Source organism: Pseudomonas sp. UBA5568, assembly GCF_002425525.1.
Classification (GTDB): Bacteria; Pseudomonadota; Gammaproteobacteria; order Pseudomonadales; family Pseudomonadaceae; genus Aquipseudomonas; species Aquipseudomonas fulva.
In genome coordinates this window covers 1-56575 of sequence record NZ_DIMK01000014.1, presented here as the reverse complement: position 1 = coordinate 56575, position 56575 = coordinate 1, and the positions used below count along the sequence as shown (strand labels likewise).

55 protein-coding genes, 2 tRNA genes and 3 pseudogenes (1 of these 60 cut by a window edge) are annotated in these 56575 nt (G+C 60.6%); 33 read left to right on the top strand and 27 right to left on the bottom strand.

Annotation, left to right across the window (positions count from 1 at the left end):
- A protein-coding gene (locus B2S33_RS04105) for a hypothetical protein (RefSeq protein ID WP_027916109.1) crosses the window boundary here: on the bottom strand, positions 1 to 237 show its 5' portion. 126 nt of this gene lie to the left of the window's left edge; the window shows 237 of its 363 coding nt (coding positions 1-237); the start codon lies at positions 235 to 237; the stop codon falls past the left edge of the window.
- 159 nt (positions 238 to 396) lie between these two features.
- Between B2S33_RS04105 and B2S33_RS04100 the strand changes: the two genes are divergently transcribed.
- From B2S33_RS04100 to csrA, 8 genes are all read left to right on the top strand, one after another.
- Entirely contained in the window at positions 397 to 699 is a 303-nt protein-coding gene (locus B2S33_RS04100) for a DUF1883 domain-containing protein (protein WP_027916110.1), read from the top strand.
- A gap of 8 nt (positions 700 to 707) precedes the next feature.
- Positions 708 to 878, top strand: coding sequence for a hypothetical protein (locus B2S33_RS04095; RefSeq protein WP_088523181.1), 171 nt, complete (start codon positions 708 to 710; stop codon positions 876 to 878).
- A gap of 39 nt (positions 879 to 917) precedes the next feature.
- On the top strand, positions 918 to 1994 hold the full coding sequence (locus B2S33_RS04090; RefSeq protein WP_049695790.1) for an NAD(P)H-dependent flavin oxidoreductase: 1077 nt from the start codon (positions 918 to 920) through the stop codon (positions 1992 to 1994).
- Positions 1995 to 2110: 116 nt separating this feature from the next.
- Positions 2111 to 2863: a molybdate ABC transporter substrate-binding protein gene (gene modA, locus B2S33_RS04085; protein ID WP_028686439.1), complete on the top strand. Its 753-nt coding sequence runs from the start codon at positions 2111 to 2113 to the stop codon at positions 2861 to 2863.
- Complete coding sequence (gene modB, locus B2S33_RS04080) at positions 2863 to 3543, top strand: molybdate ABC transporter permease subunit (RefSeq protein WP_027916113.1); 681 nt, start codon at positions 2863 to 2865, stop codon at positions 3541 to 3543. The genes modA and modB overlap by 1 nt, the downstream gene beginning before the upstream one ends.
- Before the next feature lies 1 nt (position 3544).
- Positions 3545 to 4636: a molybdenum ABC transporter ATP-binding protein gene (modC, locus tag B2S33_RS04075; RefSeq protein ID WP_028686440.1), complete on the top strand. Its 1092-nt coding sequence runs from the start codon at positions 3545 to 3547 to the stop codon at positions 4634 to 4636.
- Between the two features lie 71 nt (positions 4637 to 4707).
- Complete coding sequence (locus B2S33_RS04070; protein WP_288649901.1) at positions 4708 to 5730, top strand: DNA topoisomerase IB; 1023 nt, start codon at positions 4708 to 4710, stop codon at positions 5728 to 5730.
- Between the two features lie 253 nt (positions 5731 to 5983).
- A complete protein-coding gene (gene csrA, locus B2S33_RS04065) occupies positions 5984 to 6175 on the top strand; it encodes a carbon storage regulator CsrA (RefSeq protein WP_027916116.1) in 192 nt (63 codons plus the stop codon).
- Positions 6176 to 6216: 41 nt separating this feature from the next.
- Here csrA and B2S33_RS04060 read toward each other — a convergent pair whose 3' ends face one another.
- The 3 genes from B2S33_RS04060 to B2S33_RS04050 are packed head-to-tail and all read right to left on the bottom strand — an operon-like array spanning position 6217 to position 9192.
- A complete protein-coding gene (locus tag B2S33_RS04060) occupies positions 6217 to 6570 on the bottom strand; it encodes a response regulator (RefSeq protein WP_027916117.1) in 354 nt (117 codons plus the stop codon).
- 11 nt (positions 6571 to 6581) lie between these two features.
- Positions 6582 to 8027 (bottom strand): ATPase domain-containing protein, encoded by a 1446-nt coding sequence (locus tag B2S33_RS04055; protein WP_028686443.1) that lies wholly within the window; start codon positions 8025 to 8027, stop codon positions 6582 to 6584.
- 10 nt (positions 8028 to 8037) lie between these two features.
- Positions 8038 to 9192: a two-component system sensor histidine kinase NtrB gene (locus tag B2S33_RS04050; protein WP_027916119.1), complete on the bottom strand. Its 1155-nt coding sequence runs from the start codon at positions 9190 to 9192 to the stop codon at positions 8038 to 8040.
- Between the two features lie 290 nt (positions 9193 to 9482).
- Here B2S33_RS04050 and B2S33_RS04045 point away from each other — a divergent pair.
- A tRNA-Leu gene (locus B2S33_RS04045) sits at positions 9483 to 9567 on the top strand.
- A 59-nt stretch (positions 9568 to 9626) separates the two neighbouring features.
- Here the strand turns inward: B2S33_RS04045 and B2S33_RS04040 are convergent.
- Positions 9627 to 9815: a hypothetical protein gene (locus B2S33_RS04040; RefSeq protein WP_027916120.1), complete on the bottom strand. Its 189-nt coding sequence runs from the start codon at positions 9813 to 9815 to the stop codon at positions 9627 to 9629.
- A gap of 431 nt (positions 9816 to 10246) precedes the next feature.
- Between B2S33_RS04040 and adhP the strand changes: the two genes are divergently transcribed.
- Entirely contained in the window at positions 10247 to 11257 is a 1011-nt protein-coding gene (gene adhP / locus B2S33_RS04035; protein ID WP_028686444.1) for an alcohol dehydrogenase AdhP, read from the top strand.
- Between the two features lie 99 nt (positions 11258 to 11356).
- On the opposite strand, the gene B2S33_RS04030 is transcribed toward adhP, so the two are convergent.
- Positions 11357 to 11590 (bottom strand): hypothetical protein, encoded by a 234-nt coding sequence (locus B2S33_RS04030; RefSeq protein ID WP_027916122.1) that lies wholly within the window; start codon positions 11588 to 11590, stop codon positions 11357 to 11359.
- 367 nt (positions 11591 to 11957) lie between these two features.
- Here B2S33_RS04030 and B2S33_RS04025 point away from each other — a divergent pair, with 367 nt between their 5' ends.
- The 4 genes and pseudogenes from B2S33_RS04025 (at position 11958) to B2S33_RS04010 (ending at position 14633) form a co-directional block, all read left to right on the top strand.
- A complete protein-coding gene (locus B2S33_RS04025; RefSeq protein ID WP_027916123.1) occupies positions 11958 to 12179 on the top strand; it encodes a hypothetical protein in 222 nt (73 codons plus the stop codon).
- A 35-nt stretch (positions 12180 to 12214) separates the two neighbouring features.
- A pseudogene (locus B2S33_RS04020) lies at positions 12215 to 12449 on the top strand (hypothetical protein).
- A gap of 129 nt (positions 12450 to 12578) precedes the next feature.
- Positions 12579 to 13565, top strand: a complete 987-nt coding sequence (locus tag B2S33_RS04015) for a DUF1852 domain-containing protein (protein WP_288649899.1) — start codon at positions 12579 to 12581, stop codon at positions 13563 to 13565.
- A 27-nt stretch (positions 13566 to 13592) separates the two neighbouring features.
- Positions 13593 to 14633 (top strand): methionine synthase, encoded by a 1041-nt coding sequence (locus tag B2S33_RS04010; RefSeq protein WP_027916125.1) that lies wholly within the window; start codon positions 13593 to 13595, stop codon positions 14631 to 14633.
- Positions 14634 to 14855: 222 nt separating this feature from the next.
- Here the strand turns inward: B2S33_RS04010 and hcnC are convergent, their stop codons facing one another.
- The 6 genes from hcnC to B2S33_RS03980 form a co-directional block, all read right to left on the bottom strand.
- A complete protein-coding gene (gene hcnC, locus B2S33_RS04005) occupies positions 14856 to 16094 on the bottom strand; it encodes a cyanide-forming glycine dehydrogenase subunit HcnC (protein ID WP_288649896.1) in 1239 nt (412 codons plus the stop codon).
- Position 16095: 1 nt separating this feature from the next.
- On the bottom strand, positions 16096 to 17490 hold the full coding sequence (hcnB, locus tag B2S33_RS04000) for a cyanide-forming glycine dehydrogenase subunit HcnB (RefSeq protein WP_028686448.1): 1395 nt from the start codon (positions 17488 to 17490) through the stop codon (positions 16096 to 16098).
- Positions 17487 to 17792, bottom strand: coding sequence for a cyanide-forming glycine dehydrogenase subunit HcnA (hcnA, locus tag B2S33_RS03995; protein ID WP_033695161.1), 306 nt, complete (start codon positions 17790 to 17792; stop codon positions 17487 to 17489). Before hcnA ends, hcnB begins: the two co-directional genes overlap by 4 nt.
- A 210-nt stretch (positions 17793 to 18002) precedes the next feature.
- Entirely contained in the window at positions 18003 to 18698 is a 696-nt protein-coding gene (locus B2S33_RS03990) for a lipopolysaccharide kinase InaA family protein (protein WP_088523175.1), read from the bottom strand.
- 207 nt (positions 18699 to 18905) lie between these two features.
- Positions 18906 to 20180, bottom strand: coding sequence for a translesion error-prone DNA polymerase V subunit UmuC (umuC, locus tag B2S33_RS03985; RefSeq protein ID WP_088523174.1), 1275 nt, complete (start codon positions 20178 to 20180; stop codon positions 18906 to 18908).
- Positions 20170 to 20598 (bottom strand): LexA family protein, encoded by a 429-nt coding sequence (locus tag B2S33_RS03980; RefSeq protein WP_027916131.1) that lies wholly within the window; start codon positions 20596 to 20598, stop codon positions 20170 to 20172. The genes umuC and B2S33_RS03980 overlap by 11 nt, the downstream gene beginning before the upstream one ends.
- A 103-nt stretch (positions 20599 to 20701) precedes the next feature.
- Between B2S33_RS03980 and B2S33_RS03975 the strand changes: the two genes are divergently transcribed.
- On the top strand, positions 20702 to 21421 hold the full coding sequence (locus B2S33_RS03975) for an SOS response-associated peptidase family protein (protein WP_027916132.1): 720 nt from the start codon (positions 20702 to 20704) through the stop codon (positions 21419 to 21421).
- A 123-nt stretch (positions 21422 to 21544) separates the two neighbouring features.
- Positions 21545 to 21790, top strand: a complete 246-nt coding sequence (gene trbK, locus B2S33_RS03970) for an entry exclusion lipoprotein TrbK (RefSeq protein WP_288649894.1) — start codon at positions 21545 to 21547, stop codon at positions 21788 to 21790.
- A 227-nt stretch (positions 21791 to 22017) separates the two neighbouring features.
- On the opposite strand, the gene B2S33_RS03965 is transcribed toward trbK, so the two are convergent.
- The gene (locus tag B2S33_RS03965; protein ID WP_414707693.1) at positions 22018 to 23193 is read right to left on the bottom strand and encodes an MFS transporter; all 1176 of its coding nucleotides are present in this window, start codon (positions 23191 to 23193) and stop codon (positions 22018 to 22020) included.
- 437 nt (positions 23194 to 23630) lie between these two features.
- Here B2S33_RS03965 and hglS point away from each other — a divergent pair, with 437 nt between their 5' ends.
- Complete coding sequence (gene hglS, locus B2S33_RS03960; RefSeq protein ID WP_288649889.1) at positions 23631 to 25013, top strand: 2-oxoadipate dioxygenase/decarboxylase HglS; 1383 nt, start codon at positions 23631 to 23633, stop codon at positions 25011 to 25013.
- An 81-nt stretch (positions 25014 to 25094) separates the two neighbouring features.
- Positions 25095 to 25982 (top strand): LysR family transcriptional regulator, encoded by an 888-nt coding sequence (locus B2S33_RS03955; RefSeq protein WP_049695785.1) that lies wholly within the window; start codon positions 25095 to 25097, stop codon positions 25980 to 25982.
- Between the two features lie 42 nt (positions 25983 to 26024).
- On the opposite strand, the gene B2S33_RS03950 is transcribed toward B2S33_RS03955, so the two are convergent.
- The 3 genes from B2S33_RS03950 to sohB all read right to left on the bottom strand — a co-directional run bounded on the left by B2S33_RS03950 (position 26025) and on the right by sohB (position 27944).
- A complete protein-coding gene (locus B2S33_RS03950) occupies positions 26025 to 26225 on the bottom strand; it encodes a hypothetical protein (RefSeq protein ID WP_288649886.1) in 201 nt (66 codons plus the stop codon).
- A 474-nt stretch (positions 26226 to 26699) separates the two neighbouring features.
- Positions 26700 to 26773 (bottom strand) — tRNA-Cys (locus B2S33_RS03945).
- 151 nt (positions 26774 to 26924) lie between these two features.
- Positions 26925 to 27944, bottom strand: a complete 1020-nt coding sequence (sohB, locus tag B2S33_RS03940) for a protease SohB (RefSeq protein ID WP_027916138.1) — start codon at positions 27942 to 27944, stop codon at positions 26925 to 26927.
- A gap of 196 nt (positions 27945 to 28140) precedes the next feature.
- Between sohB and B2S33_RS03935 the strand changes: the two genes are divergently transcribed.
- The 4 genes from B2S33_RS03935 (at position 28141) to B2S33_RS03920 (ending at position 31297) form a co-directional block, all read left to right on the top strand.
- Positions 28141 to 28851 carry a histidine phosphatase family protein gene (locus B2S33_RS03935; RefSeq protein WP_027916139.1) on the top strand — a complete coding sequence of 237 codons (711 nt, stop codon included), beginning with the start codon at positions 28141 to 28143 and terminating at the stop codon, positions 28849 to 28851.
- A 56-nt stretch (positions 28852 to 28907) separates the two neighbouring features.
- Complete coding sequence (locus tag B2S33_RS03930; protein ID WP_027916140.1) at positions 28908 to 29225, top strand: SCP2 sterol-binding domain-containing protein; 318 nt, start codon at positions 28908 to 28910, stop codon at positions 29223 to 29225.
- A gap of 199 nt (positions 29226 to 29424) precedes the next feature.
- Positions 29425 to 30492: a phosphotransferase family protein gene (locus B2S33_RS03925; protein WP_027916141.1), complete on the top strand. Its 1068-nt coding sequence runs from the start codon at positions 29425 to 29427 to the stop codon at positions 30490 to 30492.
- Between the two features lie 37 nt (positions 30493 to 30529).
- Positions 30530 to 31297, top strand: a complete 768-nt coding sequence (locus tag B2S33_RS03920; protein WP_059183849.1) for an SDR family oxidoreductase — start codon at positions 30530 to 30532, stop codon at positions 31295 to 31297.
- Here the strand turns inward: B2S33_RS03920 and B2S33_RS03915 are convergent, their stop codons facing one another.
- Both B2S33_RS03915 and B2S33_RS03910 read right to left on the bottom strand, forming a co-directional pair.
- On the bottom strand, positions 31298 to 32119 hold the full coding sequence (locus tag B2S33_RS03915; RefSeq protein WP_027916143.1) for a class I SAM-dependent methyltransferase: 822 nt from the start codon (positions 32117 to 32119) through the stop codon (positions 31298 to 31300).
- A 104-nt stretch (positions 32120 to 32223) separates the two neighbouring features.
- Complete coding sequence (locus tag B2S33_RS03910) at positions 32224 to 32574, bottom strand: hypothetical protein (RefSeq protein WP_023535507.1); 351 nt, start codon at positions 32572 to 32574, stop codon at positions 32224 to 32226.
- 117 nt (positions 32575 to 32691) lie between these two features.
- Here B2S33_RS03910 and B2S33_RS03905 point away from each other — a divergent pair, with 117 nt between their 5' ends.
- The 3 genes from B2S33_RS03905 (at position 32692) to B2S33_RS03895 (ending at position 36508) form a co-directional block, all read left to right on the top strand.
- Positions 32692 to 32979 carry an RcnB family protein gene (locus B2S33_RS03905; RefSeq protein ID WP_027916144.1) on the top strand — a complete coding sequence of 96 codons (288 nt, stop codon included), beginning with the start codon at positions 32692 to 32694 and terminating at the stop codon, positions 32977 to 32979.
- Positions 32980 to 33137: 158 nt separating this feature from the next.
- The gene (locus B2S33_RS03900) at positions 33138 to 34967 is read left to right on the top strand and encodes an SLC13 family permease (protein ID WP_049695783.1); all 1830 of its coding nucleotides are present in this window, start codon (positions 33138 to 33140) and stop codon (positions 34965 to 34967) included.
- 119 nt (positions 34968 to 35086) lie between these two features.
- Positions 35087 to 36508 carry a GGDEF domain-containing protein gene (locus B2S33_RS03895; RefSeq protein WP_027916146.1) on the top strand — a complete coding sequence of 474 codons (1422 nt, stop codon included), beginning with the start codon at positions 35087 to 35089 and terminating at the stop codon, positions 36506 to 36508.
- Between the two features lie 657 nt (positions 36509 to 37165).
- Here B2S33_RS03895 and B2S33_RS03890 read toward each other — a convergent pair.
- Positions 37166 to 37519, bottom strand: coding sequence for an SH3 domain-containing protein (locus B2S33_RS03890; RefSeq protein WP_027916147.1), 354 nt, complete (start codon positions 37517 to 37519; stop codon positions 37166 to 37168).
- Positions 37520 to 37730: 211 nt separating this feature from the next.
- Between B2S33_RS03890 and B2S33_RS03885 the strand changes: the two genes are divergently transcribed.
- The 4 genes and pseudogenes from B2S33_RS03885 (at position 37731) to B2S33_RS03875 (ending at position 40697) form a co-directional block, all read left to right on the top strand.
- Entirely contained in the window at positions 37731 to 37916 is a 186-nt protein-coding gene (locus tag B2S33_RS03885) for a hypothetical protein (RefSeq protein WP_027916148.1), read from the top strand.
- A 407-nt stretch (positions 37917 to 38323) separates the two neighbouring features.
- Positions 38324 to 38854: pseudogene (locus B2S33_RS21540) on the top strand (MCP four helix bundle domain-containing protein); the annotation flags it as partial.
- 93 nt (positions 38855 to 38947) lie between these two features.
- Positions 38948 to 39949: pseudogene (locus B2S33_RS21535) on the top strand (methyl-accepting chemotaxis protein); the annotation flags it as partial.
- Positions 39950 to 40169: 220 nt separating this feature from the next.
- Positions 40170 to 40697: a ProQ/FinO family protein gene (locus tag B2S33_RS03875; RefSeq protein ID WP_027916150.1), complete on the top strand. Its 528-nt coding sequence runs from the start codon at positions 40170 to 40172 to the stop codon at positions 40695 to 40697.
- A gap of 116 nt (positions 40698 to 40813) precedes the next feature.
- On the opposite strand, the gene B2S33_RS03870 is transcribed toward B2S33_RS03875, so the two are convergent.
- From B2S33_RS03870 to nicC, 7 genes are all read right to left on the bottom strand, one after another.
- Entirely contained in the window at positions 40814 to 43030 is a 2217-nt protein-coding gene (locus B2S33_RS03870) for a TonB-dependent siderophore receptor (protein WP_104926323.1), read from the bottom strand.
- Positions 43031 to 43218: 188 nt separating this feature from the next.
- Complete coding sequence (locus B2S33_RS03865; RefSeq protein WP_027916152.1) at positions 43219 to 44511, bottom strand: OprD family porin; 1293 nt, start codon at positions 44509 to 44511, stop codon at positions 43219 to 43221.
- Between the two features lie 135 nt (positions 44512 to 44646).
- A complete protein-coding gene (locus tag B2S33_RS03860) occupies positions 44647 to 45960 on the bottom strand; it encodes an MFS transporter (RefSeq protein ID WP_197873742.1) in 1314 nt (437 codons plus the stop codon).
- Positions 45961 to 46169: 209 nt separating this feature from the next.
- Positions 46170 to 46811, bottom strand: a complete 642-nt coding sequence (locus B2S33_RS03855; RefSeq protein WP_027916154.1) for an N-carbamoylsarcosine amidohydrolase — start codon at positions 46809 to 46811, stop codon at positions 46170 to 46172.
- 15 nt (positions 46812 to 46826) lie between these two features.
- A complete protein-coding gene (locus B2S33_RS03850; protein WP_027916155.1) occupies positions 46827 to 47579 on the bottom strand; it encodes a maleate cis-trans isomerase family protein in 753 nt (250 codons plus the stop codon).
- 13 nt (positions 47580 to 47592) lie between these two features.
- Entirely contained in the window at positions 47593 to 48399 is an 807-nt protein-coding gene (gene nicD / locus B2S33_RS03845; protein ID WP_288649880.1) for an N-formylmaleamate deformylase, read from the bottom strand.
- Positions 48396 to 49544 (bottom strand): 6-hydroxynicotinate 3-monooxygenase, encoded by a 1149-nt coding sequence (gene nicC, locus B2S33_RS03840; protein ID WP_027916157.1) that lies wholly within the window; start codon positions 49542 to 49544, stop codon positions 48396 to 48398. The genes nicD and nicC overlap by 4 nt, the downstream gene beginning before the upstream one ends.
- Positions 49545 to 49870: 326 nt before the next feature.
- On the opposite strand from nicC, the gene B2S33_RS03835 reads away from it, so the two are divergent.
- The 4 genes from B2S33_RS03835 to B2S33_RS03820 all read left to right on the top strand — a co-directional run bounded on the left by B2S33_RS03835 (position 49871) and on the right by B2S33_RS03820 (position 55698).
- Positions 49871 to 50923: a 2,5-dihydroxypyridine 5,6-dioxygenase gene (locus tag B2S33_RS03835; RefSeq protein ID WP_028686518.1), complete on the top strand. Its 1053-nt coding sequence runs from the start codon at positions 49871 to 49873 to the stop codon at positions 50921 to 50923.
- Between the two features lie 69 nt (positions 50924 to 50992).
- The gene (locus B2S33_RS03830) at positions 50993 to 51469 is read left to right on the top strand and encodes a MarR family winged helix-turn-helix transcriptional regulator (protein ID WP_028686519.1); all 477 of its coding nucleotides are present in this window, start codon (positions 50993 to 50995) and stop codon (positions 51467 to 51469) included.
- Positions 51470 to 51664: 195 nt separating this feature from the next.
- Complete coding sequence (locus B2S33_RS03825) at positions 51665 to 52138, top strand: (2Fe-2S)-binding protein (protein WP_288649878.1); 474 nt, start codon at positions 51665 to 51667, stop codon at positions 52136 to 52138.
- A complete protein-coding gene (locus B2S33_RS03820; RefSeq protein ID WP_288649876.1) occupies positions 52135 to 55698 on the top strand; it encodes a molybdopterin cofactor-binding domain-containing protein in 3564 nt (1187 codons plus the stop codon). The genes B2S33_RS03825 and B2S33_RS03820 overlap by 4 nt, the downstream gene beginning before the upstream one ends.
- A gap of 2 nt (positions 55699 to 55700) precedes the next feature.
- Here the strand turns inward: B2S33_RS03820 and B2S33_RS03815 are convergent, their stop codons facing one another.
- A complete protein-coding gene (locus tag B2S33_RS03815; protein ID WP_027916162.1) occupies positions 55701 to 56339 on the bottom strand; it encodes a TetR family transcriptional regulator in 639 nt (212 codons plus the stop codon).
- Positions 56340 to 56575: the final 236 nt, after the last annotated feature.

Genomic DNA, 56575 nt, shown 5'->3' with positions numbered 1-56575 from the left:
CGCGCCTGGGCCCTCGCCTGGCGAAAACTTCTGCGGCACGATCAAACGCAATCCATCACCGCGTTTTTCTTCCGTCAACGGGCCACGCGAGTCGGCCAGCCGGGCCTTCACGCAGTCGGCATATTCACGTGGCGTCTTGCCTGACATCACATCCATCGTCTCATGGGATTGTTCTAGGTCAGACACACTGGCGCACCCGGCCAGGGTCAGCATCCACGCCGCCAACATCCACTTCATCTGCTGCACCTCTGTCATCAGGAACACCGTTCGACCGTGATCTGGCTCTTTTGCTCCCTGTACTGGCAGATTTATCTGCGCCCGGTCAGCAGCCCGGCGCGCTCACCGCGCATCGTGTTATCGTGCGCGTTTGCAAAACCAGACTTTGCGGAGCCACACATGAAATTCGTACACCAGCGCGAGCACCTCAACGAGGACGACATCGTCGTCATCGAGTGCTCCCAGCGCTGCAACATCCGTCTGATGAACGACGCCAACTTCCGCAGCTTCAAGAATGGCGGTCGTCACACCTATCACGGCGGCCACTTCGACAAGTTCCCCGCCAAGATCACCGTGCCCAGCACCGGTTTCTGGAACATCACCATCGATACCGTGACGACCCGCCCGATCTCGGTCACGCGCAAGCCCAGCCTTACGCACAAGATCAAGATCATCCGTCGTTCCTCGTCGCAGCTCAGGTAAGGCCAGCCATGACCCAAACCATCAAGTACGTCATCAAGTACAAGCTCGAAGGCCAGCGCCGCTGGGATTTCGCCCTCATGTCAGACGACTCTCGGGAACAAGCGCTACAAGCCCTGCGCAAGATCCATGGTGAAGACGTGGACAAGGTCAGCGACATCCAGGTCAGCAAGGCACTCTAATCGCCCAGTCTCCATCCATTGCGCCTGAAGGAGCGTCGCATGAGCCAGTGGCCCGATCGCCGTATTCTCGATTTGCTGGGTATCGAACTGCCCATCCTTCAAGCGCCGATGGCCGGGGCATCAGGTACGGCGATGGCTATTGCGGTAAGCCAGGCCGGTGGTCTGGGCGCATTGCCTTGCGCCATGCTCACGCACCAGCAGGTACGCGAGCAAATCGCTGTCTTTCGAGCCGCCAGCCCTGGCCGCGCCCTGAACCTGAACTTCTTCTGCCATCAGGTACCTGCATCCGATGCTGACGCCCTCACCGCTTGGAAGCAGGTGCTCGAGCCCTACTATCGAACGCTGGGGGCTGATTTCGAAGCACCTGCACCGGTGTCCAACCGCGCGCCTTTCGACGAACACAGCTGCCAGCTGGTCGAGCACCTGCGCCCTGAAGTGGTGAGTTTTCACTTCGGCCTGCCTCAGGCTGACCTGCTGCGCAGGGTCAAAGCCAGCGGGGCCCGAGTACTGTCCAGTGCCACAACCGTCGAAGAGGCACGCTGGCTGCAGGATCGCGGCTGTGATGCGATCATCGCCATGGGTTATGAGGCTGGCGGGCATCGCGGCATGTTCCTCAGTGAAGACATCACCACCCAAATCGGTACGCTTGCGCTGGTGCCGCAGGTGGTCGATGCCGTCGATGTCCCGGTGATTGCGGCCGGTGGCATTGGCGATCACCGTGGTGTGCTGGCCGCACTGGCATTGGGTGCCTCTGCGGTGCAGATCGGCACCGCCTACCTGTTCTGCCCCGAAGCCACCGTGTCGCCGTTTCATCGGCAGGCGCTGGACAGCGCGTCCGCCAGCGACACGGCCCTGACCAACCTGTTCACCGGTCGCCCGGCCCGCGGTATCCATAATCGCCTGATGCGCGAGCTGGGCCCCATGAGCGCGCAGGCACCCCGGTTTCCGCTCGCAGGTGGCGCATTGATGCCACTGCGGGCAATCACTGAAGCCCAAGGCAGCAGTGATTTCAGCAACCTTTGGGCAGGCCAGGCACTACGCCTCGGCCGGCACTTGTCCGCTGCAGACCTGACCCGTGACATTGCAGACAAGGCATTGGCTCGTCTGAACCGCTAACCGGACCGATCGAGCGCGCCGTGCCTTGCTTGAGCCTCGATCCAATAAAAACAGCTGCAAGCAATTGGCGAAGCGCTATATAGTCAGGCATATAACGAAAACCAGGAGCTTTCCCAATGCGTTCTCGCCTGCCTTACCTAGCCGCCCTCGCCAGCCTGATCACCCTGAACACTGCCTGGGCCGACGAGGTCCAGGTGGCTGTCGCTGCCAACTTCACCGCACCCATCCAGGCCATCGCCAAGGACTTCGAGAAGGACACCGGCCATAAGCTGATTGCAGCCTACGGCGCTACCGGGCAGTTCTATGCCCAGATCAACAACGGTGCCCCCTTCGAAGTGTTCCTGGCCGCAGACGACAGCACCCCGGCCAAGCTCGAGAAAGAGCACGCCATCGTGCCAGGCTCACGCTTTACCTACGCCATCGGCACGCTGGCCCTGTGGTCGGCCCAGCCTGGGTATGTGGATGACAAGGGCGCAGTCTTGCAGCGCAATGCATACCAGCACCTCGCGCTCGCCAACCCGAAGACCGCCCCTTACGGCCTGGCGGCCACGCAAGTGCTAGAAAAGCTCAAGCTGACCGAGGCGACGCGCGACAAATGGGTAGAAGGTCAAAATATCACCCAAGCCTTCCAGTTCGTCTCTACCGGTAACGCAGAACTGGGCTTCGTGGCGCTGTCGCAGATCTTCAAAGATGGCAAGGTGCAGAGCGGTTCGGCCTGGATCGTCCCGGCTTCCTTGCACGACCCCATTCGCCAAGACGCGGTGATTCTGGAAAAAGGCAAGGGCAACCCGGCTGCCAAGGCCTTGGTGGACTACCTCAAGGGCCCCAAGGCAGCTGCGGTGATCAAAGCCTATGGCTATGAAATCTGATGCCGCTCGATGCCAGTGACCTTGGCGCCATCTGGCTCACCCTGAAGCTGGCCAGCCTGACCACCCTGATTCTTTTAATCGTAGGCACACCGGTTGCCTGGTGGCTGGCACGCACGCGGTCATGGTTTCGCGGCCCGATAGGCGCCATCGTTGCCCTGCCCTTGGTACTGCCGCCGACGGTGATCGGGTTTTACCTGCTGATTGCACTAGGCCCGCATGGCTGGCTTGGCCAAGGGATTGCGGCACTGGGCCTGGGCAATGTGGTGTTCAGCTTCTCGGGCCTTGTAATCGGCTCGGTCATCTACTCGATGCCCTTTGTGGTCCAGCCGTTGCAAAACGCTTTTGCCGCCATTGGCAAGCGACCCATGGAAGTGGCGGCCACGCTGCGCGCCGGGCCCTGGGACAGTTTCGTGCATGTGGCGCTACCACTGGCCCGTCCGGGTTTCATCACCGCCAGCATCCTGGGTTTTGCCCACACCGTAGGCGAGTTTGGTGTCGTGTTGATGATCGGGGGCAACATTCCAGACAAGACCCGCGTGGTATCCGTGCAGATCTTCGACCATGTCGAGGCGATGGCTTACACCCAGGCGCACTGGCTCGCAGGCGCCATGCTGGCGTTCTCTTTCTTGGTGCTGCTGTTGCTGTACGCAGGCCGACGCGGCAATGCGGGCTGGAACTGACATGACGCACTCGATCGTGGCACGCCTGAAACTGGCACGCGACGCTTTCACCCTGGACGTCGACCTGCAACTGCCAGGGCGCGGTATCAGCGCCTTGTTTGGACACTCTGGCTCGGGCAAAACCAGTTGCCTGCGCTGTCTGGCCGGGCTGGAGCGCCCTGGCCAAGCGTATGTGGAAATCAATGGCGAGGTCTGGGAGGACACCGCTCGTGGCGTCTTTCTACCGCCCCATCAGCGCCCGGTGGGCTACGTCTTCCAGGAGCCCAGCCTGTTCGCGCACCTGACCGTGCGTGGCAACCTGGAGTTCGGCTGGCGCCGTGTGCCGTGGACCCAGCGCAAGGTGGACCTGGAACACGCCAGCGAGCTGCTGGGCATCGGCCACCTGCTGGCGCGCCGGCCCTCGACGCTATCGGGGGGCGAGGCGCAACGCGTCGGGATTGCCCGTGCGCTGCTCAGCAGCCCCCGGCTGCTGCTGATGGATGAGCCCCTGGCTGCCTTGGACGGGCCCCGCAAGCGTGAAATCCTGCCTTACCTCGAGCGCCTGCACGAGGAACTGGACGTGCCTGTGGTTTATGTCAGCCACGCACAGGACGAAGTGGCGCGGCTGGCTGACCACGTCGTGCTGCTGGAGCATGGACGTGTGGTAGCGAGCGGCCCGGTTGCCCCTACCTTGGCGCGTCTGGACTTATCGTTGGCTCAGGGCGAGGATGCCGGCGTGGTGCTCGAAGGCCAGGTGACAGGCCATGACCCGCACTACGACCTGCTTGAACTGCGCTTGCCTGGCAACAACGGGCTCGTACTACGTTTCGCACACCCCATCCGGGCCCTGGGCAGCGCCTTGAGGGTCAAGGTCCACGCTCGCGATGTCAGCCTGGCGCTCACCGCCGACGGCACCTCAAGCATCCTCAACCGAGTGCAGGTTCAGGTACGCGCCACCCACGCTGCCGACAACCCAGCCCATTTATTGGTCAGCCTGGATGCCGACGGCAGCACCCTGCTCGCCCGTATTACGCGTTTCTCGGCGGACCAGCTTGGGGTACACCCAGGCCAGCGCCTGTATGCACAGATCAAATCGGTTGCATTGCTGAGCTGACGCGCAGAAATGGAGCAACGGCCAAGCGGCCGTTGTCCATTGATCAGTGACTTGATCGAGGCCTGCCGCCCATGCTCGACTGCCCGCTTCCCGAAACGCTGCATTACGTCGACGACAGCCAGCCCGGCTTGACTCGTCGCCGCTGGCGCGACCGCTTCATCTACCTGGACGCCAATGGTGAACGGGTCCGCGACCCTGAAACACTGGCACGTATCGCCGCACTGGTGATCCCACCGGCCTATACCGATGTCTGGCTATGCGCCGACCCGCAAGGGCACTTGCAGGCCACTGGCCGCGATTCCCGTGGCCGCAAGCAGTACCGCTATCATGCCCAATGGCGTGAAACCCGTGACCAGCACAAATACGGCCGAATGCTCGCCTTCGCCCAGGCATTGCCAAAGCTGCGCTCACAATTGGAAACCCACTTGTCACGACCGGGCCTTGACCGTGAAAAGGTCATGGCCCTGGTAGTCAGCCTGCTGGACCATACCCTCATCCGCATTGGCAACCAGCGCTACATGCGCGACAACAAGTCCTATGGGCTGACGACCCTGCGCAATCGACATGTAGAGGTCAAGGGCAGTACCATCCGCTTTCAGTTCCGTGGCAAGCGTGGCGTCGAGCACGATGTGACGCTGCGTGACCGACGCTTGGCGGCCTTGCTGAAGCGTTGCATGGAACTGCCCGGCCAAGCGCTGTTCCAGTATCTGGATGCCGATGGCCAGCGTCACAGCATTGGTTCGAGCGACATCAATCAGTTTTTGCAACAGTTGACTGGCGCCGACTTCACGGCCAAGGACTACCGTACCTGGGCCGGCAGCAGTCTTGCGTTGGACCTGCTCAGACCCTTGGCCTGGGAGCCTGAAACCGAGGCCAAGCGCCAGGTCGCTGCCATTGTCAAACAAGTCGCCTCGCGCCTGGGCAACACCCCCGCCGTGTGCCGACGCTGCTATATCCACCCAGCGGTGCTGGAGCATTACACCCTCGGGCGGCTGGCCGCCTTGCCCAAGAGCCGAGTGCGCAAGGGGCTGGACCCGGAAGAGGTCGCTTTGCTGGTCTTTCTCAAGGCATTGGAACAGCAGGCCGCACATTGAGCTTGTCTATCCACCCCATGATGCAAAGGTATTTCCTATTGAACGAGGCCCCCACTATCCTTCCCAACAGAGCACCTTGTCCTACAAATCCTTTATACGGTAGCTGGCTGTTCGCATCCCTTCTTCGTGCCATAGATTTTGACATTTTGGGAATTACTAGGCTTCTAAAGCGTCTTTAATGGAAGGAAAAGGGATAGGCTCCCACCGCTAGCGCACATGGCCTGCGGACTTTTTTATCACCAAGGAGAAGTACATGCTGATACTCACCCGTAAGGTTGGCGAGAGCATCGTCATCAACGATGACATCAAAGTCACCATTCTGGGCGTCAAAGGGATGCAGGTGAGAATAGGCATCGACGCACCCAAGGACGTTCAAGTGCACCGCGAGGAGATCTTCAAACGCATCCAGGCCGGCAATCCGGCCCCTGAGAAGCAGGACGATTGACACCGATCATTCAAGCGGGCTGCAGGGATGCGCCCACAGCCTTAGCCCTTCAGTAGGCCACGCACGGTCGCAATCATCTCGCCCATGTCGAATGGCTTGTCGAACACTGCCGCGAATAATGTCGGGCATCCCTCGCTGGCCTGGGCGCCGCTCATGAGGATGACCGGCAGCGTTCGCAAGGCAGGATCTGCCCGCATGGCACGTACCAGCTCCTGACCATTGAGCACGGGCATCATGTAGTCGGTGATGACCAACTGCACCTGTACGCGTTTGAGTACCTCCAGCGCTTTCTGGCCGTTACTCGCCTTTTCGATCGCATACCCTTCGTCTTCCAGGGCAAAACCCAAGATCTCGGCTATCAGGTATTCGTCGTCGACGATCAGCACAGTCTTCATGTAAGAGAAACCTAAAGGCTCCCTTGCGGCACGGCTGTGCCAGAAAGGGCCCCGCTGGTGCCTTCGAACGCTCTACGCAGTGAGATCCCAGACGATGCGATTACAAGCTCATGCAAAGACGCGTCGTGAGCACTGTCGCGTACTTTCAGGATGGAGAGCATTCGGCGCAAGGTGCCGTCGTGCTCAACGAATCGCATCAACACCAGGTTGTCGACGATGCTTGATAAATCGGGCGCCGGCGCAGTGATCTCCGCACCAAAGATATCGCGCATTTCCCAGGTCAGCATCACACTCACCTCTCGATTGCGCAGCTCTCCGGTCAACGCGCGAAAAAAGGCATTCAGACGGTCAGGTTCCGTGGACAGGCGGCTCCACGCGCCCAGGCTGTCGATAAGGACTCGCTTGGCCCCGGTTGCCTGCACCTGTTCGATCAAGCGCGCACCCAGCTGATCCAGCAGCACCTGCGTACAAGGCTCCCAGCACAGTGTCAAGCTCTGGGTCTGTTCCATGGCTGCAAAGTCGTACCCCAGCGAAGCCGCCTTGATGCGCAGGCGATCGGGTGATTCGTAGAAACCGAAATGCAAGCCGGGCGCCTGGGGTGTGCTGGCCGCCAGAAACGCCATGCCAAGCGAGGTCTTGCCAATGCCCGACGGGCCGATCAGAAGCGTTACAGAGGCGCAGGACAGTCCGCCATCGAGCATGTCGTCGAGCGTCGACACACCACTGCTGATCCGTGATGCAACTGCACTAGCGGGCGCACTGGGCTTGGCGAACAACGACTCCAGACGCGGAAACACCCTCACACCGGTATCGTCGATCAGGCACTCGTGACGCCCGGACAAGGCTCCACTGCCACGTGTCTTGCGCAACTGAATCGTGCGAACGGCGCGGCTACCCATCATCTGCTCACCCAGTTCGATCACGCCGTCGACCATCGTGTGTTCAGGGCTGCCTTCTTCGAGCCGCGCACTGGTCAACAACAGTACGGTGCAGCCAGCAAAGGCCGCATGACCTTGCAGCGCCGAGACGAATTTTTTGGTATCGAGCGATGTTTCGGCACGTAGGCGGGCATTGAGTACGCCATCGACGATGAGCAGGCTGGCCTTGTGTCGACTGATCTCCTGCCTCAGCAACCTGACCACGGCATCAAGGCCATCCTGCTCCAGGGTGTCGAAGGCGCTGACGAACTGGATCTGATCGCCGACCATCGAGGGGTCGAAGAAGTCCAGCGTGCCCAAGTATTGAAATAGCCGCTCATGGGACTCGCTGAGCAACGTTGCCACCAGCGCCCGGCCCCCCTTGCGCACATGCTCGCAGGCCAGTTGGTTGGCCAGAATGGTCTTGCCTGCGCCAGGTGGGCCCTGCACGATGTACGACGCACCCGCCACCAACCCACCTTTGAGCAGGGCATCGAGCCCGTCGATACCTGTCAACAATCGCTTGAGTGTCTGAGTCATGCTGTGCCCCTCACGGCTCGGTAACTGGCTGGCTTGAATGAACGGGTAAATACAGCCGCATGCACGTGCCGACCCCCAGCTCGCTTTGCACGCTGATGGCACCGCCGCTTTGCCTGGCAAATCCGTACACCTGGCTCAGGCCCAGGCCGGTGCCCTGACCGAAGGGTTTAGTGGTGAAAAAGGGTTCGAAAATACGTGGCTGTACCTCCGCCGCCATGCCCTCGCCGCTGTCTTGCACCTCGAAGCACACGAAGTGGCCGTGCAGGCCATCGACCTCACCTGTCAGCGACACCGCTTCGACGGTCAGCACGATGCGGCCTTCCTCGGCGATGGCATCCCGGGCATTGAACAGCAGGTTGAGCAACACCATTTGCAACTGACCAGCATCCACTTCGATGATGGGAAGATCGGGCTGCACTCGCGCATCCAGTGTGACCGAACTGGGCAGTGCGTGAACAAGCAATCCATGGGTGGCGTCGATCAGTTTGGCCGGCTCTATACAGGTCACCTCGAGCTTGCGATGACGCGCAAAGCTGAGCAGCTGACGGGTCAGGTCGGTGCCGCGCTGGCCAGCTTCCAGAATGTTGTGCAGCATGCGCTGAACGCGCTCTGGGTCCGGGGCGGCAAGGGCCAAGCGTGCAGAGCTGAGGATAATGGTCAGCAGGTTGTTGAAATCATGTGCCAGGCCACCGGTCAACTGACCCAGCGCCTCGAGCTTCTGAGCCTCGAACAGCTGCGCTCTGACGGCGTCCAGTTGCATCGCTGACTCACGGCGGTCGGTAATGTCCCGCGTGACCTTGGCAAGCCCGACGACCTGGCCTTGGTCATCGCGAACCACATCGAGGGCCACCAATGCCCAGAAGCGCGTGCCGTCTTTGCGCTGGCGCCACCCTTCATGCCGCGACACCCCCTGTTCGAGCGCTTGACGCAACAACTGCTCAGGCTTGCCTTCGGCGCAGTCTTCAGGCGTGAAGAACAGGGAAAAATGACGCCCCACCACTTCATCGGCGCTATAGCCCTTGATTCTCTGGGCGCCCGCATTCCACGAGGCGATATGGCCGGTGGTATCGAGCATGTAGATGGCGTAGTCCACCACAGACTGGACCAATTGCTCGTAACGATGAGCAGGCATATCTGAATTGACCTGGCAATCAGTTGAAACCATGCGAGCTCCATCGGCACGGCAGGTGAACATCATCCAAACGGCTAGAGCTCAGACCTTGACGCACGCTGTTCACCTTCATTGCGCAGTCGTCGGCCCGACCATCACATCCAGTGACTTGGCTAACATTGGGCCAAGCTCATGACACTGTCAATCGGCCAGGTGTGATGGGATGCGATGTGCGGAATATGGCAGCCAAGGTTGACTCTGCTATAACGGTGGGTTATAAAGCCGGCTTGATTGCACAGCCCTTCTGTCTGAAGTGAGCCGGCCCCCGTGGCCCTTTCAAGCGTGCGAGTGTGGTGGAATTGGTATACACAGCAGACTTAAAATCTGTCGGCGTGAGCCTTGCGGGTTCGAGTCCCGCCACTCGCACCACATCCTGAAGAAGGCGCCCAAGGCGCCTTTTTTGTTGCCTGTCTTTTGCTGGCCCGCCATCACTCATCCTCGCAGTCGTCGAACCACGCAGGATGATCGCGCTCTTCTTCTTCCAGCGCGTCAAGCGATGGCATCTCGATCTCGTCTTGCGCCCCATGGGCATCCGGCTCGAGCGCGTCTTGTTCATCATGAAATTCATGATCCAGCAAATGATCATGCTCAGGTTCGTGCAGGTCGTCGTCGCGCATAATGAGCCTCAATTCAAGTCGCACGCCTGTATAGGCTCAACGGCTTCTGCGGTCAACGCCGCAGTGACTTAATCCCAGGTTAACGCCCTGCGTTCAACGTAGGAGTTCTCCCTTCAAGACGTTGTTGGCCCGCTCGTTCCTGGCGGGCATTTTTTTGTCGGTCAGCAGGGCCTGCCACTGCCCAGTCGCACATTTTCTTCACGTACGACGTACCCATCACCTTCTCTTCACGAAATGATCACATTCACCTTGGCACTCTGAACGTGCTCCGTATGTTCTTGCAGCCCGCCGCATTCTTGCCGCGGGCTTTTCTTTTGTCGCCGCCCTCAACGCCACCGCCTTCCTATGACCTGCGGCAGTTTTCCACTTGCAAGCGGGCGCTATTCTGCATGGGCTAGCTTCAAGTCAACCGAATAGACACGGAGGTTCGTATGAAAGCTGCTGTCGTAGCCCCAGGCGGTCGCGTTGAGGTGGTCGAAAAACATGTTCGCCCTCTCGAATACGGCGAGGCCCTGCTGAAAATGCAGTGTTGCGGCGTTTGCCACACTGATTTGCACGTCAAGAACGGTGACTTCGGCGACAAGACGGGTGTTGTGCTGGGCCATGAAGGCATTGGCGTGGTGCAGGACGTCGGTCCTGGCGTAACGTCCCTCAAACCGGGCGATCGCGCCAGCGTGGCCTGGTTCTATGAGGGCTGCGGCCACTGCGAGTATTGCACCAGCGGCAATGAAACGCTGTGCCGGCAGGTCAAGAACGCCGGTTACACCGTAGACGGTGGCATGGCCGAGGCCTGTATCGTCAAGGCCGACTACTCGGTAAAGGTACCGGAGGGGCTATCGTCCGCTGCGGCCAGCAGTATCACCTGCGCAGGCGTGACCACGTACAAGGCAGTCAAGACGTCCAACATTCGTCCCGGCCAGTGGATCGCAATCTACGGCCTCGGCGGGCTGGGCAACCTGGCACTGCAGTACGCCAAGAACGTCTTCAACGCCAAGGTCATTGCGATTGATGTCAACGAAGAGCAACTGCGCTTCGCGACTGAAATGGGAGCCGATCTTACCATCAACCCCTCCAGCCAGGATGCTGCCAAGGTCATCCAGGCCCAGACCGGTGGCGCCCATGCCGCTGTGGTTACCGCCGTGGCCAAGGGCGCCTTCGATTCGGCCGTCGATGCTCTGCGTGCCGGTGGGCGGCTGGTGGCCGTGGGGCTACCGTCAGAAGCGATGAACCTGAATATCCCGCGCTTGGTGCTCGATGGCATTGAGGTCATCGGTTCGCTAGTGGGCACGCGCCAGGACCTGCAAGAGGCCTTTCAATTTGCTGCCGAAGGCAAGGTGGTGCCGAAGGTCAGCCTGCGCCCCATCGAGGACATCAATCAGATCTTCGAAGAAATGCTCGATGGCCGCATCAAGGGCCGGATGGTGATCCAGTTCGAGGGCTGAACGAGGCCCTTCACTCAAGCTGTGTGCAGCGGGCAGCGGCCCTGTTCATCGGGGTCGCCAGCCACTGCAAGGGTGGCTGCAGACCGCTGAGCGCCGTGCTCAACGGCCATGACCTCGCACCGCATAGGCCGACGTCGTCGCTTTTCTGCTGCGCCCTTCATAGACCCAGACCTGAGATCCTGGCAGCTGCGCCATGACCTCGGCTTCCTCCACTTCTGCACGCGGTTTCTCACAGGCGTCCTTGGCCTTTGCACAAGCCTGCGCATGCTCACGCTCGTCCGATGCCGCCTTGAGCATCTTGTTCAAAGATTCGACCATACTGGAATAGTCCATTGCCTGACTCCTTTGCGGAAGGTGTTCACCTGATGAGCCTGATCATAGCGAGCCAACCTTTCAGAAACTGGCAACGCAAAACGCAATAAATCGTGGGTCTCTTACTTGATGACCCCCACTGCCGCGCGAGGTTCAGCCAAAGCGATCAACAGGTACCTTGAGACTAGCAGTCCCTGCTGTGTTTATCTGTCCCCGCCTCCACATCAGCCATGATCTCCACGCGCCTCGAACAGTTATCAAGGCGCTGCTACGTTCGTCGGAGAAGGTCACCAACAGCGAAGTATTGCGCTCTACTTACACAGGAGTCCCCGTTCAAGGTCCAGGTTCTATGGGACGTGGACGTTTCTGCTCAACCGGAGTAATCGTCATGACAGAAGAAGAAGCGAGTGATGTTGTAACGCGCATCCAACACGAACTCAGCCATCAAGCTCGTGTTGCTACGCGCATTGAAATACATGATCTGGGCCTCTGGGCACGCCTGGAGAAGGCGCACTTCACGACGACCATTCACGGCAACCAGTTGTTCGAAAAACCCGTCGTGATCGTACCCAGGTGCGATGCGTCATACACCATCCTCTACACCTGTTGAGCCAACGCGTTAACCGGTCGCCACGGGAGTCTCGAATGAGTATCCGTAGTCTTAAGAGGAACCTGCCTGCTGATCCACACAAGCCAGGGTGGGTACTGGGCTGGGGCGTGTTGAGAGATCGTCATCCGTGGCATTTTGTCGACGTCTACGCTGACCAGCGTACGGCCCACATCGAAGCCCAACGTCGAGAGTGGGTATGTGGTGGAATATGGCGCTCATCGCCTGGGCTCGAATGACTTTGTCTGTGGCGTCAGCCTTCCTGAAGGCTGACGCGTGCGCCTGGCTTCATGAGTCCTCTTGATCCTGTGCTGAAATCAATTCAGTAGGGATACCTGTGCGCTCACTCTAAGATGACCCCCACTTTACAGGGACAGACTCAACGAGTGGACCTCAATACTCATGACGCATCAAGCCATTACCTACTCGCTCAAACGCACGCGATTTGACGAACATTATTGCCCGTGCGAAAACACGCGGCTGACCACCAACTTTGCCAACTTGGCAAGGGGTTCACTTCGCGAACAGAACCTTCGCCACACACTGAGCATGATCAATAATCGCTTCAACGCGCTGGCCCACTGGGACAACCCTGCCGGTGACCGCTACACCGTAGAGCTGGATATCGTATCGGTGTACATTCACTTTACAACCGAGGTCACGCATACGCCGCTGCCCTTGATCGAAATACTGTCCACTGCCGTCATTGATCATCACACCGGCCAGCGTTTGCCGGGCATAGCCGGCAACAACTTTTCGTCCTATGTGCGCGATTACGATTTCAGCATCGTGCTGCCCGCCTATAACGTCCACCGCCCGGACTTCAGTGCCCCTGCCGATTTTGGCGTGCTGCACGGTAAATTTTTCAAAGGGTTTGTGGGCTCATCGGTTTACCAGCAACACTTTATCAAGCCACCGGTCATTTGCCTGAGCGTGTCAAGTAGCAGAACCTATCAGCGCACGGGGCATGACCACCCCGTGTTGGGCCAAGAGTACCGGCAGGATGACTATTCATTGACCGATGCTTATTTCAAGCAAATGGGCTTGCGTGTTCGTTATTTCATGCCTGCAGGCAGCCGGGCGCCGCTGGCCTTGTACTGTTCGGGCGACTTGCTCAATGACTACACCTCATTGGAACTGATCAGCAGCTTGAGCACGATGGAAACCTTTCAGAAAATCTATCGTCCCGAAATTTATAACGCCAATGCAACGGCCGGCGCCACGTATCAGCCTAGCCTGCAACACGAAGACTACTCTTTGACGCGCATTGTTTACGACCGTGTAGAGCGCAGCCGTTTGGCCGTTGAACAAGGAACGTTCGCTGAGGCCCACTTCATCAAGCCTTACCACACGCTGCTCGAACAATGGTCTGCACACTTCGCAGGTTGATCGCCTCCTCGCACAAGGTCGAATTTCATGAACACATTGCTCCCCACCTCTACCGCTGGCAGCTTGCCCAAGCCGACCTGGCTGGCTCAGCCCGAAACCCTCTGGTCACCTTGGAAACTGCACGGCGATGCCTTGCTCGAAGGCAAGCAGGACGCACTGTGCCTGGCGCTGCACGAACAGTCGAGCGCCGGGATAGACATCGTCAGTGACGGCGAACAGACGCGTCAACATTTCGTGACCACGTTCATCGAGCACCTGAGCGGCGTGGACTTCGAGAACCGGCAGACTGTGCGCATCCGTGATCGCTACGACGCCAGCGTTCCGACAGTGGTAGGTACCGTGGCCAGGCGCAAGCCCGTGTTCGTCGACGATGCCAGGTTCTTGCGCGCGCAGACTCGACAGCCTATCAAGTGGGCGCTCCCAGGGCCCATGACCATGATCGACACGCTTTACGACAGCCACTACAAGAGCCGCGAAAAGCTCGCATGGGAGTTTGCCGTGCTGCTCAACCAGGAAGCCAGAGAGCTGGAAGCTGCAGGTGTCGACATCATCCAGTTCGACGAACCTGCCTTCAACGTGTTCTTCGATGAAGTGAACGACTGGGGCATCGCCACGCTCGAGCGGGCGTTGGAAGGCCTCAAATGCGAGACAGCAGTGCATATCTGCTACGGCTACGGGATCAAGGCCAACACTGACTGGAAGAAAACCCTGGGTGCCGAATGGCGCCAGTATGAAAAGGCGTTTCCCAAACTTCAGCAATCGAGTATCGACATCGTGTCGTTGGAATGCCAGAACTCACGCGTACCCATGGACCTTATCGAGTTGATCCGCGGCAAGAAAGTCATGGTCGGCGCAATCGATGTGGCCACGCACGCTATCGAAACACCCGAGGCCGTTGCCGATACGCTGCGCAAGGCGCTGGCATTCGTGGACGCCGACAAGCTCTACCCATGCACCAATTGCGGCATGGCGCCCCTGCCCCGCTCGGTTGCCCAAGGGAAATTGCGCGCACTGACAGCAGGCGCTGCAATCGTGCGGCAGGAATTGTCAGGTGCAGAGGGGCAATGAGCGCACGTCAGTTTGCATTCGACAGTCGTCCTCCGCGGCAAAACTGAACACACTGGCGCCACTGAATTGACCGTTCAGTGGCTAGCGGCGACCACCCGAATCAAGGGTTTGCGCCTTGGCGCCTGCCGCACCCTTTGCCATGGCCAAATCGATCAGCACATCTTCACGCATTGCCTGACGCACAGCCTGGCGAGCCGCTTTCACACGGCCCGCCAGGCCCTCTCACGTCGGCAGCGCTACCTTGCTGAACCGCTGCGCCAGAAACGGGGTGATGTCCAATGGCAATGCCTCCTCGTGGATCACCTTGTCCAGCATTACCCCCGTGATTGCCGAGGTCAGCACCCCGGTGCGGAAATGCCCGCAGGCGTTGAAATAACCCGGCATCTCATCCACGGGCCCGAGGATGGGTAGCTCATCGGGCGAGCCTGGCCGCAGGCCGGCCCAGGTACGCTTGAGGTTGACCTGTTCGAGTGCCGGGACGCAGCGTATGGCGCCCTGGACCAGGCTGCTGATCTCCGGGAAGGTCGTGGTGACATCGAAGCCTTTCTCCTCGGTGGTGCTCCCGATGAGAATCTCTCCATTGTCCTTTTGCGCCATGTAGCAGTCACTGGTGGTGATGCACCCATCAAGCAGCTTGGGTAGGCGCTCGGTCAATACGATCTGCCCTTTGACAGGTTTGACGGGGATGGACGTGCCCGTGGCCCACTCGCTCAGTTCGGCAGCCCAGGCGCCGGCCGCATTGATCAGGGTGTCGCAATGGAAGTCACCGGCCTGTTCGGTACGAACCCCTTTGATGCGTCCGCCCTGATGCAACACGCCGGTGACACGCGTGTTGAGATACAAATCGACGCCATTTTGCCGTGCACCTTCCATGTAGGCGTCCCCCAGGCGAAATGGGCTGAGCTGGTGGTCGCAGAGAAACTCCAGCGCACCGTGCGCGCTTTCGGTGACCGATGGCTCCGCCTTGCGAAGTGCCTGGCGGTCCAGCCAACGGATCTGTGACTGCAGGTGAGGGATGTGCTTGACGATGTGCTCGGCGTAAAGCTGATCCTCATCGTCCTGGATCACGTACTTGAGTCCAGTGCGCTCGAACTTGAAGTCCATCCCGTGGCGCTCGATCAGCTCCTGGTGCAGTTGCGGATAAAGCGCATTGGACTGCAACGCCAGATCGAAGAAACATTGCGGCAGGATGTGCGGGGTGCTCGAGTCCACGGCCACCGCCGCACCGTGAGCTTGGCGCTTGGCCTGGGAAGACAGCATGCGAAAGAAAATCACCCCGCAGCCCAGGCCCACCGATTCGCCGATGGCCCACAGCCCGCCTGCCGAAGCACGTGTGGCATTGCCGGGCCGCTTGTCGTCGATCAGGGCAATGCGCAGGTTGCCGCGCTTGGACAGCTGGTACGCGCAGGACGCGCCGATTACACCGGCACCGGCAATCACGATGTCATAGGTCTTGTTCATGTCAGGCCTCCGTGCCTGCGTGCTTGAATGCCGAAAACGGTACCGGGTCTACCGGGAATCGCGGCCGCAACCAGCCTACGTCAGCACGCCCCGTCGCGGCGCGCAGGCGATCGCTGCAATAGCCCACGCACATGCGTCCCTGGCAGTCCCCCATGCTCACCCGCGTGCGCATCTTCAGCCCGGCCATATCCTGAACCCCCTGCTCCAATGCCAGGTCGATGGCCTCGCGCGTCACCTGCTCACAGCGGCAAATCACCGTGTCAGCCTGTGGCAGCTCGACCTGTGCTGGCCCCCGCGCGGTATAGCGCTCGACGCCAGAGCGAAAACGCTTGATGCTTGCCAACTGGCCCAGGTAACGCTCGCGCCGTTCAATGGCCTGCGCAGCGTTCAGCACGCCACGCTGCTGCAGAATTGACACAGCCGCGATGCGTCCGGTCAGCATTGCTGCCTCCCCTCCGCGTATGCCGGCCATGTCGCCTGCCAGGTGAATATGCTCCAGGCTGCTTTGCTGCCATACGTTGCACTCGGCGCGCAGGTAGCCATCGGTGCTGTAACCATGGGCAAGCCCCAATTGCTGGCTAAGCTGCGTACGCGGGATGAAGCCGTAGCCTACCGCCAGCGTCTGCACCGACTCGCGACGCACATGGGTCATGTCCGCTTTCCAGGCATCGTCGTAGGGCGCCACGCTGACTTCGGTCAACTCACCTTCGCCCCGCGCCTCGACCACGCCCCAGCCATAGTGCATGGGAATGCCGTGCAGCTTCAGGTAGGCCAGCATGCTCAGGCCGTCGAGGAACAACTGGGGCTTGTTCATCAGCGCCAGGCTCTGGCGTGCGATACGGTTGAACGCACAGGCCTCGTACACCCCCGCCACCTTGGCACCGGCGGCGTGCAACTGACAGGCAACCAACGGCAGTAACGGGCCTGTGCCAGCGATCAGGGTCGTACCCAATGGCTTGACCACGTTACTTTTGATCTGCAACTGCAACCCGCCGAGCAGCATGACGCCCGGCAGGGTCCAGCCCGGGAACGGCACATTGCGCTCATGGCAACCGGCTGCCAGGATCAGTTGCTCGAAGGCCAGCGACTGCAACTGTTCCTGCTCGTCGAGTACTACCAGGCTATGGTCATCACCGCCTACGACACGGCTATTGAGCCGCAGGTCGATAGACTGCGCACGGGCGGCGAAGTCGGTGTGCAGTTTACCCAGAGCCTTGCTGTAGCGAGCGCCCAGGTAGCCCAGGTCGACACCTGCGCGCAGCGGACCACGATAGACCACCCCGCCGGGGCGCGATGCCTCGTCGATCAGCGTGCAGCGCACGCCCGCGTCCACCAACTCGATGGCGGCAGCCATCCCCGCCGAACCCCCTCCGACAATGACTGGATGCCCGCTCATACCCGCGCCTCCCCGACAATCGGATTGACTTGGGTTTCGACGCGCATGCCGGCCCGCACCAGCGTCTGACAGGCGCGCCGCTTGGGGCGTCCATCGATAGCGACCAGGCAGCAATGGCATACGCCCATGCCGCAGAAAGCGCCGCTGACCTGGCCATGGTCGTTGAGGGCGAGCTGACGCACGCCCACGGCGTTGAGCACACTTAGAACAGTTTCGCCCGGGGCGGCAGTCACGGCCGTGCCGTTGATGGACAGGGGGATTTGTTCAGCCGGGAGTGGCTGTATATCGAGGGTTCGTTCCATGAAATGTCGTCTGCCTTCCGTGATTGAAAGACAGACAGACTAAGGGAGGCGTCAGGCCAGAAAATTGACCTGAGACGGGGTTTTAAAGCTTTTTTACAGCCCTTTTTGAGCGCTGCAAGCAAGCCCTCTACCTGGTGAAGAACGTTTGTAAGCGAAGCCGCCTATTGCCGCTGCAATCAACGCTTCGCAGCCCCGACACTTCACATGCCGTCAGAGGAATCGCTCCACATCCCTGCCGAACACCTGCCGATAACCCTTGCAAAACGCCTCCCACTCGGCCGTTGCCCAGTCAGACCTGCGCTTGACCTGTCGTAGGTCGTGGCGGCTGGCTTTCATTGCGGTCAGCCGCTGCCTGGCTTTTTCGAAATCCAGCAACGCGATCTTGATGCCCGACTCGTCGAAGGCGACGAACACATGCTTCAAGTACAGGCAACCATGCTGCCAGCGGCCAAGGTTCAGCGTGGCCAGTGCACGCCCATACGCTTCAAGAATGTCGTGGTGTAGCTTGGGCTCGATGGTCTTGTCCAGGCCTTGGAGGTAAAAGTCTTCAAGCGATACATAACCGTCCAGCGCTGCCGTGACCATCACCGCACGCCACTCACCGTCCTGCTTGTGAACGTCGCTGTGCAGCAGCGATGGCGTAGCGACGCCCAGCGCGGCAGCGGCACGCAGCGCCTTGGCCTCACGGGCCACTGTCGGATAACCGAACGGGTGCACAAGGCTGCGGTAGATATGGCCGACCTGCTGCTTCTTGTAGAACGTGAAGCCGTCGAGCTCGACCTTCAATACACCGCTCTCACCGCCCCTGCGGATGTTCGGCGGCTCTACCCACACCCCAGGAGCACTCAGAATGGCCTGCACCGGCGGGTGAGAGGCCTCATGGCCAGACGCGCTAACGTGTTTCATTAAAACCTGCTGAATATTGAGCCACACTGCGGCAAGGGGCGAAATATATCAGCCAAATCTGAAAGAAAGCGATTATTGCGACACGGCGTTGATCGTTTTTTACAGGGATGAACAGACAAAACTGCGGGCGCAATCGCCATTGTCTGACAATCCTGCAACCGCCAAGCCCCCGTCGCGCCCGTTCGCCAGCGTCAAGCCGCTTCGCACTCAACCCCTGATGGTCCATAGTTGATCGATTCGCGTGGTGTAGGATTGGCTCATCATCTCCCGTTTCATGCCCCATTCCGGCGCGGCTGGCACGCTGGCTACACGGACCGTTCCCCTGCCCCAACGCTCATTGATGCTGTCCATTACTTCCATGAGACGATCGCAGGCCGCCGACTGCCTTGAGGCGAACAAGTCCCCCGAAAAATCACCCGGTTGACGCAGGTCCATCAGCAACACCTCCGCCTTGCTGTAACGAAGCCCCGGCCGGAAGATCCGCTCTACGGCATCGGTAGCCAGCTGGGTCATCAGCAACGTGTCGCAGGTCGGATAGGGAAGCTCCACCCATGCGCCTTGAGCATGGTGCACTTCGTTCGGGTTGAACATGCCCGTGCGGATGCTCACCCGCATGCGCTTGCACACCGATCCCTGGGCCCTGAGCTTTTCGGCGGCACGGCCGACGTACGTGGCCACTGCCTGCTTGATCGGCGCCAACTCGCTCAGGCGCGTGCCGAACATTCGGCTGCTGCAGATTTCCTGCTTGGGCGGTTCGACATCGTCCAGCTCCAGGCAAGGCGTGCCTGCCAGTTCCCTGGCCGTCTTTTCCACCACCACGTTGAAGCGTTGCCGTAACGTCCAGGCATCGGCGCGGGCCAAGTCCATCGCCGTTCGAATGCCCATGGCCTCCAGGTGCGCCGTCATCTTGCGCCCAATACCCCACACCTCCTTGACCGCAGTATTGCGTAGCACCCAATCCCGTTTTACCGGGTCGGTGATGTCCACAACGCCGCCAGTGTGGCTCTGCAGTCGCTTGGCAGTGTGGTTGGCCAGCTTGGCCAAGGTCTTGGTACGTGCGATACCTACACCGACAGGGATGCCGGTGCACTGGGCAATGCGCAAGCGCAGCCGGTGCCCGAACAACGTCAAGTCCTGGGTCATGCCCGTGAGCTCAGCGAAACATTCGTCGATGCTGTAGACCTCGGTGGCAGGCACCATCGCTTCGATCAGCGTCATCACCCGCTCGCTCATGTCGCCATACAGCGCGTAATTGCTACTGAATGCCACCACACCGTGCCGACGGAGTTTTTCCCGCGCCTGAAAATAAGGCTCGCCCATTTTCACGAATGGCTTGGCGTCATAGGACCGGGCAATGACACAACCGTCGTTGTTGCTCAGCACCACGATCGGCGTCTTCGCCAGATCAGGCCGAAATACGCGCTCACAGCTGGCGTAGAACGCGTTGCAGTCGATCAGCGCAAATATTGGCTCACTGCGCATGATCGCGGACGCTATAGCGCACCACGCCCCAAATGAGCAGATCATCACCCTCCATGACATAGCGCGGGGGGTAGGCTCGGTTCTCGGACTTCAAGATCACCACACCGTCACGTCGGTGCAGGCGCTTGCAAACGGGCTCACTGTTGATGGCCGCAATCACGATATCCCCGTGCTCGGCTTCGCGCCCCCGGTCCACCACCACGATATCGCCCGAATAGATGCCAGCGCCTTGCATGCTGTCACCCTCCACTTTCACCAGATACACATGCGGTGCGCGGATGTCGAATAACTCATCGAGGGATATGTAGCCCTCAAGATGATCCGCGGCAGGCGACGGAAAACCGGCCGGAACGTAATACGAATAAATTGGAAGTGGTTCAGAGCTGCCACGTGGCGCGCCCAGGAAGGTGATGGTCATGAGAGAAAGTCCAATGCAAACTGTATGCATATACAGTTAATCTGGCATCGGCGGACGGGTCAATCCTGAACGTGTGAATTTCTGACGGACGAGAGGTGAATACATGTGCGGACGCTACTCGATCTACGAGTCGATGGATCACTACTTGCGACAGCTGGCGCTGGACTTGGTCGTGATCAACGGCTACGACCATGAACCGGTTGATCGCTATAACGTGGCGCCTTCTACCCGCGTCGAAGTTATACGCCAGGCTGAGGCAGGTCTGCACGTAGACAAAGTGAAGTGGGGATGGTCGCCTCGCTGGGCCAAAGGCAAGCGACTCGACCCTATCAATGCCCGGGCCGAAACCGTAGCCACTGGCAAGTTTTTCAAGGGTCTGTGGCCACATGCAAGAGCGCTCGCCCCTGCCAATGGCTGGTTCGAATGGCTGCCAGATGCGCAAGATCCCAAGCGCAAACAACCCTACTACATCACCAGCGCCGATGGTGCACCGCTCTACTTTGCCGCGCTTGCCGAAGTTCACCAGAACCTTGAACCAGACGCGCACGATGGTTTCGTGATCATCACGGCCGCCGCTGATCAAGGCTTGATCGATATTCATGACCGAAAGCCCCTGGTGTTGGCGCCGCACCTTGCCAGGGAGTGGCTGGACCCCGCCACTTCAACGCAGCGCGCCGAGGCGATCGTGGCGACAGGCTGCCGTCCGGCCACTGACTTCCGCTGGTATCCGGTCGACAAGGCCGTTGGCAATGTTCGCAACCAGGGTGCGCAACTGATAATGCCGATTGCCGAACAGAGCAGGCAAGGTGATCTCGAATTCTGAAAAGGGCGTTATGCGTGGATGTGCCAGCCAAGACACTCAGCTGGCGTGATAGTCTGCGCACCCGCAGGCTGGCTAGCAGACAACTTGCACGCACCTTGAAATAGACAGACGAAGGATTCCGTCATGGACAGAAAACGCGCCCTCCTCCTCCCGCTTGTTGGGTTGATCACCCTGCTGGCAGGCTGCACCGAAGAGAAAGTGCCCGAGCCAACGGCAGACAATTGTGGCCCGCGACTGTACGGAAAAAACCTTGCCAGCTTGTCAAAGGATGCAAACCGCAATGTGTTCATCGCGAACTGCGAAAGTTTCCTGGCGGCGAAGAAAATGACGGAATGGAAGTTCGAGAAAAGCCCCAAGGGCAAGTACTGAGCGGCTGGCCGAGGTAATTGCCAATCCGATGATCTAGCCGCGGGGTCGTCAAACTTGCCGAGCAGGAACGCCGCCTTTACAGGCGGCGTTTTCAGGCAGACTCAGGGCGCTCAGTCCTTCGCGTACGAGCACGCCTTTAGCAGAAGCGGTGACTGCACTGGGTCATTTCTTGGAAAGGTGAGCCAAGGTTTACCAGCACGCGCCCCCGCCTTATCGGCCACCACCGATCATTCACGAGCCGGATCGAATTGTTTCTCACGGATGCACAGCAGCGGGATCATGCCGCAAAGGAAATAAGCAGCGCCAACGATCAGGAAACCGACACCGATCGAGCCCTGGCTGGCGAAGAAGCCAATGGCAGCCGGTGACACCGCAGCACCGATACGCCCGATATTATAGGCACCGCCAACCGCAGAGCCACGGAACTTGGCCTCGAAGCTTTCCGTCATGTACGTGGCGTTGACGCTGTAAGGCACGCCATAGAGGAAGCCGAAGACGATCAACAGCCACAGAATGTTTTCCGGCTGGTTGAACAGCACGATGATCGGCAGGAACAGCGCCGTCCCCAGGCAACCCGCGGCAAACACTTTGCGCCGCCCGAACTTGTCCGCCGCCATGCCGGCGATGACCTTGCCAAGGATCGAAGCGGTGTAGGTGCCGACCAGGAACGTGGTCATCTGCTTGAACGCCATGCCCAACTCGGTCTCCAGGTAGCTGGGCATCCAGTTGTTGACGCCATAGTTACCAAACTGCAAGAAGCCTGCAGTCAGCGACCAGAGAACGAACATCTTCGCGGCGTTGGGGTTGGCGAAGATCTGTTTGTACTTGCCGCCCTCCACACGCTCACGCGCCTTGCGCTCTGCACGATCGGCACTCTGCAAGCGGGTCCAAGTCGAAGGTTCCGGCACCATCTTGTGCATCAGCAGGGCAAGAATCACCGGCGTGACGCCCACGAAGAACAACGTGCGCCAGCCGTAGCTTGGCAGTATCCAGGCAGCGAGCAGCGTTGCAACGATATACCCGACCGACCAGCCCGCTTGCAGGCTGCCAAGAACGGTATTTCGGAACCGGGTAGGTACGTACTCGGCCATGAGTGTATTACATGCAACGTACACCGAACCAAGGCCTAGGGCCGAGACAAAGCGGATGATCGCAAACTGTACATAGTTCTCGGTAAAGCCCAATAGCCCCGTACCGAGGCTGAACAGCAGCACACTGAGCACCACGGTGCGCACCCGCCCAAGGCGGTCGGTTGCCCAGCCACCGTAAATGCCCCCAACAGCCATGCCGGCCAGGGTGCAGCTGCCGAGCATGCCTGCCTGCAGGCCAGTCAGGCCGAATTCCGTTTTGAGCGTGGCCAGGCTATAGGCCAGGATCATGACATCGGCGCCATCGATGACCATCGTCAGGAAGCAAAACACGAAGGCTGTGATCCAGGTCCGCTCGGTGGACGCGGCGATGANNGACCCCGGCGGGGTTAGGGTTGTGCATGTTTTATCCTTATTATGGCGGGTTACGACGTGCCTGTTCCGGCACTACACGGCGCTGCAGTAACAGCGCAGGCGGCGGGCACAGCCCACCGTCAAAGGCCGTCACAACCTGCGGTAAAAGCTATGTTCACGCAAACGAAAAAATATCGGGCCTGCATTCCCGGTAGGAATGGCCTGATTTGCAAGGTACAAGCCGCTGTGACTGCCGACTCAGCATGCCGTGGCACTGCCGGTGCACGTACCAGACGCCACGCATGCGAAAAAGTCAGGCAGCAATTCGGTTAATTCGTTTGCCAGGGCGGCGCGTCACCGTGATCAATGCAGGCCTCGAATTTTCCAGGAGGCTCACCATGGACCCGGTCCGTTTCATGCACCCCGACGCAATCCGTGCGCTTTTCAGTACCGCCCTGTCAGCGATGTACAAGCAGGAGGTACCGCTCTATGGCGATTTGTTGGACTTGGTCGCCGAAGTCAATGCCCAGACCCTGGCCGCTCAGCCTGCATCGGCAGAACGACTGCGTAGCAGCGGTGACGAGCAGCGCCTGAGCGTGGAACGCCATGGCGCGATCCGTGTTGGAACGGCCGAGGAGCTGCAAGGCTTGCGCCGACTGTTTGCAGTCATGGGCATGTCGCCAGTTGGCTACTACGACCTGAGCATCGCCGCCGTGCCAGTGCATGCCACCGCATTCCGACCTATCGAGGCAGCGTCGCTGCGCGCCAATCCGTTCAGGGTGTTCACCTCGCTGTTGCGGCTCGAATTGATCGAAGACCCACAACTGCGTGAACAGGCCTGCCAGTTGCTGAGCGAGCGGACCATTTTCACCCCTGGCGTAATGGCGCTCATCGACCGCCACGAATGTGACGGCGGACTTACCGATACGGACGCTCAAGCGTTCGTCCAGGAGGCGCTGGAAACCTTTCGCTGGCACCAGAGCGCGACGGTCAGTGTCCAGCAATACCGCGCCCTGCATGACCAGCATCGCCTGATCGCTGACGTGGTGGCGTTTCGTGGGCCGCACATCAACCACCTCACGCCCCGCACTCTCGACATCGACCGCGCTCAGGCCCAGATGCGTTCGCGCGGCATGACCCCCAAGGCAGTCATCGAAGGGCCACCGCCGCGCCAATGCCCAATCCTGTTGCGCCAGACAAGCTTCAAGGCCCTGCAGGAAGCGGTGACCTTTGCTGGTGGTGATGGGGCACCGGGGTATCACACGGCTCGTTTCGGAGAAATCGAGCAGCGCGGCGCGGCGCTGACACCTGCGGGCAAAGCACTTTATGACCGGCTGTTGAGCCAGGCCAGGCAAGCGCTGGGCGCAGCACCATCGGCGGACAATGCCGAGCAGTATGCGCACCTACTCAAAACGGCATTCAGCGCGTTTCCTGACGACTACGCCTCGCTGCGCACGCACAAGCTCGCTTACTTCAATTATTTCGTGAGGGATGCGGCTAAAGCGCGTGGGACGGATCTCGAAACGCTGATCGAACAAGGCGCGGTCGGTTTCGAGCCACTGGTGTATGAGGACTTCCTGCCTGTAAGCGCTGCTGGGATCTTTCAGTCCAACCTCGGCGACAACACCAAGGCCGACGCCATGACGCAAGGTAACCAGCAGCAGTTGGAGGCAGCATTGGGCGCTCGCGTGATCGACGAGACGACCCTGTACGCCCAGGCCCAGGCGCAATCCATCGCGTCCTGCTTGCGCGCGCTTGAAATCCAGGCAACCAGCGCATAGATTGGCCGACCGCCCAGCCGCCCAGGCCCAGGCGGCTCGTCCGGCCTGCCTGGCCATAGTCTTAGGTGATGCCTGCAAGCCATGCACAAGAAATTGCTTCCGTCCATGATGTCGCTGCAGTGCTTTGAGTCCACTGCCCGTCATGCCAGCTTCACCCTCGCTGCCCGTGAACTGAACCTGACGCAAAGCGCCGTCAGTAAGCAGGTCGCTCAACTTGAGCAAATGTTGCAGCGTCGGCTGTTCAATCGGTTGCGTGGCGGCTTGCAACTGACCGCCGTGGGCGAGCTGTACCTGAGCGAAGTTGGCAAGATCCTGAGCCAAACGGACATCTCGACGCGCTTCATCCTGACGTTCGATGGCCAGGCAGAAACCTTGAGAATCGCGACCCAACCGACATTCGGCTCGCGCTGGCTGATTCCTCGGCTGCCGGCATTCAGCGCAGCGTATCCGCACGTGCGGCTAAGCGTGCGCAACGAACTGGAGCCGTTCGACCTGTTACAGGCCAAGGCGGACGTTGCATTCTTCTATGGGCGTGGCACCTGGCCCGGCGCCCAATGCGTCGAGCTGTTTCGCGAAGACGTCGTGCCCGTGTGCGCCCCTGCCCTGCTGCTGCACCGGCCGCTGAAGGCTATCGATGACATTCACAGCCATACGCTCTTGCAGTGCGTTTCGCGACCCGAGGCGTGGCATGACTGGCTGGGTGCTCAGGCGATGACATCCAGAAACAGCTACAGAGGCCCGCAGTTCGACACCTTCGACCTGTGCATTCGCGCAGCGATCGCAGGGTTGGGTGTGGCCTTGGTACCCAGGTTCATGGTGACAGAAGAACTGCAGCGCGGCGCCTTGCTGATTCCGCTGCACTACTATGCACCCAGCCCGGATGCTCACTACGTGGCCTATGCGACCCAGAGCCACGATTCACCGAAGATCCGTAACTTCGTGGACTGGGTGTGCGAGCAGACGCCTTGAGCGGACCTGCGTCCGCGCCTCATGCACCTGCATAAGCGGGAGCTACCACTTGTCCGCCATGTAAAGCATGCCGCCACCCAGCGCGGTCAGGAACAGCCCGCCCAGCACGTCTGTCAGCAAGGCCTCGCCATGAATGTACGCTTCGATTTGAGTGGCAAGAAACAAGACGGCCAATACCAGAACCACGGCCGATACGCGGCGCTGAATCTTGAACCTGGATTTTTCGGGGCCGATCCACCACATGCGCATTTTCCTTGAGCGGGTTGAGTATTGAACCTTAGCTACATCACCAGCCGTTGACCAACGACCAGGTGTGAACGCTGCTGGCCAGTGTCTTGGCTCGGAAGGTAAACGCACTGCGCCAGCGTGGTATCACAAGGTCGTCATAAGGTAAGCCGCGAAGCCCTTGGCGACGCGCCAAGGCTTCAAGGCGGACAGGTGGTCGAACACTCGGCTGGAGTTGCCTGCCAGCCCTGCAAGCACAAGGTAAACAACCCACTTTCGCAGCGCCCTTGAGATTTTTCTTTTCATGACTCGAAACAAAGGGTGCGCCTCGGGAAAATCCTACCGCTTGAAGCGAAAAAGCCCAAGATCCAGTGCGCAGTTGATCCAAACCGCGCCAGCATTGACCAGCTCCCTTTATCTGCTGAGCACTGGAGAAAATCGCGGGCATTAAAAAAGCCCCGCAACCCAAAGGGCTGCGGGGCTTTCGAATGGTGGAGGCCGAGGTCGGAATCGAACCGGCGTAGACGGATTTGCAATCCGGAGCATAACCACTTTGCTACTCGGCCTCAAAGTCAGGATCTAGCGGCTTACGCCTCGCTATCTCCCCGAAACACCGCGCCTTTAAAGCGTGCTGCGTTTCGATGGGCGCCATTATGTCTACATTCACGTAACCGTGCAACCCCCTGAACGAAAAAAAATTTCAGCAGGTTCAAGGTGTTAGCGCAGACGGCCAAGTTTGCTCCACAACCCTACCAGCGTATTCTCCACGGTGCCGCTGGCCGCCATGCCAATGCGCTCCTGCAGGCTCTTGCGCTCTGCGAAGTGCAGGTGGAACAGGTTGGCACTGCGCGCGCGTTCGCTGAGGTATTCATCGCTGGTCTGCAACGTGTCCACCAGCTTGCGGTTCAGGGCTGCAATGCCCAGCCACACTTCACCGGTGGCCACTTCATCGATGTGCAGCTGGGGGCGGTAGCGGGCGACGAAGTCCTTGAACAGTTGATGCGTGACATCCAGGTCTTCCTGGAACTTTTCCCTGCCCTTTTCGGTGTTTTCACCCAGCACGGTAAGGGTGCGCTTGTATTCACCGGCAGTCAGCATCTCGACATCGATGTCGTGCTTCTTCAACAGGCGATTGATGTTGGGCAACTGTGCCACGACGCCGATGGAGCCGAGCACCGCAAAGGGTGCGCTGATGATCTTCTCGCCGATGCAGGCCATCATGTAGCCGCCGCTTGCAGCCACCTTGTCGATGCATACCGTCAAGGGGATGCCGGCCTGGCGAATGCGGGCCAGCTGGGAGGCAGCCAGGCCATAGCTGTGCACCAGCCCGCCCCCGCTTTCCAGACGCAGTACCACCTCGTCTTGAGGGGTGGCGAGGGTGAGCAGTGCGGTGATTTCGTTGCGCAGGCTTTCGGTTGCAGATGCCTTGATGTCGCCATCGAAATCGAGCACGAAGACCCTGGCTTTTTCGTCCGCCTTGACCTTGCGGGTTTTCTTCTCGGCCTTGGCCTGCTGCTTGCGTAACGCCTTGAGCTGAGCCTTGTCGAACAGGCCTGATTCCAGCCGCTCGCGCAGGTCCTTGTAGAACGCGTTCAAGCGGGTAACCTGCAGTTGCCCACCCGGTTTGCGCCGCCCTTTACCGCGCAAGCCGGCAATGGCCGACAGCACGATGAGAACAGCGATGACCAGGGTGGCGGTTTTGGCGAGAAAGCTTGCGTACTCGGCAAGAAACTCCACGGTGACTCCTTCGATAGCTGCGCCAGAAGGCGCGTGAATGGTACAAGCATACCGGTGCACCCCAGGCGCTGCCAGGGGATGTAAACGCTGGCAACACCTTTCAAACGACCTTTTCAAACGCTTGTATGTTTTTTCGTTGACAGCGCTGTGCACCGCACCCTAACCTCGGCAGCAACCTTCAACAGCGGAAGCGTTCGTGGGCAACCTCTACCTGATTCGACATGGCCAAGCCTCCTTCGGCGCACAGGACTACGACGTGCTGTCACCCGTTGGCGTGCGCCAGAGCCAGGCGCTAGGTGAGCACCTTGCCCAGCTAGGGATACGGCTGGAGCGGTGTGTGGCGGGCGATCTGCGCCGCCAGCAAGACACTGCCCGCCTGGCCCTTCAAGCGATGCAGGCCAGTGGCAACGCCGTGCCGGCTGTTGAGACCGACGCTGCATTCAATGAGTTCGACGCCGATGGGGTGATTCGCGCGCTGTTGCCTGGCTTGTCGATAGACGAGCCCAACGCGCCAGAAATCCTGAGCAACGTCACGCATCACCGCAGCGAATTTCAGCGCCTGTTCGCACTCATGGTGCAGCGCTGGCACGCAGGCACCCATGGCAGCGACGAACTGGAAACCTGGGAAGCGTTCACTGCCCGCGTGCGCGAAGGGCTGAACCGCGTGCTCGACAACGCAGGCAATGGCGACAACATTGCCATTTTCACCTCCGGTGGCACCATTGCCGCCTTGCTGCACCTGGTTTCAGGTATTACCCCGGATCAGGCATTTGCCTTGAACTGGCAGATAATCAACACGTCGCTGAGCCAATTGAAGTTCAAAGGCCGCGACGTGGCATTGGCTTCTTTCAACAGTCAAGCCCATGTGCAACTGTTGAGGACGCCGGCGCTCATCACCTATCGGTGAGCCCGGCCTGTTGTGTCCCTGCGGGGACGTGAAAATCACTCTATAAGGAATGCGCCATGACCTCCGTAGCTGATGCCGTCAAAAAGATGCAAGAGAAATTCAACCCATCCGCTGCCCAAGGCCTGGACCTGGTATTCGGCTTCAACATTACCGATGAAGACAAGCACTACGCCCTGATCGTCAAGGACGGCACCTGCCAACTGCAGGAAGGCGAGAACCCGGACGCCAACTGCACGTTGGTGATGGACAGCGAAACGCTCAAGGGCATCGTCAGCGGCGAAACCGACGGCATGCAGGCCTTCATGGGTGGCAAGCTGCGCGTGGAAGGCGACATGATGCTGTCGATGAAGCTCAGCGAACTGTTCCCGTCCTGAGCAGCATCCCTGGATGACCCTGAACCGAAGCCCACAAGGCTTCGGTTTTTTTTGGTCCGGCGTTTGTCGGCACGGCAAGCATCAAGGGCATTGATCGACCAGCAACACCCCGGCCAATGGCGACCTGGGACGCTTGTCCCAACCAAGCGCAAGCATTAGATTGCAAAATAGTCCGCGTGATCGAGAATAAGGAAAACCCATGACGCTCACCGACGAGTCTACGCAAGTACGTTCCGGCGAAGAGCTTGACCTGGCAGCCATCGACGGCTATCTCAAGGCGCACATTGACGGCCTGGCCGGCGCGCCCGCCGTCAGCCAGTTCCCGGGTGGCGCGTCCAACCTCACTTACCTGGTCAAATACACCGATCGAGAATTGGTCTTGCGCCGACCGCCGTTCGGGCAGAAAGCCAAGTCGGCGCACGACATGGGCCGTGAGTTTCGCATTCTCAACCAGCTCAACAATGGGTTCCCCTACTGTCCCAAGGCTTATGCGTACTGCACCGATACCCGCCTGATCGGCAGTGAGTTCTACGTCATGGAGCGCGTCAAAGGGATCATCCTGCGCTCGGACATTCCCGCGGCACTGAACCTTGACGCTGCACGCACAACGGCCTTGTGCAAAAGCTTCATCGACCGCTTGGTGGACTTGCACCGTGTGGACTACAACGCCTGCGGCTTGAGCGACCTGGGTAAGCCCGACGGTTACGTGCAGCGCCAGATAGAAGGATGGGCCAGCCGTTACGACAAGGCCATGACCCCCGACGCCCCGCGCTGGGAGCAGGTCAAGACCTGGTTGCGTGAGAAGATGCCTGCCGATCACGCCACACCTGCCATCGTGCATAACGACTATCGGTTCGACAATGTCATCCTGGATGCCGACAACCCGATGTGCATCATTGGCGTACTGGACTGGGAAATGGCCACGCTGGGCGATCCTTTGATGGACCTGGGCAACAGCCTGGCGTACTGGATTCAGGCAGACGACCCGGCGCCAGTACAACTGATGCGCCGCCAGCCGAGCAACGCTGCGGGCATGCTTACCCGGCGCCAGTTCGTGGACTATTACGCCGAGCGTGCAGGCATCGACCTGGACAACTTCGATTTCTACTACTGTTACGGCCTGTTCCGTCTGGCCGGCATCGTCCAGCAGATCTACTTCCGTTATTTTCACGGCCAGACCCAGGACAAGCGCTTCGCCCAGTTCATTCACATGAACCGGCTGCTGGAGCAGATGACCTTGCAGGTCATTGCCAAGTCGAGCCTCTGATCACCAACGCACCTTACGACCACAAGGGACCAGCAGCATGCCGCAGACCCACCTGTTCGACCTTCAGGGCAAGATCGCCTTTGTTTCCGGGGCCAGCCGAGGCATTGGCGAGGCGATTGCACATGTGCTGGCGCAGCAAGGCGCACATGTGATCGTCTCCAGTCGCAAACTCGAGGGCTGCCAACACGTGGCCGATGCCATCATCGCGGGCGGCGGCAAGGCCACGGCAGTGGCGTGCCACATCGGCGAGCTGGAGCAGATCCAGCAGGTATTCGCCGGCATACGCGAGCAGTTCGGGCGGCTGGACATCCTGGTGAACAATGCCGCGACCAACCCACAGTTCTGCAATGTGCTGGACACAGATCCAGCGGCGTTCCAGAAAACCGTGGATGTGAACATTCGCGGCTATTTCTTCATGTCGGTGGAAGCAGGCAAGCTGATGCGCGAACATGGCGCCGGCAGCATCATCAACGTGGCGTCGATCAATGGCGTATCGCCTGGCCTGTTCCAGGGCATCTACTCGGTGACCAAGGCGGCAGTGATCAACATGACCAAGGTGTTTGCCAAGGAGTGTGCGCAGTTCGGGATTCGCTGCAACGCCTTGTTGCCGGGCCTGACCGACACCAAGTTTGCATCGGCATTGGTCAAGAACGAGGCTATCCTCAATACCGCGCTACAGCAGATCCCGCTCAAGCGCGTGGCAGACCCCAAGGAAATGGCCGGGGCTGTGCTGTACCTGGCAAGCGACGCCTCCAGTTATACAACCGGGGCGGCGCTCAACGTCGACGGTGGCTACCTGTCCTGATCAGGTTTTGACGGCTGTCAGGGTATAACTCAGCGGCAGGCGAGCGGGTTGCTCGCGCAACCGCCACTCCCCGTCCGGGCCCTTGTCCATTTGCCCCGGCAGTGCCTCCCACGGCACGCTTTGGTGTTCTACCAGCGCTGTCAGCTGCAACCCGTTGGCCATCAACGCGGTGATCAGCTCGCCCAACCCGTGGTTCCACTCGTGGGTCTGGGTGTTGGCCAATCGCTGCGAGGTGGCCACATAGGTCTCGTCGCTCTGCCATACGGTTGGCTGCTCGCATTCGAAATACGGATAGTCGAGCTGCAGGCGGTCCTGATGGCCTTCATTGACCGCCCACAGCATGGGGTGCCCCTCGCGCAAGAAAAGCCGGCCACCGGGTTTGAGCAGGGCTGCCACGGTGTGTGCCCACGGCGCAATGCGCGGCAGCCAACACAGGGCGCCGATGCCGGTATAGACCAGATCGAACGTGCCTGCCGGTAACACCTGGGCTGCGGCGTACACATCGGCCTGATGGTAGTCGATGGGCGTAGCGCACAGGGTTGCCAGGCGCCGGGCCTGCGCCAGGGAGGCCGGGGAGAAGTCCAGGCCGCACACATCGGCGCCCAGCCGGGCAAGCGAAAGCGTGTCGGTGCCGATGTGACATTGCAGGTGCACCGCCCTTTGCCCCTCGATATTGCCCAGCATCGGCAGGTCGAACTGAACAGTCTGTGAAAGGTGCGCAGGGCGTTGGACGTACTGATCGAACTGGTAGTCCTGCGAGGCTGCGTGCAGCGGTGCGCGCTCGTCCCAATTGGCTTGGTTCAGCTGTGATGAAGGGTTCACGGCGACATCCTTGATGGGTAATGGGGCATGCTAGCGGCCGATGCCACACACCTGACAGCGTTCGGATGCTAAAAAGTGTAAAGCCCTGGCTCGCCCCTTGCCCGTCAAAGACAGGTTGCAGCCGCCGCCCGGCGCTGCAACGAGACGCCGTTGTCGTTCTGGGTGTAGTAATCGACACGCGCACCGCCGTCCTGCGGGTAGACATCGACGAACGTTTCGGCCTCGCGGGTATAGACGGTAAAGCCACCTTGCTTGCGCGGCTCCAGGTAGCCGCTGGCGTCCTGGCCGAACACACGCTCTTCCTGCCACCCGTACTGGATGCACTGGGCAACGCGTTCAGGCGCCTTGCGCGAATTCATGTGCGTAGTGGGTTGGCCGCTACGGGCCGCATCCATGGTCGCAGAAGCACAACCGACCAGCAGCACGGCTGCGGCCACGGGCAGAATCACACGCATGGTCCATCCTCGAAATCATTTAAGAAGGAGGCGACTCTAGCACTGGCATGCACGAGAGTGAATTGTGGCGCGACTTTCGCTGTCTTAGCACAAACACCACGCAACAAGGAAACCGCCATGAAACTGCACTACCTGCTCCTCGCTGCCCTGCCCTGCCTGCCCATGGTCGCCACTGCAGCGACGTCTACCGACGATAGCGTGCAGAATTCGGCCACCCACAACCGTGAACTGAAAGAAGGCGACAAAGCCCCGGATCAATACAAGCGCGACAATGAGGCCATCAAGGACTGGAAAGCCAAAGGCCTGCCGGCACCGGAGAAGGAAAGCCATTGGGTAAGCATGGGCGATCGTTACGTCCTCGTACAAACGACCAATGGCGTGGTCCTGGCCATCCGCACCAAATGATCCATTGCTCGGGCGGGTGCCAGGTACCTGACACCCGCCCGAGCACCCGCGTCGTTCCTCCCCGATAAACACTGCAATACATCAACACCTCGTTCACGCTCAGGTGGCACACTACCGGCTATCGTTCATGTGCCCTGTGTGAAGGAACACCTTTCCCGATGAATCTAGAGCTGACATGGGTGCTGGCCCTGCTTGCCATTGTCGTCGTGCTGTTCATCATCAACCGTCCACGCATGGATGTCGTGGCGCTGCTGGTGATCGTGGCATTGCCATTGTCGGGCGTGCTGACGATCGAACAGGCGCTCGCAGGTTTCAGCGACCCGAACGTCGTGCTGATCGCTGCGCTGTTCGTCATCGGTGAAGGGCTGGTGCGCACTGGTATCGCCTATCGCATCGGTGAGTGGATGAGCGAACGGGCGGGCAACAGCGAGGCCCGACTGTTGGTACTGCTGATGGTCGCGGTGGCCGGCCTGGGCTCGGTCATGAGCTCCACGGGAGTAGTGGCCATCTTCATACCGGTCGTGTTGAGTATTGCCGCGCGTTTGAAACTCTCGCCCAGCCGCCTGATGATGCCGCTGAGTTTTGCCGGCCTGATCAGTGGCATGCTCAGCCTGGTGGCGACCCCGCCCAACGTGGTGGTGCACAGCGAACTGGTACGCCATGGTGAACAAGGCTTCTCGTTCTTCAGCTTCACGCCCTTTGGCTTGGTGGTACTGGTGCTGGGTGTGGGCTACATGCTTCTGACCCGACACTGGCTCAATGGCGAGGTGCGCAAGGATGGACGTGTCGAAACCCGGCGGACCCTGCTGGACCTGGTTCTGGACTACAAACTCAATGGTCGTGAGCGTCGCTTGCGCATTCGCCCCCAATCACCGCTGATCGGCCATACCCTGGGCGAGCTGGAGCTGCGTACCCGCCACGGGGCCAATGTCATCGGCATCGAACGTCAACACAAGTTCACCACACGCGTCATTTCGCCTGATTCCAATACCGTGCTGCACCAGGGTGATGTACTGCTGCTGGATCTGTTTGCCAGCCGCGACGATTTGCGCAGCCTGTGCCAGACCATGCAACTGGAACCCTTGCACTTCAAGGCCGCCTACTTCATCGACCAATCGCAGGAGGTAGGCATGGCCGAGGTGTCCCTGCCACCGGGCTCGCAACTGATCGGCAAGAGCATCCTCGAGCTGGGCTTTCGCTCACGCTACGACCTCAACGTGGTGGGCTTGCGCCGGGAGCAGGCGGCCGTGCAAGACCAGTTGGTCGAAGAAAAGCTGCGCCTGGGCGACACCCTGCTGGTGGTCGGGCCGTGGAAGGCGGTACGCCAGCTACAAGGCAAACCGCGCGATTTTCTGGTGTTGAGCTTGCCGGCCGAGATCGACCTGGTGGCACCTGCTCGCCGGCGCGCGCCCCAGGCGTTGTTGAGCCTCGCGGTGATGGTTGGCCTGATGGTCAGCGGCGCGGTGCCCAATGTCATGGCAGCGTTCATTGGTTGCCTGTTGATGGGCGCAGGCCGTTGTATCGACATGAACAGCGCCTACCGTTCGATCCATTGGCAAAGCCTGATACTGATCGTAGGCATGTTGCCATTTGCCCAAGCCTTGCAGAAAACCGGTGGCATAGACTTGGCCGTCGGGGCGCTGGTGAATGTGCTGGGCGACGCCGGGCCCAGCGCCATGCTGGCCTGCCTGTTCGCGGTCACGGCAGTGATCGGGCTGTTTATCTCCAACACTGCAACCGCAGTGCTGATGGCACCGGTTGCCATCTCGACCGCAACGCAGCTGGGCATGTCGCCCTACCCCTTTGCGATGACAGTGGCGCTGGCGGCCTCGGCGGCCTTCATGACGCCGGTGTCTTCGCCGGTGAACACGCTGGTGCTTGGCCCTGGACAATACCGATTTGCGGACTTCGTGAAGATAGGGGTGCCGTTCACGCTATTGGTGATGGGGGTCACGGTGGTCATGGTGCCGTGGTTCTTCGGGCTGTGAAGTAGGCGGCATACGCAAAAGCTTCGAGCTGGGCAGATTGACATCAACTAGCCGGAACAACACACTGATGCGCAATTGCCCCAGGTGCGTTCAGCGGTCGTCCTGGATATCGTTTCCGCTTGCCGGTCGAGCCCATGGTTTTTCCAGCCCAATCGCGCTTGTTGCCCTACGCCGCACTGTTCAGCCTGACCTTCGCGCTTACCATTGGCGGCATTCTGGCTCGCCCGATCGAATCCCTGTCCTTGTTCTGGCCAGTCAATGCCGTACTGGCAGGCGTGTTGCTGCGCTATCCACGCCAGGCAACTGTGGCTGGCTTCGTGTTGATGTGGTTGGCCATGGTTGGCGCGGACCTGCTCTGTGCGAGTGCCCTGGGGCCGGCGCTGTGGTTCAACCTGTGCAACATGGGCGTCGTGGTCACCGTTTGGCAATTGCTATCGCGCTTGCCGCGCCTGCATCGGCGCATGCGCACGCCCCACGGGGTGCTGAGTGTGTTTGGCGCATGTGCAGCCGGGGCCTCGGTGGCTGCGAGCCTGGCCTCGGTGATGGCTGCCCCCTGGTTCGAACAGTCCCTGCGCAGCACGTGGCTGGCGTGGTTCAGCGAGCAGTTTTCCACCGCAGTACTGGTGCTGCCGGTGATGCTCACCGCACCGGCCGCGCGTACCTTGCTGCGTGGTGGGAGCCAAAGGATTCGCCTTGCGCCCCTGATGGTCATGCTGGTGTCGCTGGCGTTCAGCATCGCGTTCGGCGGCCCCGGCGCCATCGCGTTTCCGATCGCAGCCCTTTTGTGGTGTGCTTGGACGTACTCGCCCTTCCTGGTTTCGTTGTTGACGCTGACAGCCGGTAGCACGTTGATCGTTGCCGTTGCCCAGAGCCTCATGCACTTCAGCGTGCCGCAGAGCGAGTCGGGTGTAACGGCGCTGATGTCGGCGCGCCTGGGCATCGCCATGCTGGTACTGGGGCCGCTGGTAGTGGCCTGCGTGACCCAGGCCAATCGCAGCCTGCTTGCGCGTTTGGCGCACCAGGCCACCACCGACCACCTTACGGGCACTTTGAGCCGCAGCGCTTTTACTCGACGTGCAAACGCGCTGCTGGAGAGTCGTCAGCATCAGCAATTCCTGCCACTGACGCTGATGATGCTGGATATCGATCACTTCAAGTCCATCAACGATGCCCACGGGCACGCCGTTGGCGACCAGGTGCTGCGCCAGTTCGCCGATGCGTTGCAGGAACAGCTGCACAGCGGCGAAGTATTCGCGCGCATGGGTGGCGAGGAGTTCGTGATCATCGTGCCAGGGCTTGCACCGGACAGGGCGCAATTTACGGCCGAGCGCCTGCGCCGTGCCGTTCAGGACCTTCAGGTGGAGCAAGCCGGCCAGCGCTTGCAGATCACCGTCAGTATCGGTCTGGCAGGCTGCGACGAAGGCATGCCGACGCCAGACCTGACCACACTACTGGCCAGCGCCGACAAGGCGCTTTACCTGGCCAAGGCGAAGGGACGCAATCGCGTGGAGCAAGCTGAGCCGCAGCGTCGAGCCATCTGAGGCTTCTGCTGCGCGCTCACTGAAGTCAAGCAGCTTCACCCGGCAACTCGAGATCATCGCCGGTCCATCAAGCCAGTTGATAAGGCGGTTTGGGCAAAGAGAATGTGTGACGGCTCCGCTCGATTAGGCAGTCCAAAAGCCAGACGAAATGTTGCTCAATTTCTGCTCAATTTAACGGAGCCCGCCGGGGGCTTGGGTTACAGCACGTTATCCACAGACCTACCCACTTTTTCTGTGGACAGATTTCCCAGCCTGGAGAACGACTTATCCCACTTCGACCATTGAACAGATGCGCCGGACAGATCGGCGGCTGTGCTAACGCCGAGCCTGAAGACTGACTGGGGATAGCGCTGGAATGCGGCGCAAACGACAAGCCCGCCTGGGCACTGGAAACCCGGCGGGCTGAAAAGGGAAATGGTCATGCCATCAACTGGGAGGAATGGTCCCCAGCAGCCCGATCATGATGGTCAACAGCAGGAAACCACCCAGGAACAGCGCCAGCTTGCTCATTGAAACCTCGACAGTGTGATACGGAATGACGTTATTTTCCGTTCTTCACTGATATGGTTACAGATTCAGGTTTGTAGAAAAAAAGCAGATCAGATCAGGAATGGGCGCCCCACGTAGCCGTCCACCGTAGCGCGGGGTCGTTTACCTTCACATCAGTTGCTGGAGCTTGCCGACAGGTAACCACCCCAGCTCCCCATCACCATGACGACGACACCATAGCCAGCCGTTGAGCAGGCGCAACCGCTCAACCAACTGGCCTGGTTCCACATCCAGCTCGTGGGCGCAATAGTGATCCAACGCCCTACCCTGATTGAAGTCCAGGCGCTCGATAAGCTGCTCCGGCACCCAGCCTGGCTCCTGGCCCGTGCAACTGCACAGGTACCAGTCCTGCATGCCCGGCTCACTCTCAAAACGCGGCCCCACTTCCAGCAGCGTGCCTTGAGCGAAACGCAGAGGGCGTCGGTAGGCACTGCGATGCCGCTCGATCACGATGAAATGCACAGGCCTCTCCTTGGCCGGAAACCTTCGAGCCTAGCAGAAGCTGCAGAAGTTGCTGCCTCGCAGCCTCTTTGTAGGAATATGTATCCCGCGATGTAGGAGGTTTCCTTAGACTTCGTTCTCGCTGTATGAAAGATCAGTTTATGAGGTGGAACTGACCTGTTACGGTCAGCCTTTCCTACAACAGCAAGGACGCTATCGTTAAGAGAACTCTATGGACGACTACAATGAGCCGGCGTTGAGACTTCAAAAAACCCTGTTGAACCTGCGCCGCGAGCGAGACAAGCTCAAAGGCGAAGGCAAGTACGATGAGGCCAGCGCATTGGCGGTATCGATAGCGCGAATCGAAACCACGCTGGCACAACTGCCGGCGGCGTTTAAGCCTGACACACTGCAATAGCCCCAGCGGCCTCGGCCCTTACGAGGGGCGGGGCTGCCTGTTTCCAAGGCTCACAGCTGACATTCGATACTCGCGCGCCTTCAAACAGGCCTATGTTGACGAACGATTCAAAGACCTGCGGCCGATCCAATCAGCATTTTCTTGATCCAGATCAATACGAAATAAATTGTTACCTAAATAACCCTGCACAATGACCATAAGAACAGGCTCGCGGTGTGCTGAAAACCATGGCAATTGAGCGATCCAACGGCGAACTACGCCGTTCGTAAACTGCTTATGTTTATTCTTAAAGTTTATTGCTCAAGGTGCCGATAGCTGTTTCAACGAGAGGGCTGCAGCCTTATTACCACGGTCACCCTGCTGGACTTGCTTAGCCTAGCAAGCATTGCTACACCAAGGAGCTACACATGTATTTTCGGAACTTGAAAATTGGCACACGCGCGGCTGTCATCTTTACGCTGGTCGCCCTCCTCGTACTGATCCTGGGGCTGGCATCGTTGTACCGCATGCACACGATGGACAAGGCCACTGACGAAGTGCGCACCGAATGGTTACCGTCAATCATGCTGCTGGACGAGGTCAGCATGAACCTGGGCCGCGCCCGAGCACTGACCTTGCGCAGCGTTCTGGAAGAAAGCCCCAGCGCCAGGGCCGCGACACTGGACAAGATCGCGGACATCTCCAAGCACTACCAGGAACAAATCAAAACGTACAAGGCAACAGCGACAGAAGAACGAGACCGGGCCCTGTACGACGCATTTCTGGCCAGAAGCGAGACCTACCATAGGTTGCAGGACGCAATTCTTGACGCTGTACGCAGGAACGACATTGCAGAAGCGACCCGCCTGGTCAACGGTGAACTGGCCAACTATGCCGACGCAATGATGAAGTCGCTGATCGAGCTGACCCAGTACAATTCCAACGGCGCAACCAACGCCTCCCAGATCAGTACGGACGCCTATGATCAGTCCTTCTCGATTATCACGGCGACTATCGTGGGCATCATCGTACTGATGATTGCGCTGGCCATCATGCTGACCCGCAGTATCGTGCGGCCTTTGAGCGAAGCGGTGGCCGTTGCCGAGCGGGTGGCCTCGGGTGAGCTCAACCAGGTCATCACGGTGACGGGTAGCGACGAACCCGCGCTGTTGCTGCACGCCTTGTCCAGAATGAAAGACAGCTTGCGCGAGACGATTGCCGGCATCGCAGCCGCCTCCGACCAGCTCGCCTCGGCATCCGAAGAGCTGTTCACGGTCACCGAAGACACCAGCCGCGGCCTGCATCAGCAAAGCGCCGAAATCGACCAAGCCGCCACGGCCGTGAACCAAATGACCGCAGCGGTTGAGGAAGTGGCCAGCAATGCCGTCAACACCGCCGATGCCTCCAAAGGTGCAGACCAGACCACCCGTGAGGGCCAGCAGCGGGTCAATGATGCGCTGCAATCCATTGGTCAGCTCGTCGGCGATGTCACGACCACTTCCCAGGAAATCGAACAGCTGGCCACCAGCGCCAACGAGATCAGCCGGGTACTGGATGTCATCGGCTCGATCGCAGGCCAGACCAACCTGCTTGCGCTCAACGCTGCCATCGAGGCTGCGCGCGCCGGTGAAGCCGGCCGTGGTTTTGCCGTGGTCGCCGACGAAGTCAGGGCGCTGGCGCACCGAACCCAGCAATCGACAGCCGAGATCGAAGGCATGATCACAGGCATTCAGTCGGGCACCGAGTCTGCAGTCGGGGCCATGCACGCCAGCAAAGGGCGGGCGTCAGGCACCCTGGAAATCGCCCAATCCGCAGGCCAGGCACTGAACACGATTGCCGAAGCCATTTCGTCCATCAACCAACGCAACCTGGTGATCGCCAGCGCCTCCGAAGAGCAGGCCCAGGTGGCCCGCGAAGTGGATCGAAACCTGGTGAACATCAGGGACCTGGCGATGCAGACCTCGGCCGGCGCGAACCAGACCAGCGCCGCCGCCCAGGAGTTGTCACGCCTGGCTGTGGACCTGAACGCGATGGTCGCCAAGTTCAAGGTCTAGGGCTGGATGACAGAGGGGCAGCGGCCTGTCGGGAAAGCTTGCACCGTGCCCCTGGGGCAAGGATTCGCGCCATTGTGTGACGCAAATACCGCTGCCCTGGAGCAAGACCGTCGTGGGTTTCTGTAAAAAAAGCGACGATTTGTGCCTTTTGGGCTGCTCACCGGGGCTGCATCGCATATCCTTGCACCACGCAATCAACCTTGAAGCAGTGAATTGAACGATGAGCTTTGAACAACTGGCAGCGCTACGGGATCGCCTGCGGGCTGAAAAAGAGCAGCAACAGGCAAGCGCCCCAGCGCCGGCCAAGCGCAAGCCCCCGCAGAAGACCAAGCCGCGTGAACTGGACCCGGCAGTGGCCGCCATCTGGCCGCTGCAGAAGCACTTCCCGTTGGCCTTCCCTGTCAACCCTGCGCCGAAAGTGCCGCTCAAGGAGGGCATCTTCAAGGATGCCGAGCAACACCTGGAGCTGCTGGGCATTACCCGTGAGCAACTGAAGCTGGGCATTTCCACCTGGTGCCGGGGCAACCGCTACTGGACCAGCATGGTGGAAAACGCCCCGCGCCTGGACCTTAACGGTGAGCCGGCAGGCGTGGTGACCGCCGCCCAGGCGATCCATGCCAAGCGTCAGGCGGCCCAGCAGCGTAATCAGGAACGCCGCAAGCGGGCGCAAGCCAAGGCACAGACCGCTGCGCCTGCAGCACAGGGCGAGGCTGCAGACGAGCCGGCAGTGGAACAGGCCGCTGAGTAAAGGCTTGGTCTGAGCAAGCGCCCATCGCCCGTTCGCCAAGCGCGAGGGTGATGGGCGCTGCGGGCTATCACATGGCCGCCGACTGGCCGAGTGTACAGCGCAACCTGGTCATCGCCTCAGAGCCTCCAATCCAGGCTGACCATCATCGTACGTGGCTCACCGTGGTACACGCCGTTGTAGAAGCCGACGTTGTTGTAGTAATGCTCGTCGAACAGGTTCTTGACGTTGACAGAAGCAGTCAGGTGCTCATCGATCCGGTAGCGCGCCATCAGTCCAACCACCGAAAATGCCTTCTGGCCGATCTCGTCCTTGGCCGTGATGATACGATCACCGTCGCGCCCTACCGGTCGGTTCGCCAGCCTGAAATTGTCGCTCTGCCAGTCCAGGCTTGCCCCTACGGTCAATGCTGGTGTTAGGGCATAGGTGCTGGACAAGCGCACCAGGTTCAAGGGTTGTTCGGTGTTCTTTCGCTTTTTCTCGGCCGTGGCAGCATGCGTATAGCTGTAGCCCAGGCTCATCTGCCACCCGGTCATCACCTCGCCTGCGACTTCAGCCTCGAAACCTTCGACAACCACGCCTTTGCCACCGCTTTTGTAGAATACTTCGTTGCCATTGGGCGGCACTGAGTCGTCTTGTTCCGCCACGTTGTCCTGCTTGCTGCGAAACACTGCCGTGCTCAGGTTCAGGCGGTCAGCGAACAGGCTGCCCTTGAGCCCCACCTCATAAACCTTGCCTACGATGGGCTCCAGGTACTGCTTGTTGACGTCTCTCACGGTTTGCGGGTTGAAGATATCGGTGTAACTGACATAGGCGGTGAACTGGTCGGTCAGATCGAAGAGTACGCCGGCATAGGGCGTCCACTGATCATTCTGGACCTGCTTGGTAGTGGACTGATCGGTGACTTGCAGGGCATCACCGTAATCCCACTCCCGCTGTTGCGTCTGCCAACTGCCGTAGCGGCTGCCAATCACGATGTGCAGGCGATCCGTGGGGTTCAGACGTGTTGCAATGTAGCCGGCCTTCTGACGAATACTGGAGCGCGAACTGTCCAGCCCGGTTTCGAGGTCATAGAACGTAGGGGTGGCCCCCATGTACTTCCAATCGGCAATCGTCTCGAAACCGTCGGGTACAGGCAGATCAAGGCGGTGGGGTTCACTGTCGCGCCGTCGCGACTCGCCGTAACCGATCATGAAATCATGGCTGCGGCCGAACAACTGGAAAGGGCCCGCGAGGTTGAAGTCCAACGCGTCCATCTGCTCGGAGCCCCCGAAGTGCGAGTACCAGGCCTGCATGCCGCTACGGTCGGCTTCGGGGAAGCCATTGCCCCCATAGTAGACCTTTCCGTCGCTGTCGCTTTGCCGGTGGGTATACGCCACCTTCATGACCCAGTCGTTGGCCAGATACTGGTCGAGGGTGGCGAATACCGTCTGGTCTTTGAGTGGCCAGGAAGACCAGGGCGCACTGAGGTTGGTGGAACGGGGCAAGTTGGCTTTGCTGCCGTCGGCGTTCCAGAACGGTACCGTGCCCCAGGATGACCCTTGCACATGCTTGTTCTGATAGTCATACCCCACCGCCAGCACGGTGCTTGGGGTCAGGTCGGCTTCAAGCACGCCGTAGGCCACTTCACGCTGGGTGGCATACTTGTCCATGAACGACTTGTTGTCGCGGTACGCCAGCACGGTGCGTCCGCGCAGACGGCCGTCCCAGCCCAGCGGGCCACCCACGTCCAGGTAGCTGTAGTAATTGTCGAAACTGCCACCACTTACACCACTCTTTACCGCCAACGCGTGCGTAGGGCGCTTGCGAACCATTGCGATGGTGCCCGAGGGATCGCCTGCACCTGTGGTCAAGCCTGTGGCCCCACGCACGACTTCGATTCGATCGTAGATGATGGTGTCGGAGTCGGACTTGAGCCCCGAGAACGTGTTGAGCATGCCATCGATCTGGAAGTTGTTGATGGCGTAACCACGCGAATAGTAGCTCGGTCGCTCCGAGTCATTGCGTTGCACCGTAACTCCCGTGACGTGAGCCATGGCCTCGGACAGGCTGTTGAGCTGGAAGTCGTCCAGCTGCTGGCGGGATATGACCGAGACCGATTGGGGTGTCTCCTTGATCGAGAGATTCAACCGGGTGGCTGCGCTCATGCTACCGGTGGTGTAGGAGCCACTGCGTTCAGTGACGCTGCCAAGGCCGGTAGCAATCACATCGGTTGAGCCCAGCTCCAGCACGGGGCCGTCTTGGCTTGCCTGGGTATCGGCAAAGGATGGCGGGCAGATTAAGCAAGCGTACAGGCCGAGGGTGAAGGTAGTGGGATGGGAAATGGACGGGGGCATTGCGAGCTGACTCCTTGCGCGTGAAAATCCGTGCGCGCAAATCTACATCATAATCATCCTCATATGATAATTAATCGCATAAACCGCTACAGCTGAGCGGGGTTGTACACCTGGTCGCTTTTAGCCGGCCAGGTGCACGTCTGAGGTGGCCGTTCGTCGTGCTCGCCTGATGGTGTCCGCTACAACCTCTAGAACAGCTTCATGGTATAGCTGAGCACCACGCGGTTCTCGTCGATATCTGTTCGGTAATTGGAGCGAGCCATCACATTGCGCACGCGCACGCCGAGCCCCTCCAGCGGCCCACTTTGCACCACGTAGGCCAGGTCCAGATCCCGCTCCCGATCACGCCCTTCAAAGCCCAGCCCGGTTTTGACCTCCCGGCCTTGTACGTAACGCAATGTCGAGGTCAGCCCGGGGATCCCCCATGCCGCAAAGTTGTAGTCATGCCGCACCTGCCAGGAACGCTCCCCAGGCGCCGAGAACTCGTAGGTCGGCAGGGTATTACCCATCGGGTTGGTGTTGGCGCCCACTTGGATGAAACCGTCCTCCCCGCCTATCTGCTGGTAGCCCACGTAAAACGTATGCCCGCCCGTTTTCGCCGAGAACAGGCTGAACAGCGCATGGTTGTCATAGTTGCCGGCAAGCTTGCGCCCATCCTCGCGGGCCTGGAAATAGCCGGCATTCACACCCAAGGTCCAGTCACCTAGGGGCTCGGCGTGCTTGAGGCTGTAGAATCGCTGCTGGTAGATGTCCTGCAGCTGCGCCTGCCATACCCCCACGCTGGAGCGGTTGTCGTTGAAGGCATAGTCGGCGCCCAGGTAATTGAAGCGGTCACTGGTAAAGCGGGCCAGCCGCGCGGGGTTGATGGGGTCGTTGACCAGCGCATACATTTTCTGACTGTTGGACGAGTCGCGCAGGCTGGTGGAGCGAAATTGGCCGGCACTGAGCGTCAGCCCAGCAAACTCATGTGACTCCAGCATTGCGCCCTGATAAGTCGGTGGCAGCAGGCGCAGGTCGCTGAACAGCAACACAGGCAGATTGGGCATTAATTCCCCCACCTTCAATTCGGTTTGGGAAACCTTGAACTTGAGCGCCGCGCCCACGCGGCTGTAATGGTCGGCGGACGTGCCGCTGTCAAGGCTTGGCAGTAGGCCTGAGCGTGCATGTTCGGGGCTGCTGTCGAGTTTGAAACCCAACAGGCCGATCACATCGACCCCGGCACCAATGATGCCCTGGCTATAACCTGAGCTGGCGTTGAGGATGAAGCCCTGCGCCCACTCCTGAGTACGCGATTGGGTGCTTGCTCCTTTGATATCGGCGTAGTCGCGGCTGAAGAAATAATTGCGAGCCTGGAGGGTCGCACGGGCGCCTTCGATGAAACCGACCTCTTCAGCCGGTGCCTCGGTACACAGCGCGGCTGCGATGCAGCCGCTAGCCAGGCGTGCCTTCGGGAAAAAACGCGGTGCAGTGCAAGCGTGCATGGGGCGATTCCTGAAATTCGGGCAACAGCAATCCACCGGCGAGACAAACGCCCGCCGACGTGCAGATTGCATTGAGAATGGGTGGGCAGGCCGGCATCGGCCCGCCTGCCCTACCGGGCGTGAAGCGCTGGACCGCTAGCGGTTGACCAGCTTCGCTGGCAGGGCGATGACCAGGAAGCAACTCAGGAGCAAGCAGCCGGCGAACACCCACAGCGCCGCGTGGGAAGTACCGGTCCAGTCAGTGACCAGGCCCATCAGCGAGTTGCTGACCAGCCCGGCAATGTTTGCCACCGAACAGGCCAGGGCAAAACCGGTGGCGGCTGCCGTTCCTTTCAGGAAAGTCGCCGGCAGGCTGAAGAACACCGGCACCGCACCAATGATCGCGGCCGAGGCGACTGCGAACAGCAATACAGTCATGACCAGGTTCTGGCTGAACAAGGTGCTGCTGGCCATGGCGATGGCGCCGACGATGAATGGGACGATGATGTGCCAACGACGCTCACGGTGACGGTCGGAACTGGCGCCGATCAGCAGCATGCCGGCCAGTGCGGCGAGGCTCGGGATGGCAGTGAGCAAGCCGATGTGGAACGTGTCGCTTACCCCTGCATCGCGGATGAAGGTCGGCATCCAGAAGCCCATCGCGTAGGCGCTGAGCAGGATCGAGAAATCGATACCGCCGAGCATCCACACCTTGAGGTTGAAGAACCCGTCACGGAAACTGTGCTTGCTGTCCTTGCCCTCTGCATCGTCGGCGGCAAGGTCTGCTGCCAGCTGAGCCTTGTCTTGGCTCGACAACCACTTGGCCTGCTGGAAGTGATTGGGCAAGGCCCAGAAGGTCAGAATGCCGAGCAGCACGCTGGGGATCGCCTCCAGCAGGAACAGCCACTGCCAGCCATGCAGGCCGTGGACCTGATCGAAGTGCCCCATGATCCACCCCGAGATAGGCCCACCGATCACGCTCGACAGCGGCAGCCCGATCATGAACAGGGCGATGATGCGCCCGCGTCGGTAAGTGGGGTACCACATGGTCAGGTAGAACAGTACCCCTGGCAAAAACCCTGCTTCGGCCGCGCCGAGCAGAAACCGCAGGATGTAGAACTGGGTGGTGGTGCTGACGAACATGGTGCACGCCGACAACAGGCCCCAGGTGATCATGATGCGGGCGATCCACAGCTTGGCACCGACGCGCTGCAGAATCAGGTTGCTGGGCACTTCGAAAATGATGTAGCCGACGAAGAACAGCCCGGCACCCAGGCCATAGGCGGCGGTGCTGAACTGCAGATCTTCGAGCATCTGCAGTTTGGCGAAGCCGACGTTGATACGGTCCAGGTAGGCGGCAAGGTAGCAAAAGCACAGGAAGGGAATGAGCCTCCAGGTGATCTTGCTGTACAGCGCTTTGGTGCCCTGATCAATGTCGCTATGGACCGTGGTTGCATTCGCAATTGGCATTTCCTGTCTCCTGGCGGGCGACTTTGTGGTTGTTTTTAAGGCCAGCAGTTTTCGACGCACAAGGACCGTCGCACGCTACACGCGACATGCCCAGGCCACGCCTGAAAAACCCCGAGTGCTCCTGCGGGGCGACCGCCCGGACAGCAGGCGGTCATGAACGTGCTTCCGGCACCGTTCCTTGATTGTTATTGGGTAGGCGCCTGCCGGTGTCAGCCGGTCAATTGCCTGAATTGCGCCATCGCTTCCTGGCGGGAAACCACATCGCCGTACTTACTGTCGATGTCGAACAGGTTGGCGTGGTGCGGGTCGTCATGGCGATCACCCACACATTCGCGCACCACGATGGTTCGAAAGCCATGCTGCATCGCATCTACCGCGCTGGCGCGGATGCACCCGCTGGTGGAGCAGCCGGCCAAGACCACGGTGTCCACTCCTTGGGCGTGCAGCAGCGGCGCCAGGCTGGTGCCGAAGAAAGCGCTGGCGTACTGCTTGCTCAGCACCACCTCCTCCGGCTGTGGGGCAACGGCCTCGCAGAACGCCGCCAAGGGGTTACCCTCGACCATGTCCTTCATCACCGGCGCCTTGCGCACCCATACCCCGCCATCGACAAAATGCGGGGGCTGGTAGCGGATGTTGGTATGCACCACCAGGATGCCGCAATCGCGGGCTAGCGCCAGCAGGTCCGCGGCCTGCGCCACTGCCGTGACGACGCCTGGGGCGTACAGCGCAGCCCCCGGCGTGGTATAGCCCTGCATGAAGTCGATCATCAGCAGCGCCGGTGCGCGACCAAAACCGATACGCTGCCCCCATACACCCTGATAGTTGTCCCGAGCACTTTGTGCCTCGCTCATGTCCATCTCCCGATTTCAATAGGCGCCCGACAGCAAGGCGCCGGCACCTGGCACCACCGCCTCGAGGTCCAGCGCCTTGAGCATGGCGTAGGTGGTAGCGATGGCAGCGGTGACCACAGGCTTGCCGGTCTGCGCCTCGACTTTGGCCACGGCCGGCAACGACTGCATCTGCACGCAGGCCGACAAGACCACCACATCCACCCCTTCAAGGTTCATGCCGGCGACGATACCGGGCAGGTTGGCGGGGTCGTGACGGGCCACGGCCAGGTTGTCGGGAATCTCCAGGGCACGCCAGTCTTGAACCTCGAAGCCTTCTTCGCGGATATAGTTCACCACAAGCTCGGTCAGCGGCTTCATGTACGGGGCGACGATGGCGATGCGCTTGGCCTTCATCACATGCAAGGCTTCGACCAGCGCTCCGGCACTGGTGATGACCGGCGCCAGTGCATCATTATCGGCAGTCGCCTGCCTGAGGCGCTGTTCGGATTGCCGGTGATAGCCCAGGCCCATGGCCATGATCGCCACCAGGCAGGCGTAGCCCAGTACATCGACCCTGGCATCGGACAGCTCCACCGCGCAGCGGTCGGACTCGGCATCCATGGCCGCCAGTTCTTCCTTTCTCACCTGCTTCATGCGCATGCGGCTGGAATGAAAGGTGAAGCGCTCCGGGCGGATGGCTTGGCGCGCGCTGAGCATCGCCGGTATCTCGGTTTCCATGGTGGTGTTGGAACTCGGCACGATCTGGCCGATGCGGTATAGCTTGGTCATGTCTCGTGCTCCTTCAGGCAAGGGATCGATCGAGGAAGAGGCCGAATGCAGCAAAGAAACCATCGAGGTCGTCCCAGGGAATCATGTGCCCAGCGTTGGCAACCTGTACGACCTGAATGTCAGGCTTGAGCTCACGGATTTCGGCGATGTCGCACGGCTCGATTCCCCCGCCACGCCCAGCCACCATCAACAACGCCGGCTGGCGTACAGCGGGCAGGTACTGATGGATGTCTACCTCGTGGAAGTCATCGAAGGCCCGCACGATCGCAGGCTCGTAACAGGTGTGCAGCCACTCGGCCCTCAGCGCCAACTGCTCGTCGCTCCAGGTGGCGCAATAGGTGCGCATGTCCTCGCCACTCATACCCATGCTGGCCTGGCGAATGGAATCGACATACCAGGGCAGCTTGCTTGGGTAGGCGCGGCGCCCTGGCCCGGATACCGGCGGGTCGACCAGCACCAGCTTCTGCAAGCCTGGCGCGCCGTTGGCAGCGGCACGAATCGCGAACCGTGCGCCCATCGAGTGCCCAACCAAGTGATAACTGTCCAGCCCCAGCGCGGCGGCAAAGGCGGGAATGTCGGCGGCACAGGCATCGGTGGCGTAGTCCAGATCGGGGCCGCTTGACGACAAACCACGCCCGCGCACATCCAGCACGTAAGTATCGAAGTGCTGGCCAAGGCGCTCGGCGACGAACCCCCAGGTAATCGCCGGGCTGGTGATCCCTGGCACCACGATCAGCGCATGCCCCTTACCGCCATAGCGCAGGTAATGCTGGCGGATACCATTGGCGTTCACATGGCCGCCAGTCACGAAGGTAGTCATGCGGCCTCCCCGCTCTTGAGCGGCTGACCGTACAGGTCATAGCCGTATACCCAGGCTGGATCCTCCTGCGTATAGAGCCAGGTGTTGGCGTTGGATACCGACTGCACCTGGGAGGCTCGCTCTTTACGGTTGGCCTCGTACAGGGCAAAGGCGGTGCGGTGGTCCGACAGACCGGTCTCCTGCAGGCAGCGCGTCAACATGGCCGCATCCTCGATGGCCATGCAGGCGCCCTGCGCCATGTGCGGTTTCATCGGATGACAGGCGTCACCGAGCATCACCAGACGCCCACGGCTCCACAGCGGCAGCGGGTTGCGATTGCGCAGCGGCCACTTGGTGATCGATTCGGTGGCGTCGATCAGCTTCTGGACGGTGGGGTGATAGCCCTCGAAGGCAGCGCGCATTTCTTCCTGGCTGCTGTCCACGTAGGCGCCCTGGAAGTCCCACGCCTCGTGGGGCACACCGGTCACGAAGTAGTATTCGTCGCGCTTGGCCGTGGTGTAGTAGACCATCATGTGCCGGTCTTCGGACCACCACTTGACGCAGGGCTCGAATGCGTCGGCATGCTGCGCCAGGTTTACCCCACGGATCAGCGCACGGTGCGCCACCCAGCCGCTGTAGTTCGGCGCTTCGGCACCGAGCAATTCTTCGCGGATCTTGGAGTGGATGCCGTCGGCCCCTATGACGATGTCGGCGACCGTGTGGGTGCCATCGGCAAAGTCCAGACGCACCTGATCACCCTCATCGATGATCTTTTCCAGGCGTTTGCCGAAGTGCACGGTACCCGGCTTGATGGCATCGATCTGCAGCGCATGCAAGTCACCCCGGTGGATGGTGATGTAGGCCGCACCGTATTCGCGGCGAGCATGCTCACCCAGTGGGATGCGCGAGAGGTAATCGCCGCTCTGGCCGTCGCGGCTGAACCAGAAGTCCGGGTGCGAACCCATGAGTTCCAGCTTCTGCTCCAGCCCCATGCGCCGAAAGATCTTCATGACGTTGGGGCCGATGTGGATCCCGGCACCCAGGCGGGTGAACGCCGGGGCCTGTTCGTACACCTCGACATCGAAGCCGGCCTGCTGCAGCAACGTCGCTGCTGCCGCCCCACCCAAACCCGCGCCGACGATTGCGATTTTTTGGCTTCCCCGCATGGAGAGTCTCCTGTTGTTCTGATGTGTGGCAAGCGGCATGGCCGCGAGTCATTTACAGCGTATACACTTTAAATGACTCTTAGGAATAGCCTTGCTAAAATATTTTCAAACGGGTGATCGAATGGCCACATGGCCGTTTTTTACCGCAGAACTGGGCGATGAGTTGTTTGGTAACGTCTCAAAGATCACTTGCGTTGATCGAATGAATGCGCTCTTATCGCTCAGGTTATGGCGTACACACTGTTTTTTGTGCGCCAAGATAAAGCGTCGAGCACTGCGATGGTGCACCGCTTGATGCCGCCAGAGGCCACCCAGGAGAACCCACAATGCCGGTGAGCAATGCACAACTGACCCAGATGTTCGAGCACGTACTGAAGCTGTCCCGTGTGGACGACACCCAGAGCGTGGCCGTCCTCAAGAGCCATTACTCCGATCCGCGCACGGTCAACGCCGCGATGGAAGCGGCGCAGCGACTAGGGGCGAAGGTCTACGCCGTGGAACTGCCGGCGTTCAATCACCCGACCGCCATGGGCCGGGACATGACCGCCTACTGCGGGGACACGGCACTTACCGGCAATCTGGCGGCGCAGCGCGCACTAGAAGCCGCCGACCTGATCGTCGACACGATGATGCTTCTGCACTCCCCCGAGCAGGAGCAGATTCTCAAGACCGGCACCCGCATTCTGCTGGCGGTGGAACCAGCCGAAGTGCTGGCGCGCATGCTGCCCAACGAGGACGACAAGCGCCGGGTACTGGCTGCCGAAACCCTGCTCAAGCAGGCGCGCAGCATGCATGTGCGGTCCAAGGCTGGCAGCGACTTCCATGCCCCGCTCGGCCAGTACCCGGCAGTCACCGAGTACGGCTACGCCGACGAGCCGGGGCGCTGGGACCACTGGCCCAGTGGATTTCTGTTCACCTGGCCAAACGAGGACAGCGCCGAGGGCACGCTGGTCCTGGATGTAGGCGACATCATCCTGCCGTTCAAGAACTATTGCCGCGAGCGCATCACGCTCGAAATCGAAAAGGGCTTCATCACCGGCATTCATGGCGGTTTCGAGGCCGAGTACCTGCGCGACTACCTCAAGTACTTCAACGACCCTGAGGTTTACGGCATCTCGCACATCGGCTGGGGCTTGCAACCGCGCGCCCAGTGGACTGCCATGGGCTTGCACGACCGCAACGACGGGATGTGCATGGATGCCCGCGCGTTTTACGGCAACTTCCTGTTCTCCACAGGCCCGAATACCGAAGTGGGCGGCAAGCGCAAGACCCCTTGCCACCTAGACATCCCGCTGCGCAACTGCGATATCTACCTGGACGATCAGGCCGTGGTCATGGCCGGGGACGTGGTCGCGCCCCAGCAATCGCTGGCGCGATAACGGTTATACTGGCCGGGCGCTCCGCTATTGGCGGCCGGCCAGCTCCTTTCCACCAGCCCAAAGCCTCTCATGCCGAACACGACTCCCCCCAGCAGCGCCCCACACGACACCGCCCCCTACGACGTTACCGAACAGGTGGGTCACTTGCTGCGCAAGGCTTACCAGCGGCACACGGCGATCTTCCAGCAGCAGGCTTGCGACCCACAGTTGACCTCCATTCAATTCGTCACCCTGTGCGCCCTGCGCGATCATGGCCCCAGCTCTCAGGCCGAGTTGATCAAGGCAACGGCCGTGGACCAGGCGACCATCCGCGGGATCGTCGAGCGTCTGAAAGCACGTGAACTGGTGCAGCTCTCGCCAGACCCGGGAGACCGGCGAAAGGTGATCGTCACGCTCACCGACAGCGGCGCGGCCTTGCTCGATGCGATGATTCCCTGCGCCCGGCAGATCAGTGAACTGAGCATGGGCAGCCTCAATGCCGCTGAGCGCGTCGCCATCTTGTACCTGCTGCGCAAGATGATCGACAGCGACGACGGCGCGGCCTGAGCCACACCACTGCCGGACACCCCTTCGCGCGCCCTGCCTGAGCCACCGATTCGGTGAGCTCATTTTTCATGCCCTGCTCATCCGAATGCCTGGCCTGCTTCTTGCTCGCTCATTTCATGTAGTGAGTACTTACCGAAATGCACGCACCCTGTGGGTGCTTCGGTAGCGCAAGTCACCTCCAGAGATGAGCCCACCATGCAAACAACCCTCTCCGTGCGGGTCAACGGCCAGTCGTTCGAAGTCGACGCCCTGCCTGAAACGCCCTTGCTGCTGATCCTGCGCAACGACCTGTGCCTGAACGGCCCCAAGTACGGCTGCGGCCTGGGTGAGTGCGGGGCATGTACGGTGATCATCGACGGCATGGCCGCCCGCTCCTGCATCATCCCCCTGGCCGGAGCCGTCGGCCGGGAGATCACCACCCTTGAAGGGCTGGGCTGCAAGCGTGCGCCGCACCCTGTGCAGCAGGCGTTCATCGACGAGCAGGCAGCCCAATGCGGCTATTGCATGAACGGCATGATCATGACCGCCACGGCCCTGCTCGATCGAATCCCTCAGCCGAGCGACGAACAGATTCGCAACGAACTGTCCGGCAACCTGTGCCGCTGCGGCACTCACGTCGAAATCCTGCGCGCCGTGCGCCGCGCCGCCGACACCCGGAGAAAAGCATGAACCACTCGCAACAGGTGCCCAGCCGTGACCAACTGCTGGCCAAGACTGGGGTGCTGCTGATCGTCGATCAGATCACACCGCCTTCCGGTCCGGTGGCCAAGGGTGTGACGCCCGAGCCCCGGGAGCGCGAACTGGCGCTGTTCATCGCCGTCTGTGACGACGGCAGGGTCTATGCCTTCAATGGTCACGTTGACCTGGGTACCGGTATCCGCACCTCGCTGGCGCAGATCGTCGCCGAAGAGTTGAACCTGCGCATGGACCAGGTGCACATGGTGCTGGGCGACACCGAGCGGGCGCCCAACCAAGGCGCGACCATCGCCAGCGCCACCCTGCAGATTTCAGCCGTGCCGTTGCGCAAGGCTGCGGCGACTGCGCGCCGTCATTTGCTGCAACGGGCGGCACTGCGCCTTGGGTGCGAGCCCGAGTCGCTGCGCATCGAAGAAGGCACGGTCCTCACCGACGACGGCACTGCACTGAGTTATGCCGAACTGGTAAAAGGGGAAAACCAGCAACTGCACATTGCCGAGGATGCGCCGCTCAAGCCCATCGAAGACTACACCTTGGTCGGGCGCAGCACTGCCCGCGTGGACATTCCCGGCAAGGCCACGGGTGAACTGACCTACGTTCACGACATGCGCCTGCCCGACATGCTGCACGGGCGAGTGATCCGTCCGCCCTATGCTGGCCATGACAGCGGCGACTTCGTTGGCAACAGCCTGCTGGCCGTCGATGAGTCATCCATCGCCCACGTACCCGGCGTCGTGGCCGTGGTCGTGATCCGCGATTTCGTCGGCGTGGTTGCCGAGCGCGAGGAGCAGGCCATTCGTGCCGCGCAAGACCTGAAAATCAGCTGGAAGCCCTTTACCGGCAAGCTGCCCGACCTGAGCGATGTGGCCCAGGCCATCCGCGACAACCCGAGGGTCCAGCGCACGGTGCTGGACCAGGGCGATGTCGATGCAGGCCTTGCCAATGCCAGTCAGCGCCTGAGCCGTACCTATCTATGGCCGTATCAGCTGCATGCTTCGATTGGCCCATCATGCGCGCTGGCCGACTACGCGCCTGGGCAGATCCGCGTGTGGTCTGGCACCCAAAACCCACACCTGCTGCGCGCTGATCTGGCCTGGCTGCTGGCCTGCGGCGAGGAGCGCATCGAAATCATCCGCATGGAGGCTGCCGGTTGCTACGGCCGTAACTGCGCCGACGATGTCTGCGCCGACGCCGTGCTGCTGTCGCGTGCTGTGCTACGCCCCGTGCGGGTACAGCTGACCCGCGAGCAGGAACACGCCTGGGAACCCAAAGGCACTGCACAATTGATGGAGATCGACGGCGGCCTGAACGAAGATGGCAGCGTGGCTGCCTATGACTTCCAGACCAGCTATCCGTCCAACGGCGCGCCGACCCTGGCCCTGCTGCTCACTGGCGCGGTGGAGCCGGTACCGGCCTTGTTCGAAATGGGCGACCGCACGTCGATTCCACCGTATGACTACGAACACATGCGCGTGACCATCAACGACATGACGCCGTTGGTGCGCGCTTCGTGGATGCGCGGTGTGTCGGCCATGCCCAACAGCTTTGCCCACGAATCGTACATCGATGAGCTGGCGTTCGCAGCGGGTGTCGATCCGGTGGAATATCGGCTCAAGCACTTGTCCGACCCGCGTGCCATCGACCTGGTCAAGGCCACCGCCGCCCGCGCCGACTGGCAGCCGCATACCCAGCCCATGCAGAGCCAGGGCGAAGGTGACGTACTGCGCGGGCGCGGCTTTGCCTATGCGCGCTACATCCACAGTAAATTCCCAGGCTTTGGCGCCGCATGGGCGGCGTGGGTGGCTGACGTGGCCGTTGACCGGCGTACCGGTGAAGTCGCCGTCACCCGCGTGGTGATCGGGCATGACGCCGGGATGATGGTCAACCCCGAAGGCGTGCGCCACCAGATCCACGGCAATGTCATTCAGTCCACCAGCCGCGTACTCAAGGAGCAAGTCAGCTTCGAAGCGTCGACCGTGGCCAGCAAGGAATGGGGCGGCTACCCGATCCTGACCTTCCCCGAGCTGCCTGCCATCGACGTGATGATGCTGCCGCGTCAGCACGAAGCACCGATGGGCAGCGGCGAATCCGCTTCGGTACCCAGCGCCGCTGCCATTGCCAACGCCATCTTCGATGCCACCGGCATCCGCTTTCGCGAGCTGCCGATCACGGCCGAACGGGTGCGCGCCGCCCTTGGCGCCAATGACCAGGGGCCTGGGCCCTCGGCCCCGGCGCAGCCTGCAAGCAAACGCTCAAAGTGGTGGTTCGGCGGTCTGGCTGGGGTGTTGGGCGCAGCCTTGGGCATGCTTGCCACCGCCCTGCCCTGGCGCAGTGAAATCGCACCGGTTACGCCGCCCGGTGCTGGCAGCTGGAGCGCCGCGATGCTCGAACGCGGGCGCCAGGTGGCAGCGGCCGGCGACTGCGCCGTGTGCCATACCGTCAGCGGCGGCAAGGTCAATGCCGGCGGGTTGGCCATGCACACGCCCTTCGGCACGCTCCACACCACCAACATCACGCCCGATCCGGAAACCGGCATTGGCCGCTGGTCATTCGCCGCCTTCGAACGGGCCATGCGCGAAGGCATCAGCCGTGACGGCCGTCACCTGTACCCCGCGTTTCCCTACACCTCGTTCCGCGTCATCAACGACGCCGACATGCAAGCGCTGTATGCCTACCTGATGTCGCAGACCCCGGTACGCCAGCAAGCGCCCGCTAACCAGATGCGCTTCCCGTTCAACCAGCGACCGCTGATGGCTGGCTGGAACGCCCTGTTTCTGCAGCGCGGTGAATATCAGGCCGACCCGCAGCGCAGCGATCAGTGGAACCGCGGCGCCTACCTTGTCGACGGTCTCGGTCACTGCACGGCGTGCCATTCGCCGCGCAACCTGATGGGCGCCGAGAAAGCTGGCAGCAGCTACCTGGCCGGCGGGATGGTCGATGGCTGGGAAGCACCGGCCCTCAATGCGTTGGGTAAATCATCCACCCCGTGGACCGAAGACGAGTTGTTCAACTACCTGAGTACCGGATTTTCTGACAAACACGGTGTGGCGGCCGGCCCCATGGGCCCGGTGGTCAGCGAGCTGGCGACGCTGCCGGAAAGCGACGTGCGTGCCATCGCCCATTACCTCGGCTCACTCGATGGCGAACCTCAGTCGCAGGCGACCAAGGCACCGCCGCCGGCTGAAACACACGTTTCATTGAGCAATGGCGAACGCGTGTTCAAAGGCGCCTGCATGGCCTGCCACAGCGATGGACTGGGGCCGAAACTGTTCGGCGTCAGCCCGTCGATGGCGGTGAACAGCAACGTTCACAGCGACCTGCCAGACAATCTGCTGCGGGTGATACTGCATGGCATTCCTACCCCCGCCACCCGTGACCTGGGCTACATGCCAGGCTTCAAGGACAGCTTGTCGGACCGACAGGTAGCCGATCTTGCGGCGTACCTGCGCCAGCGTTTTGCAGGTGACAAGCCCGCCTGGCAAGGGCTCGCCGCCACGGCCGCGCAGGTTCGCGCCAACCCAGGCAGCCATTGAGGTCAGCGGCGCAGACCGCGCAGGACAAGGTCACTGATGAACGCCAACCAGTCGGCCTTGGCCTTGGGGTCTGCCAGGTCCACGGCCAAGAACGAACTGAGCGTATGGCGGTTGGAGTTATAGAAATAGCAGAGCGAAGCAATCATCAGGTAGGCGTGGGTGATGTCGATGTCGTCGCGAAACAGGCCTTTCGCCTGGCCCGCGTCGATGATCGGCCGCAGCACGCCAACCGCTTCGCCCGACAAGGCCTTGAGGTTTTGCGACTTGCGCGCATGCTCGCCTTGGTGAAGGTTCTCAGTGGCCAGCAGGGTGACGAATTCGGGGTGTTGCACGTAATAATCCCAAATGAATGCCACCAGCGCACGCACCGCCTGTTCAGGGTTGGCCAAGTCCAGCTGCAGCCCGGCTTCGGCCTGGTTGAAGCTGGCATAGATGTGCTCCAGCACACTGATGAACAGCTTTTCCTTGTTGCCGAAGTAGTAGTAGATCATTCGGTCGTTGGATTTCGCCAGGCTGGAAATCTGCTCGACGCGCCCACCGGCGAAGCCTTCCCTGCTGAAGACCTGTACGGCAGCCTTGAGGATGTTGTCCCGGGTGCGGTCGGCCTGTTGGGCACGGATACCGGTTTTGCGCGTTTGCATGGAGGTCCCTGTGGAGGTGACGAGGGGAGTCACACTGCCATATTAGATGGGTATTGCGTAGCCTTTGGGCGAGAGGATCGGTGCGAGCGAGGGAGGTGTGACTCAAGTACTGCGATTGGCAATGACGGACATGAGCAGGGCTTGGGCAAAAGGCGGAAATCGTTCGGACACAAAAAAGCCCTGAATTGTCAGGGCTTTTTTGTAGAGAGTAGTGGCGGAAGCGTAGAGATTCGAAC

Coding starts and splice junctions, on each gene's coding strand:
- B2S33_RS04060 (WP_027916117.1), bottom strand. CDS start 6,570: ATGAAGACTGTGCTGATCGTCGACGACGAATACCTGATAGCCGAGATC.
- nicC (WP_027916157.1), bottom strand. CDS start 49,544: ATGCGGGGAAGCCAAAAAATCGCAATCGTCGGCGCGGGTTTGGGTGGG.
- B2S33_RS03975 (WP_027916132.1), top strand. CDS start 20,702: ATGTGCGGACGCTACTCGATCTACGAGTCGATGGATCACTACTTGCGA.
- B2S33_RS04030 (WP_027916122.1), bottom strand. CDS start 11,590: ATGGACTATTCCAGTATGGTCGAATCTTTGAACAAGATGCTCAAGGCG.
- B2S33_RS03990 (WP_088523175.1), bottom strand. CDS start 18,698: ATGAAACACGTTAGCGCGTCTGGCCATGAGGCCTCTCACCCGCCGGTG.
- B2S33_RS04090 (WP_049695790.1), top strand. CDS start 918: ATGAGCCAGTGGCCCGATCGCCGTATTCTCGATTTGCTGGGTATCGAA.
- B2S33_RS03930 (WP_027916140.1), top strand. CDS start 28,908: ATGACCTCCGTAGCTGATGCCGTCAAAAAGATGCAAGAGAAATTCAAC.
- B2S33_RS03875 (WP_027916150.1), top strand. CDS start 40,170: ATGAGCTTTGAACAACTGGCAGCGCTACGGGATCGCCTGCGGGCTGAA.
- modA (WP_028686439.1), top strand. CDS start 2,111: ATGCGTTCTCGCCTGCCTTACCTAGCCGCCCTCGCCAGCCTGATCACC.
- B2S33_RS03965 (WP_414707693.1), bottom strand. CDS start 23,193: ATGGTCATCGATGGCGCCGATGTCATGATCCTGGCCTATAGCCTGGCC.
- hcnA (WP_033695161.1), bottom strand. CDS start 17,792: ATGGAACGAACCCTCGATATACAGCCACTCCCGGCTGAACAAATCCCC.
- adhP (WP_028686444.1), top strand. CDS start 10,247: ATGAAAGCTGCTGTCGTAGCCCCAGGCGGTCGCGTTGAGGTGGTCGAA.
- modC (WP_028686440.1), top strand. CDS start 3,545: ATGACGCACTCGATCGTGGCACGCCTGAAACTGGCACGCGACGCTTTC.
- B2S33_RS04025 (WP_027916123.1), top strand. CDS start 11,958: ATGACAGAAGAAGAAGCGAGTGATGTTGTAACGCGCATCCAACACGAA.
- B2S33_RS04015 (WP_288649899.1), top strand. CDS start 12,579: ATGACGCATCAAGCCATTACCTACTCGCTCAAACGCACGCGATTTGAC.
- B2S33_RS03865 (WP_027916152.1), bottom strand. CDS start 44,511: ATGCACGCTTGCACTGCACCGCGTTTTTTCCCGAAGGCACGCCTGGCT.
- B2S33_RS04100 (WP_027916110.1), top strand. CDS start 397: ATGAAATTCGTACACCAGCGCGAGCACCTCAACGAGGACGACATCGTC.
- nicD (WP_288649880.1), bottom strand. CDS start 48,399: ATGACTACCTTCGTGACTGGCGGCCATGTGAACGCCAATGGTATCCGC.
- B2S33_RS03905 (WP_027916144.1), top strand. CDS start 32,692: ATGAAACTGCACTACCTGCTCCTCGCTGCCCTGCCCTGCCTGCCCATG.
- B2S33_RS03815 (WP_027916162.1), bottom strand. CDS start 56,339: ATGCAAACGCGCAAAACCGGTATCCGTGCCCAACAGGCCGACCGCACC.
- B2S33_RS03870 (WP_104926323.1), bottom strand. CDS start 43,030: ATGCCCCCGTCCATTTCCCATCCCACTACCTTCACCCTCGGCCTGTAC.
- B2S33_RS03910 (WP_023535507.1), bottom strand. CDS start 32,574: ATGCGTGTGATTCTGCCCGTGGCCGCAGCCGTGCTGCTGGTCGGTTGT.
- B2S33_RS03850 (WP_027916155.1), bottom strand. CDS start 47,579: ATGACCAAGCTATACCGCATCGGCCAGATCGTGCCGAGTTCCAACACC.
- B2S33_RS03830 (WP_028686519.1), top strand. CDS start 50,993: ATGCCGAACACGACTCCCCCCAGCAGCGCCCCACACGACACCGCCCCC.
- B2S33_RS03900 (WP_049695783.1), top strand. CDS start 33,138: ATGAATCTAGAGCTGACATGGGTGCTGGCCCTGCTTGCCATTGTCGTC.
- umuC (WP_088523174.1), bottom strand. CDS start 20,180: ATGCGCAGTGAGCCAATATTTGCGCTGATCGACTGCAACGCGTTCTAC.
- hcnC (WP_288649896.1), bottom strand. CDS start 16,094: ATGAACAAGACCTATGACATCGTGATTGCCGGTGCCGGTGTAATCGGC.
- B2S33_RS03825 (WP_288649878.1), top strand. CDS start 51,665: ATGCAAACAACCCTCTCCGTGCGGGTCAACGGCCAGTCGTTCGAAGTC.
- B2S33_RS04055 (WP_028686443.1), bottom strand. CDS start 8,027: ATGACTCAGACACTCAAGCGATTGTTGACAGGTATCGACGGGCTCGAT.
- B2S33_RS04050 (WP_027916119.1), bottom strand. CDS start 9,192: ATGGTTTCAACTGATTGCCAGGTCAATTCAGATATGCCTGCTCATCGT.
- B2S33_RS03925 (WP_027916141.1), top strand. CDS start 29,425: ATGACGCTCACCGACGAGTCTACGCAAGTACGTTCCGGCGAAGAGCTT.
- B2S33_RS03950 (WP_288649886.1), bottom strand. CDS start 26,225: ATGTGGTGGATCGGCCCCGAAAAATCCAGGTTCAAGATTCAGCGCCGC.
- B2S33_RS03855 (WP_027916154.1), bottom strand. CDS start 46,811: ATGAGCGAGGCACAAAGTGCTCGGGACAACTATCAGGGTGTATGGGGG.
- B2S33_RS04095 (WP_088523181.1), top strand. CDS start 708: ATGACCCAAACCATCAAGTACGTCATCAAGTACAAGCTCGAAGGCCAG.
- B2S33_RS03835 (WP_028686518.1), top strand. CDS start 49,871: ATGCCGGTGAGCAATGCACAACTGACCCAGATGTTCGAGCACGTACTG.
- hglS (WP_288649889.1), top strand. CDS start 23,631: ATGGACCCGGTCCGTTTCATGCACCCCGACGCAATCCGTGCGCTTTTC.
- hcnB (WP_028686448.1), bottom strand. CDS start 17,490: ATGAGCGGGCATCCAGTCATTGTCGGAGGGGGTTCGGCGGGGATGGCT.
- B2S33_RS04070 (WP_288649901.1), top strand. CDS start 4,708: ATGCTCGACTGCCCGCTTCCCGAAACGCTGCATTACGTCGACGACAGC.
- B2S33_RS03885 (WP_027916148.1), top strand. CDS start 37,731: ATGGACGACTACAATGAGCCGGCGTTGAGACTTCAAAAAACCCTGTTG.
- csrA (WP_027916116.1), top strand. CDS start 5,984: ATGCTGATACTCACCCGTAAGGTTGGCGAGAGCATCGTCATCAACGAT.
- modB (WP_027916113.1), top strand. CDS start 2,863: ATGCCGCTCGATGCCAGTGACCTTGGCGCCATCTGGCTCACCCTGAAG.
- B2S33_RS03955 (WP_049695785.1), top strand. CDS start 25,095: ATGCACAAGAAATTGCTTCCGTCCATGATGTCGCTGCAGTGCTTTGAG.
- B2S33_RS03920 (WP_059183849.1), top strand. CDS start 30,530: ATGCCGCAGACCCACCTGTTCGACCTTCAGGGCAAGATCGCCTTTGTT.
- B2S33_RS03820 (WP_288649876.1), top strand. CDS start 52,135: ATGAACCACTCGCAACAGGTGCCCAGCCGTGACCAACTGCTGGCCAAG.
- B2S33_RS03980 (WP_027916131.1), bottom strand. CDS start 20,598: ATGACCATCACCTTCCTGGGCGCGCCACGTGGCAGCTCTGAACCACTT.
- B2S33_RS04010 (WP_027916125.1), top strand. CDS start 13,593: ATGAACACATTGCTCCCCACCTCTACCGCTGGCAGCTTGCCCAAGCCG.
- B2S33_RS04040 (WP_027916120.1), bottom strand. CDS start 9,815: ATGCGCGACGACGACCTGCACGAACCTGAGCATGATCATTTGCTGGAT.
- B2S33_RS03860 (WP_197873742.1), bottom strand. CDS start 45,960: ATGCCAATTGCGAATGCAACCACGGTCCATAGCGACATTGATCAGGGC.
- trbK (WP_288649894.1), top strand. CDS start 21,545: ATGGACAGAAAACGCGCCCTCCTCCTCCCGCTTGTTGGGTTGATCACC.